This is a genomic window from Gardnerella sp. c11Ua_71 (genome assembly GCF_055818025.1).
Genome location: NZ_JARFVR010000002.1, coordinates 1 through 57,671, shown reverse-complemented (window position 1 = coordinate 57,671; position 57,671 = coordinate 1). Strand labels below are relative to the sequence as shown.

At 37.6% G+C, this 57,671-nt stretch carries 49 protein-coding genes and 4 pseudogenes (1 of these 53 running past the window's edge); 21 read left to right on the top strand and 32 right to left on the bottom strand.

Going from position 1 to position 57,671, the window contains the following annotated elements; translation table 11 throughout:
- The 3 genes in view from glgB to P0106_RS01785 are tightly spaced (at most 47 nt apart) and all read left to right on the top strand, a layout consistent with a single transcriptional unit that may run on beyond the window.
- Positions 1-824, top strand: the 3' end of a protein-coding gene (gene glgB, locus P0106_RS01795) for a 1,4-alpha-glucan branching protein GlgB (RefSeq protein ID WP_004117613.1). Its footprint begins 1,450 nt before the window's first position; the window shows 824 of its 2,274 coding nt (coding positions 1,451-2,274); its start codon lies off the left edge, out of view; it ends in the stop codon at positions 822-824.
- 47 nt (positions 825-871) lie between these two features.
- A complete protein-coding gene (locus tag P0106_RS01790; RefSeq protein WP_004113162.1) occupies positions 872-1,612 on the top strand; it encodes a response regulator transcription factor in 741 nt (246 codons plus the stop codon).
- Complete coding sequence (locus P0106_RS01785; protein ID WP_004114833.1) at positions 1,584-2,717, top strand: sensor histidine kinase; 1,134 nt, start codon at positions 1,584-1,586, stop codon at positions 2,715-2,717. The genes P0106_RS01790 and P0106_RS01785 overlap by 29 nt, the downstream gene beginning before the upstream one ends.
- A gap of 7 nt (positions 2,718-2,724) precedes the next feature.
- On the opposite strand, the gene P0106_RS01780 is transcribed toward P0106_RS01785, so the two are convergent.
- On the bottom strand, positions 2,725-3,510 hold the full coding sequence (locus tag P0106_RS01780) for a ComF family protein (protein WP_004138176.1): 786 nt from the start codon (positions 3,508-3,510) through the stop codon (positions 2,725-2,727).
- Positions 3,511-3,628: 118 nt separating this feature from the next.
- Positions 3,629-4,447: an HAD-IIB family hydrolase gene (locus P0106_RS01775; protein WP_004113169.1), complete on the bottom strand. Its 819-nt coding sequence runs from the start codon at positions 4,445-4,447 to the stop codon at positions 3,629-3,631.
- 163 nt (positions 4,448-4,610) lie between these two features.
- Between P0106_RS01775 and P0106_RS01770 the strand changes: the two genes are divergently transcribed.
- Positions 4,611-5,039, top strand: coding sequence for a metallopeptidase family protein (locus P0106_RS01770; RefSeq protein WP_004138024.1), 429 nt, complete (start codon positions 4,611-4,613; stop codon positions 5,037-5,039).
- Positions 5,040-5,067: 28 nt separating this feature from the next.
- Here the strand turns inward: P0106_RS01770 and P0106_RS01765 are convergent, their stop codons facing one another.
- A complete protein-coding gene (locus P0106_RS01765) occupies positions 5,068-6,669 on the bottom strand; it encodes a DUF5719 family protein (RefSeq protein WP_004113172.1) in 1,602 nt (533 codons plus the stop codon).
- Positions 6,670-6,718: 49 nt separating this feature from the next.
- Entirely contained in the window at positions 6,719-10,018 is a 3,300-nt protein-coding gene (locus tag P0106_RS01760; protein WP_473730365.1) for a glycosyltransferase family 2 protein, read from the bottom strand.
- Positions 10,019-10,122: 104 nt separating this feature from the next.
- Between P0106_RS01760 and P0106_RS01755 the strand changes: the two genes are divergently transcribed.
- From P0106_RS01755 to P0106_RS01740, 4 genes are all read left to right on the top strand, one after another.
- Positions 10,123-11,577 carry an LCP family protein gene (locus P0106_RS01755; RefSeq protein WP_032836381.1) on the top strand — a complete coding sequence of 485 codons (1,455 nt, stop codon included), beginning with the start codon at positions 10,123-10,125 and terminating at the stop codon, positions 11,575-11,577.
- 141 nt (positions 11,578-11,718) lie between these two features.
- Positions 11,719-13,104, top strand: coding sequence for an LCP family protein (locus tag P0106_RS01750; protein ID WP_004113177.1), 1,386 nt, complete (start codon positions 11,719-11,721; stop codon positions 13,102-13,104).
- Between the two features lie 96 nt (positions 13,105-13,200).
- Positions 13,201-15,090: an FtsK/SpoIIIE domain-containing protein gene (locus tag P0106_RS01745; RefSeq protein ID WP_473730364.1), complete on the top strand. Its 1,890-nt coding sequence runs from the start codon at positions 13,201-13,203 to the stop codon at positions 15,088-15,090.
- A 180-nt stretch (positions 15,091-15,270) separates the two neighbouring features.
- Entirely contained in the window at positions 15,271-15,543 is a 273-nt protein-coding gene (locus P0106_RS01740; protein WP_004113182.1) for a WhiB family transcriptional regulator, read from the top strand.
- 7 nt (positions 15,544-15,550) lie between these two features.
- Here P0106_RS01740 and P0106_RS01735 read toward each other — a convergent pair whose 3' ends face one another.
- Positions 15,551-17,035, bottom strand: a complete 1,485-nt coding sequence (locus tag P0106_RS01735) for a sensor histidine kinase (protein WP_032837358.1) — start codon at positions 17,033-17,035, stop codon at positions 15,551-15,553.
- A 235-nt stretch (positions 17,036-17,270) separates the two neighbouring features.
- On the opposite strand from P0106_RS01735, the gene P0106_RS01730 reads away from it, so the two are divergent.
- Both P0106_RS01730 and P0106_RS01725 read left to right on the top strand, forming a co-directional pair.
- A complete protein-coding gene (locus tag P0106_RS01730; protein ID WP_013399666.1) occupies positions 17,271-17,624 on the top strand; it encodes a type II toxin-antitoxin system HicA family toxin in 354 nt (117 codons plus the stop codon).
- The gene (locus P0106_RS01725; protein WP_020759470.1) at positions 17,618-18,016 is read left to right on the top strand and encodes a toxin-antitoxin system HicB family antitoxin; all 399 of its coding nucleotides are present in this window, start codon (positions 17,618-17,620) and stop codon (positions 18,014-18,016) included. The genes P0106_RS01730 and P0106_RS01725 overlap by 7 nt, the downstream gene beginning before the upstream one ends.
- Positions 18,017-18,045: 29 nt before the next feature.
- Here the strand turns inward: P0106_RS01725 and P0106_RS01720 are convergent, their stop codons facing one another.
- The gene (locus P0106_RS01720; RefSeq protein WP_004114816.1) at positions 18,046-18,654 is read right to left on the bottom strand and encodes a pyroglutamyl-peptidase I; all 609 of its coding nucleotides are present in this window, start codon (positions 18,652-18,654) and stop codon (positions 18,046-18,048) included.
- Between the two features lie 325 nt (positions 18,655-18,979).
- Between P0106_RS01720 and nox the strand changes: the two genes are divergently transcribed.
- Entirely contained in the window at positions 18,980-20,320 is a 1,341-nt protein-coding gene (gene nox, locus P0106_RS01715) for a H2O-forming NADH oxidase (RefSeq protein WP_048729975.1), read from the top strand.
- A gap of 181 nt (positions 20,321-20,501) precedes the next feature.
- The gene (locus tag P0106_RS01710; protein ID WP_473730363.1) at positions 20,502-21,635 is read left to right on the top strand and encodes a 4-hydroxybutyrate dehydrogenase; all 1,134 of its coding nucleotides are present in this window, start codon (positions 20,502-20,504) and stop codon (positions 21,633-21,635) included.
- A 162-nt stretch (positions 21,636-21,797) separates the two neighbouring features.
- Here P0106_RS01710 and P0106_RS01705 read toward each other — a convergent pair whose 3' ends face one another.
- The 3 genes from P0106_RS01705 to P0106_RS01695 form a co-directional block, all read right to left on the bottom strand.
- The gene (locus P0106_RS01705) at positions 21,798-22,451 is read right to left on the bottom strand and encodes a TenA family protein (RefSeq protein WP_004117575.1); all 654 of its coding nucleotides are present in this window, start codon (positions 22,449-22,451) and stop codon (positions 21,798-21,800) included.
- Between the two features lie 300 nt (positions 22,452-22,751).
- Positions 22,752-24,830 carry a YhgE/Pip domain-containing protein gene (locus P0106_RS01700; protein WP_162861890.1) on the bottom strand — a complete coding sequence of 693 codons (2,079 nt, stop codon included), beginning with the start codon at positions 24,828-24,830 and terminating at the stop codon, positions 22,752-22,754.
- Positions 24,820-25,587 carry an ATP-binding cassette domain-containing protein gene (locus P0106_RS01695; RefSeq protein WP_248912136.1) on the bottom strand — a complete coding sequence of 256 codons (768 nt, stop codon included), beginning with the start codon at positions 25,585-25,587 and terminating at the stop codon, positions 24,820-24,822. Before P0106_RS01695 ends, P0106_RS01700 begins: the two co-directional genes overlap by 11 nt.
- A 581-nt stretch (positions 25,588-26,168) precedes the next feature.
- Here P0106_RS01695 and P0106_RS01690 point away from each other — a divergent pair.
- Positions 26,169-27,500, top strand: coding sequence for a Na+/H+ antiporter family protein (locus P0106_RS01690; RefSeq protein WP_004117562.1), 1,332 nt, complete (start codon positions 26,169-26,171; stop codon positions 27,498-27,500).
- Positions 27,501-27,671: 171 nt separating this feature from the next.
- On the opposite strand, the gene P0106_RS01685 is transcribed toward P0106_RS01690, so the two are convergent.
- Positions 27,672-28,250, bottom strand: coding sequence for a LemA family protein (locus P0106_RS01685; RefSeq protein ID WP_102720931.1), 579 nt, complete (start codon positions 28,248-28,250; stop codon positions 27,672-27,674).
- Between the two features lie 140 nt (positions 28,251-28,390).
- A complete protein-coding gene (locus tag P0106_RS01680; protein ID WP_180964961.1) occupies positions 28,391-29,377 on the bottom strand; it encodes a DUF3137 domain-containing protein in 987 nt (328 codons plus the stop codon).
- 370 nt (positions 29,378-29,747) lie between these two features.
- On the opposite strand from P0106_RS01680, the pseudogene P0106_RS01675 reads away from it, so the two are divergent.
- The 4 genes and pseudogenes from P0106_RS01675 to P0106_RS01660 all read left to right on the top strand — a co-directional run bounded on the left by P0106_RS01675 (position 29,748) and on the right by P0106_RS01660 (position 32,871).
- Positions 29,748-30,346: pseudogene (locus P0106_RS01675) on the top strand (ECF transporter S component).
- A 76-nt stretch (positions 30,347-30,422) separates the two neighbouring features.
- Positions 30,423-31,223 (top strand): energy-coupling factor transporter transmembrane component T family protein, encoded by an 801-nt coding sequence (locus tag P0106_RS01670; RefSeq protein WP_473730362.1) that lies wholly within the window; start codon positions 30,423-30,425, stop codon positions 31,221-31,223.
- Positions 31,205-32,056 (top strand): energy-coupling factor ABC transporter ATP-binding protein, encoded by an 852-nt coding sequence (locus P0106_RS01665; RefSeq protein WP_473730361.1) that lies wholly within the window; start codon positions 31,205-31,207, stop codon positions 32,054-32,056. Before P0106_RS01670 ends, P0106_RS01665 begins: the two co-directional genes overlap by 19 nt.
- A complete protein-coding gene (locus P0106_RS01660; RefSeq protein WP_248903074.1) occupies positions 32,056-32,871 on the top strand; it encodes an energy-coupling factor ABC transporter ATP-binding protein in 816 nt (271 codons plus the stop codon). Before P0106_RS01665 ends, P0106_RS01660 begins: the two co-directional genes overlap by 1 nt.
- A 186-nt stretch (positions 32,872-33,057) precedes the next feature.
- On the opposite strand, the gene P0106_RS01655 is transcribed toward P0106_RS01660, so the two are convergent.
- Both P0106_RS01655 and P0106_RS01650 read right to left on the bottom strand, forming a co-directional pair.
- Positions 33,058-34,842, bottom strand: a complete 1,785-nt coding sequence (locus tag P0106_RS01655; protein WP_285064183.1) for an ABC transporter ATP-binding protein — start codon at positions 34,840-34,842, stop codon at positions 33,058-33,060.
- A gap of 272 nt (positions 34,843-35,114) precedes the next feature.
- Positions 35,115-35,924 (bottom strand): nucleoside phosphorylase, encoded by an 810-nt coding sequence (locus P0106_RS01650; protein WP_004114793.1) that lies wholly within the window; start codon positions 35,922-35,924, stop codon positions 35,115-35,117.
- Positions 35,925-36,539: 615 nt separating this feature from the next.
- On the opposite strand from P0106_RS01650, the gene cysK reads away from it, so the two are divergent.
- Both cysK and epsC read left to right on the top strand, forming a co-directional pair.
- Positions 36,540-37,472 carry a cysteine synthase A gene (gene cysK / locus P0106_RS01645; RefSeq protein ID WP_004114791.1) on the top strand — a complete coding sequence of 311 codons (933 nt, stop codon included), beginning with the start codon at positions 36,540-36,542 and terminating at the stop codon, positions 37,470-37,472.
- A gap of 140 nt (positions 37,473-37,612) precedes the next feature.
- A complete protein-coding gene (epsC, locus tag P0106_RS01640) occupies positions 37,613-38,488 on the top strand; it encodes a serine O-acetyltransferase EpsC (RefSeq protein WP_473730360.1) in 876 nt (291 codons plus the stop codon).
- Between the two features lie 93 nt (positions 38,489-38,581).
- Here epsC and P0106_RS01635 read toward each other — a convergent pair whose 3' ends face one another.
- The 16 genes and pseudogenes from P0106_RS01635 to P0106_RS01560 form a co-directional block, all read right to left on the bottom strand.
- Entirely contained in the window at positions 38,582-39,004 is a 423-nt protein-coding gene (locus tag P0106_RS01635; protein ID WP_473730359.1) for a GNAT family N-acetyltransferase, read from the bottom strand.
- A gap of 110 nt (positions 39,005-39,114) precedes the next feature.
- Positions 39,115-40,371 (bottom strand): serine/threonine transporter SstT, encoded by a 1,257-nt coding sequence (gene sstT, locus P0106_RS01630; RefSeq protein ID WP_410311795.1) that lies wholly within the window; start codon positions 40,369-40,371, stop codon positions 39,115-39,117.
- A gap of 208 nt (positions 40,372-40,579) precedes the next feature.
- Positions 40,580-41,887, bottom strand: a pseudogene (locus P0106_RS01625) (MFS transporter).
- Positions 41,888-42,306: 419 nt separating this feature from the next.
- Entirely contained in the window at positions 42,307-43,245 is a 939-nt protein-coding gene (locus tag P0106_RS01620; protein ID WP_473730358.1) for an ABC transporter permease, read from the bottom strand.
- Entirely contained in the window at positions 43,242-44,021 is a 780-nt protein-coding gene (locus P0106_RS01615; RefSeq protein WP_473730357.1) for an ABC transporter, read from the bottom strand. Before P0106_RS01615 ends, P0106_RS01620 begins: the two co-directional genes overlap by 4 nt.
- 10 nt (positions 44,022-44,031) lie before the next feature.
- Positions 44,032-45,138: an ABC transporter ATP-binding protein gene (locus P0106_RS01610; protein WP_473730356.1), complete on the bottom strand. Its 1,107-nt coding sequence runs from the start codon at positions 45,136-45,138 to the stop codon at positions 44,032-44,034.
- A gap of 1,436 nt (positions 45,139-46,574) precedes the next feature.
- Complete coding sequence (locus P0106_RS01605; RefSeq protein ID WP_004113262.1) at positions 46,575-47,150, bottom strand: hypothetical protein; 576 nt, start codon at positions 47,148-47,150, stop codon at positions 46,575-46,577.
- A 296-nt stretch (positions 47,151-47,446) separates the two neighbouring features.
- Complete coding sequence (locus P0106_RS01600; RefSeq protein WP_473730405.1) at positions 47,447-47,836, bottom strand: DUF1016 N-terminal domain-containing protein; 390 nt, start codon at positions 47,834-47,836, stop codon at positions 47,447-47,449.
- A gap of 302 nt (positions 47,837-48,138) precedes the next feature.
- Positions 48,139-49,347, bottom strand: a complete 1,209-nt coding sequence (locus tag P0106_RS01595; RefSeq protein WP_473730355.1) for an ATP-binding protein — start codon at positions 49,345-49,347, stop codon at positions 48,139-48,141.
- A 354-nt stretch (positions 49,348-49,701) separates the two neighbouring features.
- Complete coding sequence (locus tag P0106_RS01590; protein ID WP_004117505.1) at positions 49,702-49,977, bottom strand: type II toxin-antitoxin system RelB/DinJ family antitoxin; 276 nt, start codon at positions 49,975-49,977, stop codon at positions 49,702-49,704.
- Between the two features lie 43 nt (positions 49,978-50,020).
- The gene (locus P0106_RS01585) at positions 50,021-51,292 is read right to left on the bottom strand and encodes an ABC transporter ATP-binding protein (protein WP_473730354.1); all 1,272 of its coding nucleotides are present in this window, start codon (positions 51,290-51,292) and stop codon (positions 50,021-50,023) included.
- Positions 51,283-52,803, bottom strand: a complete 1,521-nt coding sequence (locus tag P0106_RS01580; RefSeq protein WP_473730353.1) for an ATP-binding cassette domain-containing protein — start codon at positions 52,801-52,803, stop codon at positions 51,283-51,285. The genes P0106_RS01585 and P0106_RS01580 overlap by 10 nt, the downstream gene beginning before the upstream one ends.
- A 187-nt stretch (positions 52,804-52,990) precedes the next feature.
- On the bottom strand, positions 52,991-53,425 hold the full coding sequence (locus P0106_RS01575) for a hypothetical protein (RefSeq protein ID WP_162861839.1): 435 nt from the start codon (positions 53,423-53,425) through the stop codon (positions 52,991-52,993).
- Between the two features lie 248 nt (positions 53,426-53,673).
- On the bottom strand, positions 53,674-53,814 hold the full coding sequence (locus P0106_RS01570) for a hypothetical protein (RefSeq protein ID WP_162861838.1): 141 nt from the start codon (positions 53,812-53,814) through the stop codon (positions 53,674-53,676).
- A gap of 284 nt (positions 53,815-54,098) precedes the next feature.
- Positions 54,099-55,058: a hypothetical protein gene (locus tag P0106_RS01565; protein WP_473730352.1), complete on the bottom strand. Its 960-nt coding sequence runs from the start codon at positions 55,056-55,058 to the stop codon at positions 54,099-54,101.
- Between the two features lie 129 nt (positions 55,059-55,187).
- Positions 55,188-55,694, bottom strand: coding sequence for a GNAT family N-acetyltransferase (locus tag P0106_RS01560; protein ID WP_101887612.1), 507 nt, complete (start codon positions 55,692-55,694; stop codon positions 55,188-55,190).
- A 358-nt stretch (positions 55,695-56,052) separates the two neighbouring features.
- Between P0106_RS01560 and P0106_RS01555 the strand changes: the two genes are divergently transcribed.
- Positions 56,053-56,358: a type II toxin-antitoxin system RelB/DinJ family antitoxin gene (locus tag P0106_RS01555; protein WP_101886537.1), complete on the top strand. Its 306-nt coding sequence runs from the start codon at positions 56,053-56,055 to the stop codon at positions 56,356-56,358.
- Positions 56,355-56,687 (top strand): type II toxin-antitoxin system RelE/ParE family toxin, encoded by a 333-nt coding sequence (locus P0106_RS01550; RefSeq protein WP_101886538.1) that lies wholly within the window; start codon positions 56,355-56,357, stop codon positions 56,685-56,687. The genes P0106_RS01555 and P0106_RS01550 overlap by 4 nt, the downstream gene beginning before the upstream one ends.
- Before the next feature lie 255 nt (positions 56,688-56,942).
- On the opposite strand, the gene P0106_RS01545 is transcribed toward P0106_RS01550, so the two are convergent.
- The 3 genes and pseudogenes from P0106_RS01545 to P0106_RS01535 all read right to left on the bottom strand — a co-directional run.
- On the bottom strand, positions 56,943-57,098 hold the full coding sequence (locus P0106_RS01545; RefSeq protein WP_004114756.1) for a hypothetical protein: 156 nt from the start codon (positions 57,096-57,098) through the stop codon (positions 56,943-56,945).
- A pseudogene (locus tag P0106_RS01540) lies at positions 57,085-57,168 on the bottom strand (toxin-antitoxin system protein); the annotation flags it as partial. The gene P0106_RS01545 and the pseudogene P0106_RS01540, both read right to left, overlap by 14 nt.
- Before the next feature lie 22 nt (positions 57,169-57,190).
- Positions 57,191-57,671, bottom strand: a pseudogene (locus P0106_RS01535) (hypothetical protein); the annotation flags it as partial.

Genomic DNA, 57,671 nt, shown 5'->3' with positions numbered 1-57,671 from the left:
GAATTATGATGATTGCAGAAGAGTCCACTGCATATCAAGGCGTTACTGCTCCTACAGACATGGGCGGCTTAGGCTTTGGCTTAAAGTGGAACATGGGCTGGATGCACGACACTTTGCAATACCTTAAGGAAGAGCCAATTAATCGCCGTTGGCATCACAACGAAATCACATTCTCTATGGTTTACGCATATTCCGAACATTATGTGTTGCCTTTGAGTCACGATGAAGTTGTGTATGGCAAGGGATCTCTTCTTGGAAAGATGCCTGGAGACGAGTGGCAGCAATTTGCTGGTCTTCGTGCGCTTTTGGCATATCAGTGGTCTCACCCAGGAAAGAATCTTCTGTTTATGGGTGGAGAAATCGGTCAGTCTTGCGAATGGAACTTCAACAATTCGCTTAATTGGCATGAGCTTCAATGGCCGTTCCATCAAGGTGTACAAAAGCTGGTGGCAGATCTTAACGCTTTGTATAAGAGTTCTAGAGCATTCTGGAGCCAAGACTTTACGCCAGACGGATTCCAGTGGCTTACTAGCGACGATTCTGATCACAATACTTTAAGCTACATTCGTATTGGTGATAACGGTGAAGAAATTGTTGTGGTTGTTAACTTCTCTGGTCAGGCTTGGCAAGATTACCAAGTGGCATTGCCTAAGGGTGGTCAATGGGAAGAAGTTCTTACAACAGACGACGCTAAGTATTGTGGTTCTGATATTCACAATGGCACATTCACAGCCGCTGCTGAAGAGTATCATTCAAGACCATATTCTGCAAGGATTACTGTTCCAGCGCTTGGAGCTGTATTCCTTAAGCCAGTCAGCAAGTAGTTAGTTGATAATTAATAACTTAAGTTAGGAATCTGAATTAGGTTAAAATGTTGGACACTCCATCAGAAAAAGGTGTTCCTCGAACAATTCTTGTTGTAGAGGATGAGCCAGATTTAGCCACAGCTATTGCGCAACGTATTGTTGCCAGAGGTTGGAAGGCTAGAGTTGTTTCTGATGGAGTGTCTGCTGTTAAAGCTGCTTTAACCTTAAAGCCTGATCTTATAATTATGGACGTCATGCTTCCTGTTATGGACGGCATTGAGGCGACTCGCAGAATAGTATCTAGATACCCTATTCCTGTGCTGATGCTTACAGCTAGAGATGCTGAGTCGGATAAACTGGCTGGATTAAGCGCTGGAGCAGACGATTATGTTACTAAACCGTTTTCTCCTAGAGAACTTATCGCAAGATGTGCTGCTATTTTGAGGAGAGTTGAAAGAGCTACTTTAATCGCAAATAGAGCGCAATATAACGCTCTATTTAAGTTTGGAGATTTGATTATTGACCCTAGACAGAGGCTTGTTACTCTTAACGGTAAAGAAATTCATTTTACTCCTACTGAATTTTCTTTATTGACTACTTTTGCAAAGCATCCTCATGATGTTTTAAAACGAGAAACACTTTTAGAAGAAGTCTGGGATTGGCCAGATGCTTCTGGAACTAGAACTGTTGATTCACATGTTAAATCTTTAAGACATAAAATTGGTTCTTCTTGGATTCGCACAATACATGGAATAGGTTATGCTTTTGAGCCACCTGATGAAGATTATGACCAAATATTTAACTAGAAATAATAAAAATAACAATAACAATTCTGTTGATAAAGTAGGTAAAGTCGATTCTTTTTCTGAGGTCACTTTGCGATCTGCTTTGCATCCTAATCGTTTTATAGGGTTTTTTGCGTCTTTAAAAGGTGAATTATCTGCGATTATTGTTGTTGCAACAGCTATAGCATTTGTAATGGCTTGGTTTCTTTTAAAAGTTGGGTTAAGCGGATGGATTGCAATGCCTATAACGCTAGCTGTAGCGCTAGGCATAACTTACGCATTTTCCAGAGGATTAACTGCTCCGCTTAGACAAATGCGAGATGCTTCCGAAGCAATGGCAGATGGTGATTATTCCGTGCGAGTTCAGATTGAGAATAGAAAAGACGAGGTTGGAAAATTAACTCTAGCTTTTAACGAAATGGCTGAAGAACTAGAGCATGCTGATAATATGAGGCGTGATCTTATAGCTAATGTAAGCCACGAGCTTAGAACACCTGTTAGTGCATTACAAGCTATGGTAGAAAATCTTGCTGATGGAGTTGTAGAGCCAACACCGTCGAATATGGAGGCTATTCTAAATCAGATTCACAAGTTGGCTGATTTAATCACTTTTCTACTCGATTTGTCTAGAGTAGAAGCTGGTGCAGAAAGTCTTGTTATTACAGAGTTCGATTTTAAAGATTTTCTTAACAGTATTGTCGAACCTATAGAAATAGCGGATGCTGGGCATAATCATCATATAAGTCTTAATGTCGAAAATGATATTACGCTTGTTGGGGACAAAAATCGCCTATCGCAATTGTTTACTAATGTGGTTTCTAATTCTATTAAACATTCTGCAGACAATACTAAAATTCTTATAACAGCAAAATCAAATCATGAGAAGAATACTCTAGTTTGTAACGTTATTAATTTTGGAAACCAGATTCCTAAGGAGGATAGGGCTGATATTTTCCGAAAATTTGTTAAGGGAAGCCAAGGTATTGGAACTGAGTCTGGTGGCACAGGATTGGGTTTGTCTATTGCAAGATGGGCTGCACAATTACATAACGGTACTGTAAAAGTTGTTGATGATAAGCGTGGAGCTAATTTTGAAATTACACTACCGCTTACGTATAACAAATAACGAGTTATTATAATCCGTATAAAACACTTTCCTTTGACCATACTCCTGCTATAGCAAAACACGCGAAAACTGTTATACCACAATCTTTTAATGCTTCAACACAATTTTTCATCGTAGATCCTGTAGTGATAATGTCGTCTAAAAGTATTACTTTGCATCCTTTTGGCACTATTCTTGTGTCTACTAAAAACCCTTTTGTGGTTCGCAAAGATCGTCCCCTACTTCCTTTAACTTGAACTGATTTTACTTTTATTTTGCCCATTTTGATTGCTTTTACAACCCGCGCATTAATACCATATTCTTTAAGATTTTTAGAAACGTATTTAGCAATAGGATCCATGTGTTTTCTTCCGCGTTTTCTTTGTGATTTAGAAGACGATGGAATTGGTACGATAATAAGATTTTCAATAATATTTTCATCGGTATTTTTGCAATTACTTTCATAACTATTTTTATAATCACTAATAACTTTGATTATCAATTGAGAAACCAAATATGAAAAAGGCTTATCGAGAAGTTGATTACTATGATCCTTCCAACACAACAAAGATTTCCTTACAAAACCTACATAAGTTGAGCACGAATAAATATTTCCGCACATTACGCTTATCAAAGGATCCTTATGCCATTCTTTAAACATACTCGTGCAATCATCGCACAAAACGCAATCAGGAAGATCACATCCTGCGCAGCCAACTGGAAGAATAAGATTAACCATGGTTTTCAAAACACTCGTCCAAGAAATGTTAAAAATAAGCCCATTTATTTTATGAGTTAGATTTTTTAAAAGCATAAATCGACGATAAATATTACAAAATGTAATTGCAATAAAATTAAGTCAATGTGGTTAAAGGCTATTTTAAAATTTGAAAATATTTATGGAATTAGAAAATTGTCTAAACATCAGCGCACTAGGAATTAAGATGTTTTAACATTCCAGTGCACAAGTTAAATGTGTCACTAGGATCTTTTACTCTAATAGCCAAAGCTCTAGTTAAAGATGTTGGGTAATCATTACCGCCTTCATACATTCGATCTCCAACAAAAGCCATCTTATTTAAAGGAATATGGCAATAGGAAGAAAGAGCCTTAAGAGCTTGAGCCTTATTATCGCCTTTGCTGACAATATCGACACTAGTAAAACCACCAGCACGCACAGAAAAATCAGGCAAATTTTTAGAAATTTCTTGAGCTAAAGTAGTTTTTAAAATTCCACTAGGATCCCACTGTTTTTTAAATTCAACAGGAGCGAGTTGACCTAAAGCTGAAAAAGTGATTTGCGTACCACGATTCTCTATCTGACTCCCCCAAAGTTTCTCATCTGAATCACACTTCCACAAACCCATTTTTTTAGCACAAGATATAATTACTTCAATAACATGATTTGCATCATCGTCAGAAATATTATGCGAGTAAATGCAGTACAATCTCCCATCCGAAATGCGATAATAGCTTGCTCCATTAGTCGGCATAATGTGTAGATTATCAAGTCTTGTATATGCAGGTAAAACATTTAAAATCTGACTTTTAACTAGTCGCAAGTCACCGCCAGTAATAACAGCAATAGGCAACCTATTTATCAAATCACCAAAAACTGTACGCATTCCACTTGTCATAGGCTTTTTTGAACAAGCAAGAGTATTGTCTAAATCAAAACCAATAAGCGAATACGATACAAGATACTCACAAAGTCCTTGCTCATTCCACTCATGAATATTAGACTCCAACACTTGCCTCCTGTACAAACCTTGCAATTCAAGTATTCCATATTATTAACATATTTACTACAACGTGTCTTGCATGTTTTGCAGACCACTCATTTCACCATCTATTTCACCATCTATTCCACTATGAGTTTGTCAAATTGCCCTAGCATACAAATAAAGTTAAAGCATGACGTCTTTAATATGGGAACAGCGAAGATATAAAAATCGACACGGCAGAGGAATGAGAATGCCAATGTTTGGCACAAGACTACCACGGTACAGAACAGCAAGCGGAATGTTTGACTCGATGGTAGCTGGTCAAATACGAAGACTTAATGGAGCATGGTCTAATCTTACAAAAGGCGTGCAGTTTGCTGTAGAAGATGTTCCACCATCTCAACCAGTACTTTGGGAAAGCAACAAAAGAATAATGTCTCAAGTATTTCCAGCTTCCAAAGGAATACCACCTAGAATCGTATTGTACAGGCTGCCGTTATGCACACATGTTACTAGTCGCGCAGAATTACAATACGCCATTCGAGATGAGATGGTCCAACGACTAGCAGAATTGTATGGCAGAAGACCAGAAGAAATAGACCCAGACTGGGGATTGTAAAGATAATTAAAATAGTTTACTAAATAAACTACTTCACAATAGCAGGATTTGCTCTAACCTTAACACTTATTCTGTTAGGATCAAGTGATTTAGAAGGGATCCAAGCAACTCCTGCAAGTCCCGCGCTATTTACCGTATTATTTTGAATCCTAGAAGCAAAAGATACGCCAGACTTTGATTTAAGCGTAAACATAATTGCTTTAGGATTAATATCTTTTGCATATATTGTTGAAACAGTATAAGGTTTAATATCAACCGCTTTAGAAGATACCTTTATTCCATAAGAATCATAAGCATTTATGGTTACGTGAGAATTATCCACTAAACCATTTGCAATATATAACGAAGTTTCATCTGCAGAAAGCGGAGATACAAAAGCACTATTAGTCATAGGATTAACAGCATTAACAAAAGCAATATCGCTCTGACCATCTTTACCGTTTCTTTCAACAGAAGCCATAATAAAAGTCGGGACAGTGCTTTTAGCAAAAATAGCGCCAACTCCCTTAGGAGCATTTCCTAAATCAACAACCTGAACTTGCCTTGCATTAAGATCTACTTCCTTAATGCTTTTCTTTCCTAAATCATCCAGCCAATATAAATCGAGTTTCCCACTTTTATCAGACCAAATATAAGCTTTGACCTGATCTCCATCTGTAATGCCGGGTAAAACAGGTTCCTTAGACGCTGAGCTTGTTGGCTGAATAATATCCACTCCCTTAGAAACAAGTCCTTGAGAGCGAACGACTTTAACAAAAGATGAAACTGGTGCTTGGTCACTTGAAACTTGAATATACAGCCCATTAGTTTTCTCGGCTGCGGCAGAAATGTTAAAAGAAGAGTCACTATGCGCTGGAACAGTAAAAGTACTTCCAGTAGATAGATTCATTTGAGCACCTGATCTACTTGTTGACCACGCTTTAACACTCACAACAGTTGGTTTTGATGAAAGATTAATAGAATTTAATCTTATTGACACACCTTCCGATATTTGCGGAATAATAAAGTTTTGTCGCATTGATGGAGATACGCAAGAAGTAGCAGACAAACCTTTTAAATCCCCATTTGTTGCCCAAGATACACTAGAAGCAACTGATCCAGTACCAGACTGTGCATTAAGAAAATTGCTTTCTAAAATTTGAGCATCTTTGTCTACATTATTTTCAGCAAAATAAGCTTTACTATCATCATCTGAATTAGAAACATTAGTAAAAGATTTATTGACTAAATCTTTAGAATTTCCAGAATCTTTTAAACCATGTACAGAGGACTTATAAACATTGCCAAAGGACGCATATCGCGCAACCGACTTTAAATCACCTTCGGATTCTTGAAACTCACTATCGCCATAATTTGCTAAATCTGGCAAAGATACTCTAGTCGGACAAACCGTTTGAAAATTAGTAGAACTTACTTGTTTTTCCACACTTCCATTCGGATAAATAGGATCATCCATAATATGTTTAAACGGAGATGTGTAGGATATTACAACAGCAGTAGAAACTAGTATTGCAGCGCTTAAAAGCGACAATAACAATAATTTGAATCTTCTAAAACGAGTAGAAAGATTAACAGAAGCATACTCTTCTGCATGGCGATGACTATTTTTAGAATTCTTATTCGACTTCATTTAAATCTTCCCTGACATATTATTCGTTTAATAAATCATAATCATCTAACTAATCATCTAAACGCTCTATTAAATTGCTATTATTAAAACGCGGCAACGCTACTAAGCAATACAATAATAGGACTAAAGCAAAAACAATAAACCAAGGCATTCTCCATGAAAGTGGACGAGAATGGCTATAAATCGATGTTTTTGAAACAGATTTTTTACTGTTATCAACATCAAAACGGCAGTATGTTCCGTGATCAGATGAAACAACAAGTTGAGTACCATCCGAAGCATTAACGTTCGCAATCAGGTTTTCTGTAGCCTCCTTATTAGAAGTACTATCAGAAGACAAGATGGAATTGTTAGCAGATAAGTTAGTTTTAGCTATGGAATCGTCAACAATATAAATTCCACCTATTCCAAGCTGTTTCAGAGTTTCTATAGACTCATCGTCTGCATGAGAAAGAAGCTTAGAAGCTGCATAATATAGTGTGTTTCTGCTAGGAGAATACCCGTAAAGTACATCTCGAACTTGTAATGCTGGAGATAGATCAATAAAATCACCGCGAACAGTTCGCATAAGTGAAATATCTAGCTCACGACTATTTATTGCTTTAATAGCAAGGACTCGATTAGAGTCATTCTTCCTTAAATAGTCAGAAACAACCATTGGTAAACCGTTATCACTTGCATAAACAGAAGTTAAAGGACCACTTGTTATAGCAAATAATCCGAGCAGAATAGCAACAGCAAAAATACCAAAAGCTAAAATTCCTCTAGCAAGATGAATAATCTTACGGAGCATCGCTTTAGCAGAGCGCCTAATAGCAGCACGCTTAGAAACGCGCGTCGTATAATCGTCTGGATTATTATCAATATTTATATTAGATCTTCGCAAAGGCTCAAAACGATGAACAGCTTTACCGGCAACCATGCACATGCAAGCAAGCACACCAAGCGCGCTTAAACATACGCCTGGAAGAACGCTAGAAGATATAGGACCATCAAAATCCGCTGCGATAACGACTCGAGATGCAACTAATGAAAGAGCCATACCACTTACTATCACAACCCACATCATTCTAGAAGTTCTTAAAGCAAATGGAAGAGCAAGAGAAGCTAAAGCCATTAACAAAGCGAGAACAGCAAACACAATCATTATGATTCCGCGAAGCTGCATAATAGGCAAAGATTGAGAAGAAAAATGATTCAAATCAATATTGAAAGCTCTAAGTAAAACATCTAAATAGTTGACAACTCTAGGAGCACCATTGATTTTTTGCGATGGAACAGCCATAGTCGCAAAAAGCTGACGCCACATTCCAGATTCAAAATAGCGAACTACACTACCTAGAGTTGGAAGAAGAACCAATACAGAAGGTATAGGCATAAGCGCTAGCATAAAACGATGTGAACGAACCATTATCAATGATGCTACGAAAATAACAATCATAGGTAGGATAAGCTGAGGGCAAGCTGCAAGAGGAATCATAAAGCATAACGACGCGCATGCAGCACATTGTATAGATGGAACAGGAAGCACTGGGTCTTCTGTAACATACATTCCTACAGCGTGGAAAGCAAACGCAAATGCTGCTGGCAAAAACACCATTGTTAGAAGCATTGGTAAGTCGCCTCTAGCGAATATGCCAAATGCCATTGCAATCATTGTCCAACAAATACCAGAACAAACTCTTACAATATCGGAACGAGTAAATACTCCTGCAAGCGCCCAAAAACTTAACAACATTGCTGGAGCTGCAAGGAAGAAAATAACACTTACTGCAGCGATTGTATTGCCACCAAACACAATAGAGGCGAGCATCCAAATAATAAGAAGAGGAGATGGAGGTATTGCAGAGGCAAAGCCATCATCTGGAATATAAGATCCGATTGCAGAATTAAAAAGTTGATTAAAACTAGAGCCAGTAGGAAGTAATTGGCTTGAATAAAGCGATGATCCAGAAAAAATCTTACTAATAGGAGCACCATAAAGAAGCATAACAGCCGCAAACACAAGCAAAGAAGCAAAAATAGCAGCACTCCAACGAAGTAAAATTCGCTTATGCAAATGTCTTCTTGCAAGCGGACTTAAAATAACTCCCTTTTTTTGAGTTTTAAAAGCAACAGTCTTGTCTTTCCAACGTGTAATTTGGCTACGACTTGCTATAAGGGACGAAAGCCTCTTCAAAGACACTTTCGCCACTCTAGATACTCTTCTTCTAGCAAAAATAGCTTTAGGAAATTGCGCTAATGCTATCCACGGGAGCATAAGGTGCATGAATGCCACATATGGTTGCTTAGCAAACAAAGACTGCAAGGCGCGAATTAATGACATAGGCAGGCTACACAACCAAACAATTGGCCACATAATCACACGAATATCCGTGTACAAATATCTTTGTTTTGCCATAATCGAATACGCAGAACCGTAGCAAATACTAGATTTTTCAACAGGTCTTTCTTCTCCACTTCGAGTGCGGATTCCATCAAAACGCGCTCTTTTATGCGCTATGCGAGCTTTTGGCACAACAACTACTCGCCCACCGCTTAAAATAACTCGCCTACAAAAATCGTTAGACTCTTCAAACGTTGTTAACCAAGGTTGAGTCCCTCGCATTGTTTGCCATGCGCTAAGAGAAACAAGAGCACCAGCCAAAGAAACAGAATAAACATCTCCGCGAAAATCATACTGCTCCTGATCTGGTTCACCTTCTACAGTAAGAGAATGCACTCTATGTTTCCATGCATACATGCCAACATTGTGCAAAATCTTACCCTGCCAATCCACTTGTTTTGCACCTAGAATACAAGCTGTTGGTGTATTTCTCCATGTTTCTCTTAAAGCTTCAAGACACTTGTTATCGCAAGGTTTTGAATCGTCGTGAAGAAGCCACAAGGATTTAACGCCTTGCAATGGTAAAAGTTTTCTCAAAGATTTTTCTACCGCATCGCCAAAAGATTTTGCAGATTTAATAGGTAGAACAATAATCTTTATCTTTGCGTAAGATTCCTGTATATAACCCTGATTGTTGTTAGAAAAATCACCACCATAATTACTAACAAAATCTGCGCTAGAAATTAGACCAGATAATGTTGTTGGTTCTATTTGAACATTAAAAGATGTTACAGATTCTTTTTCTACTCTATTAGCACAATCAGCTACAACAATAGTTCCTGGAAGAACAGTTTGATTTATTAAAGCTTGCAAAGTGTCTTCATAAAACCGCGTATCTCTCTCAACACTCATTATTGAAATAATCGACGAATCAACTTCGCGCGGTTGCTTGCGATTTAAAGCTGAAAAAACGTGTAAAACATTATTTTCAAACGTATCAGTCTCAGCGGTTAATGAATCCATACATAATAGTGTACGCAAGGGGTATGTATTATGCATGTTTAGATAATTCTCAATAGAATGCACTATAATAGTAGCTTATATGTGTGTTTACGAAAGAAGGAAGCATGGCAGCCTCTCGCTATGAACAAGACCGCCGGTACCAAACTAACTATTGGGACTCCTCAGCTCCACATCATAGCTTAAGCAATCATATTTTATATAATTCTCGTAAATTAATTTCTATTGTTATTGTTGCCATTCTAGCCTTCTTTTCTACAATCATAGCAGCTGTTTGGCTTGATTTTTCGTCTACAATACAATCTCGTGTTGTTAACATGATTACAAAAGATGGCAAAAAAGTTCAAGCAGTAGACCCTAACGCTGGTAAAACAATCAACATTCTTGTTCTTGGTCAAGATACTCGAGAAGGCAGAAACCGTGCTTTTCAGGGCGGTGGCGAAGATGAAAATCATCAATCAGATACGGCGATGATTGTTCAAATCAGCGCAGACAGATCCTATATAAATATTGTTTCTATTCCAAGAGACTCAATGGTTAAAGCAGCATCATGCAATACGACTAATGGAAAAATTCCTTCCAGGCGCAAAGTGATGTTCAATTCTATTTTTGCTCTTGGGTACGCTAAAGGCGGCGATTTAGCATCGGCAGCATCGTGCACTCTTGCAACAGTAAATGAAATTACTGGATTAGATATAACTAATTTCATTGTTGCAGACTTTAGTGGTCTAAGCGACATGATTAACGCAATAGGCGGCGTAAATTTGTGTATTCCAGTAGATACTAAAGATTACTACACTGGAGTTAATTTAAAGCACGGATTACAGCATTTAGATGGTGTTCAAGCAACACAGTATGCAAGAATGAGGCATGATACTGCAAGCGACGGCTCAGATATTATGCGAACTACGCGTCAACAATATCTACTAAAACAGCTTATTCATCAAGCATTGTCTAAAAACTTGTTCACACAATCAGGTCAGCTATATCAGCTTGCAAAATCTGCTCTAAAATCGCTTAATATAAGCGAAGGATTAGCAAATCCCGCAACACTGGTTGGATTAGCAACAAGCCTTCACAAGTTAAATACTTCTAATATTTATGCACAAACAATACCGATTACAGCTGATCCAGCTGACGAGAATCGTGTTATTCTTGACGACAGTGCAGAAGACGTTTGGGAATTGATGAGAGAAAATAAACCACTTACTAAGCATCTTGCCTCTAAGCAAAGTAAGTCTGAAAAATCTACAAAGAAAAATTCTAAAGAAGATAAAAAATCAACTTCTAAAGATTCCAATGTCTCAAATGACGATTCGGATAATACGAACAGTACAGGTTCCTACGATTCTACAAATAGCGGACCAGCAGGAAAACTTAGCGCTATTAATCCAAAAACTGGATTAGCTAAAGACGAATTAGGCAGACTAATAGACCCAAATAGTGGAGGCATAGTGGATCCAAATGATGGAACAATAAGAGATCCAAATACTGGGCATTACATGGGTATTGCAGATAAATACTTAAATAACACTATTTGCGCAGTTCCAAAAGGGAAATAATAAGAAAGATAGAAAATATATTTTCGACACTACTTTATAACCACAATGCTTTATAATGCCATTGTTAGTTATTGCATTGAGTTAATACGATTAGAAATTATTAATTAGCAAACACATACGAGTTATGCTACAGGAGGATAAATGAGCCAGCAACGTCCAGAAGACGCTTCAGGGAATCAGAATAATCCTCCTAGTTTTGCACCATCTAATCGTAGAAAAAATAAGAATGGCTCTTACTCACACAATACAAGCGCAAATAATGGAAATGCAATACCGAGTTTTCCTCCTAAACAGAATCACAAATTTAAAGAAATAGAAAATCAAAACTCACAAATCAATCAAAAAGCACCATCTTTTGCACCAACATCGCGCAAAAACGGCAACACAAGTCATCCAAAAATATCGAATATAACACCATCAATTAATGTGCAACCGATTAGCACAGCATATTCAAATTCCGAATCGTATATGATTTCACCTGAGTCTTATATAGGAACGTCTAATAAAATCTTTGAAAAACCAGACGATGTAGAATCAATTGATAATCCTGCTAATAACCCTATAGGTTATAGAAAAAAACATCATTTCTTAAAATACTTAACTCTATTGTTAGTAACGCTCTTAATTATTGTAGGAGTGTGTGGAGCGTTATCTTGGAACTGGGTTGATTCACAAATAAAACGCGAACCATGGTTGACTAATACAGAAGACACTCAAGAAACAACATGGCTTATTCTAGGATCAGACCAGAGAGAAGGCGAAGAAGCTAAAGAGATAACAGGCTTTAGAACAGACACTATTCTTGTACTAACAAAACCTGTAAGCGGACACAGCTCTTTAATATCAATTCCAAGAGACTCGCTTGTTTCAATAAATGGTCAGCAAATGAAAATAAACACTGTTGCGCAAGATATTGGAAAACAAGCCTTAACAAAAACAGTCGAAAAAATAACTGGTCACAAAATAGACCATGTAGCAGAAATAAAATTCGAAGGACTTACAAAAGTTGTAAATTCTCTGGGCGGAATAGATTTATGCTATAACCGTACTGTAAATGATGCATACAGTGGTCTTAATTGGACAGCTGGATGCCATAGCGTAGACGGAACAGTTGCGCTAGCTTTTTCCAGAATGAGATACGCGGATCCACAATCCGACTTTGGTAGAGCAGCAAGACAACGCATGGTGATAAGCGCAATAATGAAAAAAGCATTATCTAGCAGCACACTTACAAATTTTGGGACCGTAAAAGGATTTGCAAAAGCATCTCTCGATTCAGCAATGTTAGACGAAAACACAAATCCTGGAACACTACTAAACATGGGGCTTGCGTTTAAAGAAGCTACAGGAAAAGACGGTGTAACGGGAACAGTTTATTGGACAAATCCTGATTATGAGGTTTACGGAGTCGGATCATCAGTATTGTTAGACGACGCCAAGAACATTGAATTATTCAACCAGTTATCTGCAGGAACACATGCTCCTGGAAGCGTAGGAACACTTGCAGAACTAATGAATCAACAATAATACGAATACGATTAACACGATTAACACAAAAAGTTTTATCGTATTTAAACCTTTAACCACACTGCTGTATTTTCCTTGCACAAACTGTAAAAACTCATGCATGATTGCGCTATGGAATATAAGGAATGTAAAAACTACGGAAACTATGAAAACAACGCAATCTATAATAAAAACGCATCCTCAAAATCAATGTTTTGGATGCAGATTATCGCTAATATTGTGCCGATTTTTGCCAATATTGCTCTAGCAATAATGGCGTGCTTGCAAAAAAGTTGGATGATGTTAGCTATGGTCGTCCCAAGCATAATGATGTATATTGCTTGCTTAATACCACAAATTATTCAATACAATGTGAATAAGAAAAGTGATAACAAAAACGAAAATAATATTAAAAAACATGTTGAAACACAATTTTCTAAAAGGATAAGTCGCCAGCATGTTCAAGGTGTTCCGAATACGCTTGTTCCAATAAATTTAGAAGCAATACTGATAAATAATACTAATCAAATAAGCAACATAAGTAATTCTAAAAATATAGTAAATAGCAGTACTCCTCCATGGAAAAATGTTGTTTACTCTTGGCTAAAATCTTCCAATGAGTCAAATAAAAAACTCGTAGCACCAATCGGGATAAGTGAAAACGGATATTTTTGTTTAGACCTTATTAGAAACGGACCACACGCTCTTGTAGCAGGTACAACAGGCTCAGGAAAATCTGTGTTACTAACATCATGGTGTTTGGCCTTAGCATTCAACTACTCCCCCAAATCTTTGCAATTTGTTTTTATGGATTTTAAGGGTGGAGCCACATTTGACGCTCTTTCCACACTCCCACACAGCATTGGGAATGTAGGAGATCTAAACCTTCAACATGCAGTAAGAGCACTTAAAGGCTTAGAAAAAGAATTAGATAGAAGAGAAAGATTAGTAGCATGCCAAGGATGCCATGATATTAATCAAGTAAAACCATACCAGCCTTCACTGGCTATTGTTATAGACGAATTTCACGCATTAAAAAATCAATTGCCAGACTACATGAATCGTCTTATACGAATAGCATCAGTTGGAAGATCCTTAGGAATGCACCTTATAGCATGTACACAGAATCCAATGGCACAAGTAAATGCAGACATGAAAGCAAATATGTCTATAAACATATGTTTAAGAGTTAGAGATGCAATGCAATCTCATGAATTATTAGGATCATCTTGTGCAGCGAGCATAAATCCAAACAATCCTGGAGCAGCATACTGCAACACTGGAGATGGAATAATAGCATTACAATGCTCACAAAGCAGAAACAAAGATTCTCTTATACAAGCAATAAAATTAGCTGGAAAATTCTACTACTATAATCAGCCTAAACAACTATTCAGTGCTCCATTACCAAGATATTTAGGTTATTCAACAATCAAAAATTATTGCAATAATACTTTTTGCAACAATAAATCTTCTAGGTTTAATTCTGACTTTAGCTATGACTTAAGTAAAGAAGATGGATTGTTAATAGGCTTAAAAGACGATGGCATTAATTTAAGCGAGGCAATTCTACCTACAAATCTGGGAAATATCGCAATTATTGGAGGAAATAAGAGAGGAAAAACTAATCTTATAAACGTAATTTCTAAAGCTATAAAATCAAGAAACACATACAACAATTCGCAAAATATTTATATTTTAGACAATGCAGACTCACTGCTAGAACCTTTTAGTAGCGACACAAAGTCTCAAGAATTTCAAAGTAAACTAGTCAATCCAAAAATAACTGTAATTTTCTGCGCACAAAATGCAAGGCATATTCGCATACCAGAACAAGCGCCAGTAAGAATAATATTCCCAACAGGAGATGCTGGAACAGATACAATGCTTGGAATACCATCAGACTTGCTAAAAACTCTTAATGTAGATGATTATCAAACTCCAGGAAGATGTGTAATGGTAATTCCTGGAAGTGCTAATCTATTGCAGATTTTAAGTTTTACATAAAGTTTTACATAAAAAAGATATTTTAAATTATTCAAAAAATTAAAAAATAAAAAATTCTTAAAAAAGTCTTGAAAAAAAGTTATATTCATGGTTTCCTTGAGTGCGGATAGTTTTTAAAAACAAAGTTTAATAATAGTTTTAACCAGCGTAAGCTACGTTTTTTAAAGGGGATATTTATTTATGAGCAGCGCATTTGATTGGCGTTCAAAAGCAGCATGCAGAGACAAAGATCCTGAGCTTTTCTTCCCAGTAGGAAGTAACAGTGCATCTAATCAGCAGGTTGAGGAAGCCAAAGCAGTGTGCAGAACTTGTAACGTTGCAGACAATTGCCTAAGATGCGCGCTTGAAACAAGCCAAGATTACGGCGTATGGGGTGGTCTTAGTGAAGATGAACGACGATCACTAAAACGCAGGGCTATACGTGCAAGAAGAAACCAAAATGCAGAACTGTAATCTACATCTACTCCACTCCTGGAACTCGTAGCTTAATGTCGAGAAGAACACGAGTTCCACCTTCTCTACGTTGCTCCCATTTAACTGTTCCGCCAAAGTCGTTAGTAACAAAAGTATTGATTAACTGAGTGCCTAACCCAGATCCAGAAGACTTAGCCATACCGTGCAAAGACTCACTTTCAATACCCTCTCCATCATCTTCGACGACGATACTCAGATTATCCCCACCTCTACCAACAGAAATCTTAATATGTCCTTCACTAACTCCCTCAAAACCATGCTCTACTGCGTTAGTCACAAGTTCTGTTAAAACAAGAGAAAGAGGAGTTGCATCTTGTGCTGCCAACATGCCAAACTTGCCACAAAAATCTATCGTAATATTCTGATTTTGCGAAGCAAGCTCAATAGACATTTTAAGCAAACTAGAAATAACCTTATCAAAATCAACAACCTCATCAGCTGTTTGACTTAAACCTTCGTGGACAAGAGCAATCGTCTGAACGCGTCTTTGTGCTTCTTCTAATTCTTTACGTACTTCTGCAGACTTAGTTTTTCTAGCTTGAAGACGAAGCAAAGCAGAAACAGCTTGAAGATTATTCTTAACACGATGATGAATTTCAGAAATAGTAGCATTCTTAGTTTGAAGCTCTTTTTCCCTACGGAGAACCTCTGTAACATCACGACAAAGAACAACTGCACCCGTTCGATCATTTGGACCATACAATGGAAGCGAGCGCATAGAAACAACAGAATTATTAACTTCTAGTTCGCAATCAACATCCGCTTTACCGCTTAGTACAAGAGGCAAACTTTCAGGAACAACATCGTTTGTGTGCAACAATCTTGCTCCAAACTCGCATAGAAACTCGCCTTGCATAGTGTCTAATCCGCCTAATCTACGGAAACAGCTAATTGCGTTAGGAGAAGCATAGCGCACAACTCCGCTTTCTTCTAAAATAATAAAACCATCTGCAACTCTAGCATTGTGGCGCTGATTTAGCATTGAATCGTGGTATGGAAATTGCTCTCGCGAAATCATGTCGAACAGAGTTTTGCCAGCATTAATGCTTTCGGTCTCATACCTACCGTTTGATTCTCTTGTAGCAAGATTTGTTTCTCTAAGAACAAGACCTAACGTCTTGCCATTATGACGCACTGGGGCGTAAACATTACAAACTGTTGCTCTTCCAACAGTTCTTAATACAGAAGAGTGGAAACTTGTTTCCTTACTCATTGCTGCACTTAGTTCTTGATGCATTGATTCGTCTAGTTTTACACCTAGTAAATCTTCAGTTCTAAGTGTGATTGCTGTAGACGGACGACATTGTTCTGCTACAACGTAATCACCATTGCCGTTTTGAATAATCAAAAGCAAGTCTGCAAAACTTAAGTCTGCTATTACCTGCCAGTCTGCTACAAGGTGATGCAGCCATTCGCGATCAGACTCATCAAAATCTGGACGCGTTGCAAGAATATGAGAAAAATCAGCCATAACCACAATAATATAGCCACATGGATAAATCTAAAACTATGGAGGATTTACTCCTACCAATTACGTGGCAACAAATTACAATAACTCTTTTAATAAAATAGTCTTATAAATTTCTGTTCATAGATTTCTGTTAATAAAATAAATTTACGACTTTCCATATTTGTACGAACAAAAGTTAGTTTAAATTTGCATCGTTTCTTATATTTCACTCCAAATCATGATTTGCATAATTTCTATGCAGCAAACCGAATACATTGACACCATATGTAACACCACTTATAATTTTATAAACACCAAAAACACGCTATTAACTGGGGGTGAAATGTCGCAATGGGACAAATTACTTAAGCGAATACTTAGCTTATCTAAAGATATGAGATTTGAGGAATTGAAAAAAGTGCTAGAAGCCTACGGATATGAAATGTGCAATCCAAGAAGCGGAAGCAGTCATTATACTTTTCGCAAAAATCACGCCAACCCAATTACAATTCCTAAGCATGAACCAATCAAAAAGATATACGTAGAAATGGTGAAATCTGTAGTAGAAGCAGAAGACGAAGAAATAAAAGAGGAAAATCAAATATGGTGAAAACACTTACGAATAAAACGCTTAGCTACTACATGTCACTCCCATACAAGCTGGAGATTGTAAAAGATCCAGATGAAGGCGGATTTGTGTCCTACTACCCTGATTTGCCAGGGTGCATGAGTTCTGGGGAATCCGAGCAGGCAGCAGCAGCAAATGCGCAGGATGCTAAAAAGGCTTGGCTGGAAGCAGCACTTGAAAGTAAAGTAAACATAAAAGAGCCGTCTTACCATGAGATAAATGATTATTCTGGGCAATTCAAATTGCGTCTTCCTAAAGAATTACACAGACAATTGTCTGAGCAATCTCAAGCCGAAGGCATAAGCATGAACCAGTATTGCGTTTATCTTCTTTCGCAAAACAACGCTATTGAGCGCGTGCTTGAGCGAGCATAGAAAATAAATACCTGGCTATTTGCTAGCAATCACTCGCAATCACTTGCAATCACTCGCAGTGCAATTTCAATGCCTCGAAGCATATCAGCTAAACTCATAGAACTCGTGCTCGGCTTATTGAGAACCTGCTCAGGCAAATACGGAACGTGAATGAAACCGCTCTTAATTGGCAATTTTTTAGTCTGGCAATAATGACAAACACTGTAAAGCACGTCATTACACACGTATGCGCCCGCAGAAAAAGACACAGACGCCGGCAATTTTGCTTTATTTAAAGCGTCAACTATGCTTACAACTGGCAAAGTCGCTTTATAAGCCACATCACCATCTTGCACAACAGGCTCATACCAAGGCTTATATCCACTATTATCCGGTATGCGCGCAGCTCTACAGTTAATACCAACATACTCGACATTAAAACAAGCAGAACCGCCAAATTGCCCTAACGAAAGCACAGCATTAGGATGAACTTCCTCTATTTTCTCAATAACTTTTTGCGCACCCTTGTTAAATTCCGTAGGAATCTGCAAACGAACAAGTTCCACACCCTCAGGAGCATGCACTGATTGCGCAATCTCCCACGACGGATTTATAGACTCATTATCAAACGGCGTAAAACCAGTAATCAAAATACGCATTAAAATACCCCCTCATACAACTCTCACTTATCAAACTTTATCAAAGTTTATCAAAATTTATCAAAAGACATTGCGAAACTATATATACACGAATGCACTTATACAAAACACTCACGATTCTATTACATACTTCACGTTCATAGAAAAGATTAAATCGTAATTACAACTTATACAATAATCAGAAACAACACACCTAGAATCAAAATTAGCAAGACTCGTATCAATGTAATAAGATTTAGTACCAGCGTGTAACTAACGAACAATGTTGTTAACAGCACGCATATGAAAATTAAACAATAACATCAACGACGAAAAGAGATTACCGATGACCAAGATTATTCAGATTGGCGCAAATCATGCTGGCACTGCCTGCGCTAACACCATTTTGAGCTACCCAGGAAACGATCTTACAATTTACGATCAGAATAGCAACATTTCCTTCCTTGGCTGCGGTATGGCTTTGTGGATTGGAAAGCAGATTCAAAGCAGCGATGGTCTGTTCTACCAGAAGCCAGAAGATTTCGTTAAAAAGGGCGCAAAAGTAAATCTTGAAAGCAAAGTTCTAGACATTGATTACGCAAAGAAAGAAGTTACTGTAGAGCTTAAAGACGGATCTGTTATTCACGATTCTTACGATAAACTCGTTCTAGCTACTGGCAGCCTTCCAAACAAGCCACGCATTAAGGGCATTGATTTGGAAAACGTGCAAATGGTAAAGCTTTTCCAAAATGCGCAAACTGTTATTGCTAAGCTTCAAGAGCGCGATTTTAATAACGTTGTGGTTCTTGGCGGCGGCTACATTGGCGTGGAACTTGCGGAAGCTTTTAAGCGCCTTGGCAAGAACGTGACTCTCATCGACATGGAAGACCATATTCTTAACGGCTACTTTGACCCAGAGTTTTCCGATAATTTGAAGAGAATTATGGAAGATAAGGGCATTAAGTTTGAGCTTGGTCAAGCTGTTGAAGAGATTGTTGGAGATACTGAAGTTAAGGCTGTTAAAACAAGCAAGGGCACTTACGACGCCGACATGGTGATTTGTGCTATTGGATTCCACCCAAATGTTGCTCTTGGAAAAGATCATTTGAAGCAATACGAAAACGGCGCTTTCCTTGTTGATAAAAAGCAGCAAACTTCCGACCCAGACGTGTACGCTATTGGCGATTGCGCTACAATCTACGACAACGCTCGAGACCGCGTAAACTACATTGCGCTCGCTACTAATGCCGTTAGAAGCGGCTTGATTGCAGGCCACAACGTTTGCGGAACTCCTGTAGAAACCGAGGGCGTGCAAGGCTCTAGCGCAATGATGATTTACGACTACAAGCTTGTTTGCACTGGTTTGAGCTTAACGGCTGCTCAAAAAGAGGGCATGGACGTTGATTACGTTGATTTTGAGGATACTCAAAAGCCTGCGTTTATGGAAGTTGAGAATCCAAAAGTTAAGATTCGCATTGTTTACAAGAAGGATTCTAAGGTGATTGTTGGATGCCAATTGGCTTCTAACTACGATATGTCTGCAGCAATCCACCTGTTCTCTCTTGCTATTCAAAAGAAAGTCACGATTAAAGAGCTTGCATTGTGTGATATCTTCTTTATGCCTCACTTCAACCAGCCATACAATTACATTACGATGGCAGCTTACACGGCTTTGTTGAAGGGATGATTAGCTTCTGATTAATCTCTGCTGATTAAGTTCTGCGATTAGCTTAAATCGCGTTTATTAAACCAAGCAATTTGTTCTATAATGGAGCGGTTGCTTGGTTTTTTAATCATCCGCGCACAAATCGCGAATTAAAACGCGCATATTAGCGTAAGACGTACAAATTAAAACAAAGGAGTCTAGGATGAAGCAGCTATCTATTAAGCCAACTATTCACAAATTTGAAAATACGCGCGATTTTGCGCAAGAATTTAAGCTTGGCAAAGACGATTTGGTTATTACAAACAAGTACATTTGGGAGCCTTATTTTGGCGATTTAAATCTTGATTGTAATGTGATTTTCCAAGAAAACTACGGCAAGGGCGAGCCAAGCGACGAAATGGTTGACGCGATTGTTCGAGATATTCACACTACTCCAAGGCGCGTGATTGGCATTGGCGGCGGCACTGTTTTGGATATTTCTAAAGTTTGCGCGTTAAAGCAAACAAGCCCGCTTGAAGACTTGATTGATGGCAAGATTCCTGCGCAAAAAGGCGCAGATCTTATTCTTGTTCCAACTACTTGCGGCACTGGTTCCGAAGTTACAAACGTTGCCGTGTTCTCGCTCACAAAGCGCAACACTAAAAAGGGTTTGGCAAACGATTCTTGCTACGCTACAGACGCGGTTCTTATTCCAGAATTGTTAAAGAGCCTGCCTGATTACGTTTTTGCAACCAGCTCTATTGATGCTCTTACGCATTCTATTGAGTCTGCACTCTCCCCTATTGCAACAGAGCTTACAAAAATGTTTAGTTACAAGGCTTGCGGTCTTATTTTGCAAAGCTACATGCGAGTTGTTAAGGAAGGTAACAGCGCTAAAGCCCAAGTTGTAAGCGACTTGGTTTCGGCAAGTCTTTACGCTGGCATTGCATTTGGTAATGCCGGATGCGGTTGCGTGCACGCTATGGCTTATCCTCTTGGCGGCACTTTCCACGTGGCTCACGGCGAGACGAACGCTGCTCTTCTTACAAGCGTTTTGCGCTACTACGCTAAGCACAACTCTGAAAACAGCACTAGCGCTGAAAACACTGAGCTTTCTAAACTTTTTGACTTTATGGCAAATATTCTTGAATGCCAAAAAGCAGATGTATTAAACAAGCTTGACGAAGTTCTTAACACGATTCTCCCTAAGCACAAGCTTCACGAGTATGGAATGACCAAAGACATGATTCGCGATTGGGCTTCAAGCGTTGTTAAAGAGCAGCAGCGACTTCTAAAGAATTCATACATGCATATGAGCGAAGATGCTATTGCCGAAGTCTACGCATCTACTTTCTAATATATAGTTAACAGTGAGATTTTCAATTATTAACGAAAATTTCTCATCTTCTCAAAGGTAGACCCTACAAATCTTGTAGGGTCTATTTTTATTCTCACAGCTTGCTTACTTCGTTAGATTTCCATCCGTTAGATTTCCATCCGTTCGTTAGAATGCTATTCGTTAGATTGCCACAGGAGTCTCATACGAATTATCGAAGAACATGCGCTCCAGCTTTACTGCACGCGCAAAATATTCTCGAGCAATATCAGCATCCTTAGGACCAATACGATCCAACTCATCACGCAAGAACCCTACAAACTTGTGGAATCCTTCATAATCATGCAGGTCGATCCACTGGTAATGAACCTTGCGTTCAGGACGCTTACCTTCAGCGTTTGATGCCCACGTAAGATATATCCATTCTGTAACGTTTAACACGGCTAGCACGGCAGCATAATGTCCACTGTGAGCCGCGTCTAAAAACATCTTTTTAAATTCGCGAGTTGCTTCAGTGTCTGGAATTTTATTGCGGAAAGATTCAGGAGTATTAAATTCGTTAAACGCATCCACAAAATACGTATTCTCATCTCCCGCTACCTCACCAATATATTTCGAAAACACGAGACGAGAATCAAGTGTGTCTGCTGTCGTAACTGCAGCACCAAGCAGAGCCAAGAAACTATCTAAAAATCGGTAGTCTTGAATTAAATATCCAGCTAATACAGCATCAGGAATAGTGCCCTCAACTAACTCGTTAACAAAACGATGATGAATAGCAGCATCCCATGTTTCGATATTCTCATTTTTTAATTCGTCGGTAAATCGTGCAGTCATTGACACGTCCTTTCTCTCTGTAACTCATATAAGCCCTTAGGTAGATTAATATAATTGCGCATAGTTGCGTTAGCCATACCAGTTACGTCATATACGGTTCACATATAGTCGTATAGTTATGCACAACCGAGCACTGCTCGTACACCTATCTGAACAACTACGCTAGTATGAACAATATCATAAGTAGTCATACTTAACTTGGGTACAAATTTGAGCAGCACTCGGTTGCAATTTTTATATTATGGCAACTTCAGTAACTCCAGCAATCACAGTAATTACTACCTACTCATTGTCGTATTCTCATGCCTCCAATGTAATTACAGGATGCAAATCAAACATTGTTACAGTACGCTTCATACGCGCAACAATGCTTGTTATTGCAATTGCAATCACACCGAAAAGCACAAGAATTCCAATGCTGGATGTTATTGCGCCACTGTTCTTTCCAGCCATTGCTTGACGAAGCCCAAGAATCGAGTACGTCATAGGCAAATATGGGTGAACCACCCTAAAGAACGATGGCGTCATTTGCACTGGGAAAGTTCCTGCAGAGCTAGTTATTTGCAGCATAAGTAGCACAATCGCAACTATTCTTCCCGGAATCTTAAACACTGCCATAATCATTTGCATTATGGCCATAAAGACTATTGACGCTATAATCCCCAGCGCGTAGAATGCAGCAACGTTGTCAATCTGCAACTTCAACGCTCCGTGAACAACGCCCATAAGAATAATCGCTTGCACAACGCCCATAAGCACAAACGGCGTAAAACTAATAAGCGCACTTTTAAGCGGATTCATACCATTAAGTATTGCTCGCCTATCCATAACCCTTAAAACAAAGGTTGCCATAAGCGCACCAACCCAAAGACCTATCGAAATAAAGTAAGGCGCAAAGCCAGTTCCGTAGTTTTCAACATGCGAATAATCATGCTCTTTAAGCGCAACTGGCGCACTCATCATCTTGCTTTTTTGCTTAATATTGTTGATTTTGCTAGAATTTTGAGCATTTTTAAGACCTTCATGCAACTTTTTAGCTCCATCAACAAGCTTTGGAGTGTTTTCAGAAAGCTTTTGAACTCCAGAATTCAATTGACTTGATCCATCAACTATTTTTGCAGACCCAAGCGCAGCAGAATTAATACCATTATTAAGCTTTTCACTGCCATTGCTTACTTTATTAAGACCTTCCGCCAGCTTATTTGCTCCAGCGGAAAGCTGCGACGAGCCATTGTGAACGCTTGATATTCCTTTAGAAACGGCGTCAACTCCAGCTTTTATCTTCAAACTACCAGAAGAAAGTGCTCCAGCACCTTGACTCAATGCCGAAAGATTCGTCTCTAAGAGCTTAGAATTTTCGCTTAATCCTCCTGCAAGACCTTGCAATTTTTCTAACACAAGCTCTTTTGTTACAAGCGGATTTTGCGCTTCAACAAGCAATTGAGCAAGCTGATTTTTTGTAGCCTCGTTTCCTGCTTTAACATGTTCTTCAAGCTGCGCACTAGAATCTGAAAGCTTTTGCGCACCATTATATAATTCGTCTGTTGCGTTATGTAGCGTTTGCGCTCCACTATTTAGCTGATTTGCGCCATTTGCCAAATCGTTAGTTTTTTGAGCTAAGAATTGCGCTCCATCTTTGCTCTGTGCATTTGCATTGCTAAGCGATTGCGCTCCCTTTTGAAGTTCACTTAATCCGTTTTGTAGTTTTTGCAAAGATTGAGTAAGCTTGATCGATCCATCAGCAAGCTTATCTACTCCGCCATTAAGCGATTGCATTCCAGCGCTTAAATCGCCAGAACCGCTCACTGCTGAATTAAGAGAATCAGAAGCAGAATTTACTTTTTCAAACATATGCTCCCAATATTCCTGAGCAATCGCCTCGCTAATCTCAGTACGCATAGTGCGGAAAGCAGTTTTACCAATTTGTGAAGCCAGCATATTGCTTGCTTGATCGTACTTTACGTGAAGTTTTGCTTTAGTTGGAGTATCGTATTGCGCGGAAGCAATGCACTTACTGAAGGAAGCTGGAATAGTTGCTACCATAAAGTAATCGCCATTTTTAAGTCCTTTGTTTGCTTTAGCGCTATTTACAAAGTTCCACTGGAATCCTTCACTTCCATCTTTTTGATTCTTTAAACGATTCTTGATTTCATCACCAACATTGCGCATTTTGCCGTTTATCATCGCACCGTTATCTTCCACAACAACTGCGACTGGAACAGTATCCAAAGTCTTATAAGGATTTGTAAACGCCCACAAGTAAAGCGATCCGTATAAAAGTGGAATCAAAGCTACGGTTCCAATAACAAGCTTTCGAGCTTTTCCTTTCATCGTATTGTTAAGCTCACGAAATGCAAGAGCAATAGTATTAACGTGCATTGTTTTCACCACCATTTGCTTCACTTGTAGCAAGTTGAGAATCAGTATGAGAATTTTCTGCTTCCCCATGATTTGGGCTTAGTCTTAAAACTTGATCTGCTTGCTTTTCTAACTCGCTTTGCAAAACTCCCACGCAGCACGAGCAAAAGTGTTTGCTAACATACTCGCGAATATCTGCAATTAAGCATTCACTTTGCTCACTTGTAAGCTCAGTTTCTACGCCGTCTACAAAAAGAATCCACGGCTTTTTTAGCAAAGCAAGTGCGATTCCCAATCTCATGCGCTCACATGGCGTTAAATCACCAATAGCAGTTTCTCTAGGAGATAACACTTTCCAATATGCTAATAGGTTATACGCGTATTGTTGTAGAGCTTCGTGATTTTTAACATTATTCTTGTATTGTTCGCGGAAAAGCAGCGATGCGCTAGCAAGTTTTAGCTCGCTCATAAGCGCTTCTTCTATTGTTTGAGTGTTGTAGAATTCGTTAATTCTGTTGAATAATCCCAATCCCACATATTTACGTGATTCTTTAAAATCGTTAGGAAGAGTTGCATCCGCAATTGTAAGAGTTCCGTTCGTAAATTTCATATAACCAGACAGTGCAAGTAGCAAAGCTGATTTTCCAGAGCCGTGTTCTCCAGATATTGCTACAATTTCGTGCGGCTTAACTTTTAGTGACACATTCCAAAATGGAGATTTTCTAAATTTTTTTAATCCTAATTCTTTCGCTTCTATAAGCGTTTGTTCTTCTTGCATAATTTACATGCGACGAAATAAGCATTTGAAGCGAAACTGTACGGCACGCTTCTATTGCAATCGTCGAGCATTCCTCCTTTTACTCTTTAATCGTGGATTTTTAATTTTCAATTTTCAATTTTTTGGTTTTATTTTGATTTTTTTGATTTTTTTGATTCTTCTAACTTCAGACTCAATATTTAATTCTGATATCGCCTATAATGATTTTGGCGACTACCTCATATTGCTATGTTGCAACAAAAGGTTATAAATTAAGAGACCAATTATTGACGTTAATCTCCTGAAAGTACTTTCATCGTACTATTCAAGGCGAACAAATATTAACTTATTTTTAAACATTTTGTTCATTTGTTTATGTTTTAACCATAAAAACACGATATATAGTGACAAAATGTCACATTTATGATTCAAACATGTAAATTTCAAGCATACTTAATATCTTTATTTTGCCAATAAAAATTTTACGTATGTTTTTATGTTATATTGTCTTTAATTATTAAAATTTAAAAATTATCAAAATTGAAAAACATATTATTTGCAAACATCAAAATGAAGATAACTTTAAAAAGAGGTGAAACAGTATGCAGATTTTAAACATTCTATGCAATCCGGTAATCGTATCGGTTGTAGTGTTATGCGCGTTAAGTCTCGCTAAACTCAATGTTTTACTCGCAATGATTGTTGCATGCGTTGCAGGAGGCATAGCCGGACATCTCCCTCTTTTTGGAGATGGAAGCCATACTATTATGGCGCTGCTTTGCGATGGTTTTTCCACAAATGCGCAAACTGCGCTCGCCTACATTCTTCTTGGTACTTTTGCAGAAGCAATTACAGCAACTGGCCTAGCTCAAATCATTTCTAAAAAAATCAGTAAACTTATCGGCACAAACAAATTTATTCTTCTTGCAGTTCTAACAATTATTGCATGCATGTCTCAAAATATTGTGCCTGTTCATATTGCTTACATTCCTATTCTTATTCCGCCAATTCTTTCCATTATGAACAAGCTTAAGCTAGATCGCCGCGCCGCCGCATGCTGCACTGCGTTCGGACTAGAAGTGCCATACATTGCTATTCCATTTGGCTTTGGCTTAATTTTCCAAACAGTTATTGCAACTAATCTTTCTAAAAATGGTATGAAAGTTAGCGTTTCAGACGTTAGCGCTGTGAACTGGTATTTAGGTGCTGCAATGCTTGCAGCCCTCCTATTCGCAGTGTTTGTGCTATACAGAAAGCCTCGCGAATATAAAACAACAGAAGCAGATACTCGCGCAGCGGACGCTGTTGTTGGCCCGCTTACTAAAGCACACTATGTAACCATGCTTGCGATTATTGTTGTTGTAGTAGTTCAAGTTATTAGTAAGGATCTTTCACTTTCTTCTCTTGCAGGTCTTGCAACCATGATTATTTTTAGAGCCGTTGCATGGAAAGATATCGATAAGCAGCTTATGGGCGGCGTAAAACTCATGGGTCTTATTGCATTTATTATGCTCATTGCTGGCGGCTACGCTAACGTGATTCAAGCCACGGGCGGAGTTAATGAGCTTGTACACTTTGGCGTTGCTTCTATGGGTCAAAACAAGCTAATCGCTGCATTCGTTATTACAATTATTGGTTTGCTTGTAACTATGGGCATAGGCACTTCGTTTGGCACGGTTCCTATTCTTGCAGTTTTGTTCGTGCCTCTTTGCCAAAGTATTGGTTTTAGCACTCCTGCAACAATTCTTCTTATGTCTTCTGCTGCAGCTCTTGGAGACGCAGGCTCCCCTGCTTCCGATACAACGCTTGGCCCTACTTCTGGCCTAGATGCAGATGGTCAGCATAGCCACATTTGGGATACTTGCATTCCAACATTCCTTATCTTCAACATTCCACTTATGGCTGCAGGTATTGTAATATCTCAGTTTATTTAGCATTTAACTGAAAGTCACAAACAATACACATCTAATAAACGTTGGTGAAGATTTTTGCCGTTTGCGGCAATTTTCTTCACCTGCACAAAGCAATCAATCACTAGTAGCCAATCACTGCAAATTCGCGGGCGATTGGCTACATTAGATATACCGTCTAGCTAAACATTTTCGCTAGCCCAATATGCTATCGATATTCTTCTTATTGCTTAAATCATCTTCATCAAGAAAATCCATCTGCTTTATTCCGCTTAATCTTGCAATAAGCGAAATTGGGAAGGTAACAATATTTTGATTAAGAGCGCTGATATTACTATTTACAATTCTTTTTGCTGCAGCCAATTGCTCGTTTTCGTCGTTCACTTCTTCTTGCAAATTCAGAAATTGTTCAGAAGACTTTAATTCTGGGTAGGCTTCTGCCAAAGCATAAATCTTCCCTATTGCATGATTCTGATTTTTCATTGCCTCGCTAGAATCCGCAGAGTTTAATCCCTCTCTTAAACTCACTAAATCAAATAATGTTGTTTTTTCGTACTTTGCAAACGATTGCGCAACTTTAAGCATTTGGCAAATCGTGTCGTATCTTTTAGCGAGCGCAATGTCAACGTTTTTTTGCGACTCTTCTATAATCACTCTATATTTTCTTAGTCTATTTAACGTGCCAATAAACCAACCAATAATCATCACAAGCACTATTGCAATAACTATTAAAATGATGTCCCTATCCATAATGCCATCCATAATGCCATCCATAATGTCACTCATAATGTCTCCTTTAGTTCTAGTCTTTATATAGCTTTAGTTTTCTCTAGTCTTAATTTTCTCTAGTCCTAGTTTTTCTACTTTTGCGATTCGCTAGTATTGCAATATCTAATTTTGCAATTTTCTAGCTTCTAATTTTGCAATTTTTCTTTAATTACGCTGACTATTCCGTAATACTCAGCCAAAACATCTCTAAATTTTTCATATTCTCTTATTAAAGATATATTTTCTATTCCAGATTTTCCAGGATTTCCTAATATATACCGACCAGAATCAAAAGATGCAATAATATGCTCGCTATCTAGATATATGCAAACTCTCATTCTTTTTTGCAAATTATTCAATGCTTCTATAAAACTTGGATCTAATACGAGCTTTGTATAAAAATCGTCTGTAGAAAAGATTGAATACGAATTGTTAAACTCAATGGATTCTGTTTGAACTTCACTCTCCCCTTTTGTTTTTTTGCCATAGTATCCATTTAGTTTTTGCCCCATAAAGGTCTTTCCAGTAACGGGAACAATTCTAATATGACCATTTATATTGGTTTTTGCGTTTATTAATAAGACTTGACCAATAAAATCAGTTTTTTTGACAGTTTTTCCACTTTCAGTTCTAGAAAAGTGCATTGCTTGCATATTTGAAAATTCAGTTTTAGATTCATCGCCAAAAATTATGTGTTTGTTTGAATAATACCTACTAGATATTGGCAGAAGATTATTAAAAATGCTATTGTCAATTCCTTCGGAATTTTCTAATACCGTTCCAGGCAGAATCGCATTCAAAATCGGCGTTAAAACATTATCCGCGTATAGCGAGCTTACATCAACCTTATTTGTTACAAAAAACTTGCCAGCAAAGCAAACAACAAAAGCAACTATTATTAGTAAAGGATATTTATAAGTAGAGTAGTCAAACGAAGGAAGATAATTGCCAACAGCACCAATAATCAGCACTACTGGTATTAATGGAATCAAACGCATTGGGTCAAAAGCGTTGTTTTTTACGCCTTCTTTTAACTCATTTAATTTCCCTTGCATTTGGGGAGATTTTTCTAATTTATTAAGTCTTTCTAAAACTTCGGGATTTGTAAACACGCTACTATGCTTTACATTCATCGTCATCTCCCTCTTATAATCGCCAATGTTTTTTGTAACAACATTTTTATAACAACATTTTTGCAAAAGGCATAAAAGGCTCTTATATTTTTTTATCATAAATAACCATTATTTGGAATAGTAGAATTTTTGAATATTTGAATTTGAAATAGTTGAATAATAACTACTTTGATTTTGCTAGAGAAGTGGTATAGCTGTGATTATTTTCCGCAAAAATTTAATACAAAATAAATAATAAAGAATCAGTTAAAATAACACAAAATAAACAATATAACAATTTATAACACATTAATTTTCAACTACTTTAATAACATTTCTCAAAGCGTATAATGAATTTGAATTTATTCCTTAACTGATAGGAAGTTCCAAAATGGTAAATAAACTAAAAAATATTTGGAGCGTTAAATTAACTACTGCTTCACTCGTACTAATACCAGCCGCAATCGGCATAAATTACGTTGCGAAACTATTTGCAAGCATGCTAAAACTACCACTTTGGCTTGGCACACTAGGCACTTGCATTTCAGCATGCTTAGCAGGTCCAGTTGTTGGCGGAATTGCGGGATTTTTAACTAATATTGTTTACGGCTTAACGATTGATCCAATTTCTACAGTTTATAGCATTACAGCTGCAGCAATTGGTGTAAGCGTTGGAATCGCTGCACGATTAAAATATATGGACAAAGGCCTGCACATTTTTATAACAAGTCTTATTGTTGCAGCAATCGCAATAATAATCTCTACACCTCTAAACATGATTTATTGGGGCGGAACCACTGGAAACGTTTGGGGTGACGCTGTTTTGCAGCAATGGGTTCCAAAGGCTTCTTTGCATCATTCGTAGATGAGCTTGTTGTAGATATACCAGACAAGATTGTTGTTTTGTTCCTTGCAGCTGGAATTTATAAAGTTCTTCCTAAGAGTTTAATAGCCATCTATCAATCCGATGACGAAGATCTTGATAAATAAACGTTTATTGCAAGCAAATAAATCGCATAAACGTTAAGTTCTACAAGTTTTTATAAGCACAATAAGACGAGATACTATGAAAAGCATCAGCCTATTTGAAGATAAGCATTCGTTTCTAAACGGATTATCTGCAAAAACCAAACTTTCATACGTAATATGCGCTACAAGCACGCCGAGTTTGCTTGGAGGCTATACTTCTTTCGCTATCTTTATTATTTTGAGCCTAATATTACTTGCAACATCAAGGGTCCTAGCAAAAATAAAAATTGTAATACAAGTTACTGGTTTTATTATTGTAACTATTTTTATAGTTCAAACTTTCTTTAGATCGGGAAACTACACGATTTTATTCAAACTAGGACCTTTGATTGCTCGCAAGGAAGGTTTTGAAGTAGCAATGAAGATTGTGCTAAATATATTAAATATTTCGTTTGCATTTTGTGTTTTAACGCTTACAACTAAACCTTCCGATATGATGCAAGAGATGATACAAGCTGGTTTACCACCTAAAATGGGCTATGTTTTTGTCTCGCTATTTCAAATCATTCCTCAAATAACACAGCAAACTTCGACTATTGTTGACGCTCAAAGAAGCAGAGGATTGAAAACAAAAGGTTCCCTAATAACTCGTTTCAAAGCTTTTTTGCCTTTAATATCCCCGATTATAATGTCTTCATTTATGAGTTCTAAAGAAAGAACTATAGCTTTAGAAGTTCGCGGATTTTCGTGCAATAATCAAAAAACATTCATAAAACCATTTAAGCCAAGCAAATACAATACGCTATTTTTATGCGCTTGTTTAATTGTAATAATCGCATCTATTATTTATGCGTTATTTAATAATTTAGGATATATAGCATGGAAGCTATTCATATAGAGCACTTAAAATATCGCTATCCTTATAGTAAAACTCTTGCGCTAGATGACATTTCTTGCGATATTCATAAAGGCGAATTTATTGGAATAATAGGTGCTAATGGAGCTGGAAAATCAACATTATCGCAAGCTATTTTAGGTCTTGTTCCAAATCTTTACCACGGAGCGTACGGCGGCAAAGTTGAGGTAGACGGTCTTAACGCAAAAACTACTCCAATAGACAGTCTTTGCAAAAAAGTTGGGCTGGTTTTTCAAAATCCTTTTAATCAAATTACAGGCTCGAAGCTTACTGTGTACGAGGAGATTGCTTTTGGTCTGGAAAATATTGGCATTGAGCAAAACGAGATGCAAAATCGCGTAGAGAAAATCATGGAGATGCTTAACATTGCCCATCTTAAAGATTGTTCTCCATACGATTTATCTGGCGGTCAAATGCAGCGAATGTCTATTGCCGCTATTTTAGTTATGCAACCAGAAATAATAATTTTAGACGAGCCTACTTCGCAGCTTGATCCTAAAGGTTCTGAAGAGGTTTTTAAGTCGGTAGAATCCTTAAAAAATCAGGGTCAAACTATTATTATGGTTGAGCACAAAATGGAAAAAATCGCGCAATATAGCGACCGCGTAATGCTTTTAAGCGAAGGAAAACTCATTGATTTTGATACTCCGCAAAAAATCTTTTCTCGCGAAGACTTGGAAGAATATGGCGTAAATCCTCCTATTTATACTCAAATTTGCAAAAAACTTTCGTTAAAAAACAATAATGGCTTGTATCCAATAACTCTTGAGCAAACGTCACAAATTTTAAGCTCGCACGAAGGGAATCGCTTATAATGACTCCTACTATTGAAATACAAAACGTGTCTTTTTCTCATACTCCAACAACACAAATATTCAATAATCTAAATTTGTCTTTTGCTCCTGGAACATGCGCTATTGTTGGTCAAAATGGCACTGGAAAAACAACTTTACTTAAAATCCTTAGAGGACTTCTTACGCCGAAATCTGGAAGCGTTTTATTAAATGGTAAAGATATTGCAGAATGTACTGTTCCCTCTCTTGCTAAAGATATTGGATTCGTATTCCAGAATCCAGATGACCAGATTTTTGAATCAACGGTTATACGCGAAGTAATGTTTGGACTTTTAAAAATTGGAATTGATAAGAGTCAAGCATTGATCCAAGCAAAAGAAAGTCTAAAACTCGTAGGACTTTTAGATAAAAGCGACTTAAATCCTTACGATTTAAGTCTTTGTGAAAGGAAAATGGTTTCTATTGCGTCAATTTTAGCAATGGATACTCAAGTTGTTATTTTAGATGAGCCTACGATTGCTCAGGACGATCGCGGAAAACGTTGTATTGAATCAATTATTAAGCACCTTGTTTCTCAGGGGAAAATTGTTATAGCTGTTCTTCACGATATGGATTTTGTGGCTCGAGTATTTAATCGCGTTGTTGTGCTTTCAAATGGCAATGTTCTTTTTGACGGCACTGCGCGCGACGCATTTATGCGAGACGACATACTTTCTAGCGCACATCTTGATAAGCCAGATGTTGTGAAGCTGTGCGAGAAACTGGGTTATGAAAATACGTTCCTATCTGTTGAAGATTTTGTGAACTCGTATCGTGAACGAAATAATCGCAGATAGCATAAACTGAATAATCAGAGTGCTAATCGCAAAGTATCCAATACCAAAGTAGCCAATCGCTGCAAATTCGCGGGCGATTGGCTACTATCGCAGAAAGCATGCTGCGTTAATATTTTTACCGAGATTGAAATTGCACAGCACATTACAACAAACCCGCGCAAGCCAAGCCCAAGCCAGCCAACATCCTCACATAGACACAGTATAAAGCGAGTAGAAGTAAGCCTTCTGATTCATAAGCTCCTCAAAGCTTCCGCGCTCAATAAGCTCGCCGCTTTTCATCACAAGGATCTCATCATATTGCTTAAGCGAATTAGCATCCAAGCGGTGAGTTACAACAAGTCGAAGAATTCCTTGCAAATCCAAAATAGACTGCGTTACGTTCGCGCTCGTCTCGTTATCTAACGCGCTCGTTGCCTCATCAACCAGCAGAATCTCGGACTTTTTAAGCAAGCTTCGCGCAATAGCAATACGCTGCTTTTCACCGCCAGAAAGATGACTACCGTTCTCGCCACACTGATAGTCCTTGCCTTTAGCAGCAATCAAATTATCCAAACCAGCCAAGTGAATCACGCGATCCACCTCCGCGTCCTGAAATGGCTTAAAAAGCGTAATATTATCTAAAATCGAAGCATCAAACATAAACACAGACTGCTGCATAAGAGTCGTCTTATCATAAAGCGAACTCTTGCTCACATTGCTAAGTTCGTGATTATTCAGCTGCACACTACCCTTATAATCCTTGTAGTATCCCATAAGCAAATTAATCAAGCTACTCTTACCAGCACCAGAAGGCCCTACTATCGCGTAAGATTTTCCAGCTTGCAAAGTTAGATTTACGTTTTTCAAGACTTTACGATCAGCATCGTAAGAATACGAAACATCTCGCAAAACAATGCTTTTAATAGAATCGTCAATAATATCGCCAGAATCTTCCTTAACGTTACTCATATAATCAGCCATCTTACTAATAAGCTTCTTAGCACCCTTCATCTCGCCAAGCATTTGCGGAAGACTTGCAATAGGCTGAAGCACTCCATTCATCAAATTAGTGAAAGCTAACACCATTCCGGCAGTAATAACACCAACATGAGCGTTAACCATCCAAGCGCCAACAAGCATCACGCCAAGCTGAGTTGCGAGGCTTGAAATCGTTCCAAGAGCAGAAACAGTAGTCATCGTTTTTTCGCGAAGATTCTTAGTATGCTCAAGCTCCATCGACTGATTCTGATAACGGTTAATAACCTCCTGCTCCGCCTTAAAACTCTTAATAACCGAAACTCCGTTCAAAACATCCTTCGTCAGTGCCGTATAAGACTCATTCGACTTAGAAACCTGCTCCTCTCGAGTGGCAATTCCATTAGCTGTAAGAATCGAGCACGCCATTGGAAGCACAGAAACAATAAGAGCAATAACAGTGAGCAATGGACTATAGTAAATCATAAGAGCTAGCGAGCTTACAAGCATAAGAACATCTTGAACAAAGTCAAAAATCTTCTTCAAATACTTTTCTTGAATACGCTCGCAATCATTAGTAAGTACAGAAAGATACGTGCCAGAATTCGCAAGCGAAAAATCACTATAACTCTTTTTTAAAAGCTTCTTAATAACAGACTCTTTATACTGATTCATTGCTTTTTCAAGAAAGCGAGGATACGCGCTGCGCTTCAACGCAAAAATCAGGGAGATTACCAGCATAAAGGAAGCGACAAGCAGAAAAATAGTAGTTAAAGAGAAGGCTCCTTTGCCAGACATATAGTCGAAAATAATTTGCAAAATCCAAGAAATAGCAGTGAAAATCATAGACAAGGCAATAAAAACTATCATCGAAAGAAAAGCTACAAGTTTGTTTTCCTTGAAAAATAGTTTTACGTAATTTTTCACGTCGGGATGCAGTTTGGACGATTGCTGATTCGCCACAGTATTTTGATTCGCGGGCGATTGCTGATTTGCCGCGTTGTCAGTTTTACTCATTCTCGCTACCTCTCACTTCCTTTATATCTATACTATTTCTATTATCTCTTCTCTAATAGCATTTTCGCAGCTAGCATCTTCATAAGCTATTTGCTTATTCACTCGCTACAAAGCATTGAAAGCTACACTATCATACTTATCATGATTATTAACCCTTAACGTAATACTTAAACGCATTTATACGTAATTCTTGACAGAAATAATAAGCATAGAGTTAAAAAAAAAAATCAAATTAAAACACTGATTCCATATGTATTATCAGTGTAAACGTGTCAAATGCGCAACGTTGCTTCAATACAAAGCTCAAGAGCATACGCTTTAGAGTCTCCACCCCAATTGCGCTCATCGTAATTTTCAACATCGTGCAAAGTATCTGCAGTGTAAAGAATCTCACCCCAAACAATCCCACGCATTTGCGCACAAGCCGCTAAAGCAGAACACTCCATCTCAACAACCGCGCATCCCTCCTGCTTACGATTAGCAACTTTCGTCTTAGTTTCACGGAAAAACCCATCCGTAGTCCACGTTTTAACTTCATGATAAGGCAAATTGTGCGCCTGTAAAGTTTGTAAAATAGCACGTCTCGAGCGCTCTGAAACGTCAACATAACGACTTGGAGGCAAATAATGATAAGAAGTCCCCTCATCCCTTAAAGCTTTATACGGAACCAGGAAAACATTTTCCGCATAATCAACTAGCGATCCGCAAGAACCAGCACTAACAACTTCGCTAACACCGTAAGAAATCAGCCAGTCTAAGATCTGAACAGCGGCAGGAGCGCCAACTGGAGCCTGCACTAAGCAGATTTTTTGCGTTTCTTCTTCTACTTCGCTGCCTGTATTTTCTCTTACTTTTTTCTCTACTTTTTCTTCCAAAACATATATTGGATATACTTTAGTTGCAGATTCAAAATTTGCTACAATCGTAGCTTTCCTACTTAAAGCATACTGATCAATTTCATCGCCTAAGAAAGCAAAAACCGCTTTAGATGGAAGCTGAACAGAAATATTATCGTGTTTTGGCATTAAAACTGCACTTTTATCGTAATCATACTCTAAAATCGGCAAATCATATTCTGTCATATAATCAACTCTTTCATACAATCGACTAATTCTACAAGCCATTCAATCCTATATACCAGCACGCACATTATCGCACGAAAATCACAAATCAGCCAAACACAACAAATTCTCGGGCGATTGGCTACTATCGCCAAACAGAGACACTCACGCATGAGAAGGAGTACATATCAAAGTTTGACAAACACAGATCCATTCGCTATAGTCTTCACTTATCACCATTTCTACTAGTAAAGGAGTGCGCATGTATCATACAAATATGATGACAAATTGTTGTTGTAACGTATGCTGTTGCGCATTTCTTAATCGAAATGATGTTTGCAAGCACTAAGTATGCATCATCTAGCCTGTGTTAAAAAGCATTTACGTTAAAACACAGCAAATTACGATTCAAGAAACAGCGCGCTGTTTCTTTTTTTATGCCAAAAATCGAATATAAGACGTTGAAAAGATAACAATTTAATACGGATTAGATATTAAACAGATAAATGGCATCTTTAGAAACAACTAATAAAGCAATAGTCGCTTTATTAATAAAATCATTTTTTAAAAATTAAAAACAAATCAAACAAAACAAAAACAAACAAGTAAAACAACAAACAAGTAAGGGGAAATATTATGTCTAATATCTACAAGTCCGTGCAAGAACTCGTAGGCAACACTCCACTTATGGAGCTTACGCACATTGAAAAAGAGTATAATCTAGCAGCAAAAATCCTTGTAAAACTCGAATACTTCAACCCAGCAGGCTCTGTAAAAGACCGAATTGCAAAGCAGATGATTGAAGAAGCAGAAGCCGAAGGCACGCTTAAACCAGGCTCAGTAATTGTTGAGCCAACCTCTGGAAATACTGGCATTGGTCTTTCAATGATTGCTCAAACAAAAGGATACAAAAGCATTATTGTTATGCCAGAAAGCATGTCTATTGAACGCAGAAAACTTATGAAAGCATACGGCGCCGAACTCGTGCTCACCCCAGCTGCAGAAGGAATGAAAGGCGCAATTGCCAAAGCGAAGGAAATCGTTGAAAACACGCCAAACGCGTGGACTCCAGGACAGTTTACAAATCAAGCAAATGTGCACGCGCACTACAACACAACAGGTCCAGAAATTTGGCAAGACACTGACGGAAACGTGGATATGCTCATTGCTGGCGTTGGAACAGGCGGCACAATCACAGGTACTGGCACATATTTAAAGGAACAAAATCCACATCTGGAAGTAATCGCAGTAGAACCAGCCGAATCCCCTGTGCTCGCAGGCGGCAAGCCAGGAGCGCACAAGATTCAAGGAATCGGCGCAGGATTCGTGCCAGATGTGCTCAACAAAAACATCTACGATCGCATTATTCATGTGACAAATGAAGACGCAATTGAAAACGGCAAGCTTATAAGCAAAAAAGAAGGCGTTCTCGTGGGTATTTCTTCTGGAGCTGCAATCTGGGCAGCAATCCAAGAAGCAAAAAGAGAAAAAAACAGTGGTAAAACCATTGTTGCAATACTTCCCGATTCAGGAGATCGATACTTGTCTACAGCATTATTTGAAGACTAACTACATTTAGGAGCGCTACTGTAAATACGCAAGTTTTGATTAAATAATATATGGATAATATATGGATAATAAATAACATTATTAGATAATGATCAAAACTATAAAATAAAGAAAAATAATAAAAATAACGGGAGAAATGTATGAGTGATCGCCTTGATCTTATAAATCAACTAAACTCAATTCACGATTCAGACATAAGGCAAGCTACATTCATACCTAATTACCGCAATATTATTGCACTCATACATGCGACTCAGGCTCTACTTTTGCCTGAGTTGCATGTGCGCAATGAAATCAACGAGGCTACACAACTCAACGCTAGTTTGAACAATAACGCTAGTTTGAACAATAACGCTAGTTCGAATACAATTGCTTCAAACGCGTTAGACACTATAGAACGCATTATATTTCACGAACTTCAATGCTACACAAGCAACACAATTAAAATTCGAGAAATTTGCGATCAATTTATAAATACTCTTCCTACAATTAAAAAGTTACTTTTAACAGATATTCAAGCTATGTATGAAGGCGATCCTGCTTGCACAAGCAAAGTAGAAGTCACGCTCGCATACCCTGGTTTTTATGCGATGCTTATTCACCGCACAGCTCACGTACTATACGAACTTAATGTACCGCTAATTCCTAGACTTATGAGCGAATATGCACACAGAAAAACTGGAATCGACATTCATCCAGGAGCAAAAATTGGCGCATATTTTTGCATTGATCACGGAACTGGCATTGTAATTGGCGAAACAACTGTAATCGGCGAGCATGTTAAGCTTTACCAAGGCGTAACGCTGGGTGCACAAAGTTTTGCGCTAGACGAGGATGGAAATCCTATAAAAGGCGGAAAGCGGCATCCAAATATTGGCGATAACGTAGTAATCTACGCAAACGCAACAATCTTAGGCGGAGAAACCACAATAGGAAGCGGAAGTATAATCGCAGCAAACGCGTGGATTAACCGCAGTATTCCTGCAAACACAACCTACCACTTCCCTAAAGCCTAATACACAATAAAGTACGAATTGCACTTCTACTATGTTGCTATTTCTACTTTTTGCTATTTCTTTTCTAATATAATGGCACTAAAAGCAAGTAAATCATGCTTTGTCTTTTATAAAACCGCAGCACTCGATTTCTGACAACTCAATAAAACCAGCAGATTTATAAAAAGCAATAGTTTTTTCAGTACAATCCGTAGTCAATTGAATTTGACGAACATTAGGGTAAAAATCCACAATCGTCTTTAACAAAGCAGAACCTATCCCCTGACGTTGATACTCTGGCAAAACGAGAATATCTTGAATAAGAACAACCGTGTATCCGTCACCAACAGCTCTAGCAATTCCAACTAGCTCATCATTTTTATACGCAGCTAAAACCTTGAGCGAATTGTTAAAGCCATTTTCTAAAGCAACTAAATCATTTGTATACGAAGACCAACCAACGGAATCATATAGTCTTAAAATATCTTTGCTATTATATTTTTTATACTCTTTTATTTGCACGTCTGTTAAATTCATTTACAATAACACCTCGCAAAATATAGCAAAAGTACGCGATTCTAAAACGTAAAAACGGAAGAACGCGCACTAATAATAATACTTAACAAAAGCTACAACAGCTAAAACAGCTACTTTTTAAGTTGTACTGGCTCGTGATCCTTGCCCATCTTAAACTTAAGACCTGCACGCTGCCACATGCGATATTCACCAACTGCCGTAAAGAGAACATCTGTGGAAGAGTTAAGCGCAGTTTCGCACGAATCTTGAATCACGCCAATAATAAGACCAATAGCAACTACTTGCATAGCAATATCGTTTGAAATACCAAACGATGAGCACGCAAGAGGTATAAGCAAAAGCGAACCACCAGCAACACCAGACGCGCCTGCAGCGCTAACTGCAGAAAGCACAGACAAAATCACAGCTGTTGGAATATCAACGTAAATCCCAAGAGTGTGAGCAGCACACAAAGCCATAATCGAAATCGTTATAGCAGCACCACTCATATTAATGGTTGATCCAAGCGATATAGAAACTGAGTAATTGTCTTTGTTAAAACCGAGTTTTTCGCACAAATTCATGTTTACAGGGATATTTGCAGCAGAAGAACGCATAAAGAACGCTGTAACTCCCGAATCGCGCAACGTTCGCAATACAAGAGGATACGGATTCTTGCCAGTGAGAGCAAAAACCAAAATTGGATTAACAATCAAAGCAACAACAGCCATAGTGCATACTAATAAGGCAATAACGGAACCGTATTCACTAAAAATACGAAGACCATTGCTTGCCACTGTTGTATAAACAAGACCCATAATGCCAAAAGGCGCTGCGTTAATAATCCAGTGAACAATTTTTCCAATAGCAGACGAAACGTTGTCAAAGAATGCTTTAGTGGAAGGCTCAGCCAAACGAAGCGCCACACCGAAGGCAATTGCCCAGAATAAAATACCAATAAAGTTTCCCTTAGCAAGAGCGTCTACAGGGTTTACCACAATATTTAACACAAGAGAATTAAGAACTTCACCGATTCCTTGAGGAGATGGTGAAGATGCTGCTTCAACATGCGCAAAAGTGAAGTCAACAGGGAAAATCATAGCTGCACATACAGCTATAAGGCTTGCAGTGAAAGTAGAAATCGCATACAACACGATTACAAGCTTCATGTTTCCAACACTTTTTGCTTTTGCAAGCGCTCCAATCACAAGGCAAAATACCAAGATAGGCGCAACGGATTTAAGTGCGCTCACAAACAGCTTTCCAATAAGATCTAACACGTAAACGTGAGCTGGCACAAAAAGACCAAGTGCAGCGCCAAGAAAAAGACCAATGACAATACGCAAAATAAGGTCAATGCTATTCCACTTTTGAATAATCTTGTGCATGAGAGTCTCCTGTAATTTAGTTTGTGCAGAATATTTTATACTCTTTTACTTGTATTCATACTCGCAAGATCTTCTATTTTTACATATTATACACATGCATGCATACATATGCGAATCGTTAAATTTTAGCCGATTAAAAATGACTTTTGCTTAGGAGATAACACTGATTAATCACATATCACTTCACATATTCTGCAGCGCCAATCGTCTAATCTACATAACTCGTATTTGGTAATTGAGGCAAAACAACAATCAATCCTACTGTGAAAATCAGTGCCAGTATAGGCAAAAGCTGCCATTGGAACGCCGATGAGAATGCAAATCCAATCCAAGAACCAGTAGTAGCACCAATCGCAAACGCGAGGCGCGCCCAACCAGAAAACTTAGCGAGAGCACTCCCCTTAAACAGAATCTGACGCGCAACAATAATCGGCTCTACTAATAGCATTCCGCCAATCGCTTCAAGTAAGAATGCAAAGCACATCATTGGCAAAAGATTAATAAACATAAGACAATAAGCAAGCAAGCTCACAGCAATACCTAAAATCGCCACTTTTCTTAAACCGAGCTTTTGAGACGAATGCGCATACAAAACGGATGCGAGCACGCTTCCTACACCAGTGAAAATATACAGTATTGTTAAAGATTTAGAGCCATATTGCTTACCAAGACCAAGAAGAATATAGGAAACAGAGCATGCAGGAATAAAAGCAACCAAAAGAGATCCAGCAAGAAGCATGATTTTACTCTTTAGTAATGGATTCGCAGATTTATTAGATGCAGATTTGGAATCAACATCATTTTCTTGATTTTCTTTCGATTCTTTCGACGCTTCCTCTACATCTTGCGGTGTTTCTTCTACTTCATTAGACGCTTGCGCTTTTTCCTCTATTTCGCAAGACGCTTGCGCAATGTCTTGTTTCATAATAAATCGCGTAGCACAAGCCGCAAAAGAAGTGACGGACGAGAAAATCAAAACCGCAGGAATCGACCAGCTTGCAATCCAAGATCCAAGCGGAGAGCCGAGCAAGGTTCCTGTAATACTTGCCAAAATACTAACAATGCCGCTGTAGTTGACAATCATACCGTCATCGCCACCTGCAGCATCAACCTCGAAAACTTCGCTAGCAATGTCAATCACTTGACCTGTAATCAACAATGCGCAAGAAAGAGCTACAAGCGACCACTTCTACGCAGGAGATCCAAGCATAAGAAGCGGTAGTAAACTGAGCACGCCTTCTACGCCTTCAGTCATAGCAAGAGCGCGAAAACCGCCAAGCTTATCAACTATCCAACCAGAGCATGGCGAAAGAAAATCGGCAACCGTCATAAAAGTCTTACGAAAACCAATCACCCAAGCCGGCAAGCCCACAATAATAATAGAAGGCAAAACCGAGCCTTCATACGCTTGGTTACCGAGCATAGAAAAACAGAAGCCAACCAGCGCCCATCGCAATGCTGGGCTAATAGATCTCATACGAATAAAAATATTATTCTTGCTAAATATTGACTTCACAGCAACCAACTCTCCTCTAAAACTCTTTCAAAATCGCAAATCATAATGCAAGTTTACGCAAACTTACAGGCAAACTTACACAACTACTCACAAATCGCTATCAAACTTAAATAATTCACTACAAATTACACAAATCCAATAGCTTATTTAGTAAATTTGATATCACTATACTCTTGTTTAAAAAAAGCAAAAATTGCGTTATTATCGCACATGAGTATTTCTACACTTTTTTGAGTGCACACTATGGATAGTGGGTGCACTTTTTAAAGATAGAAAAAGGTAATCGTTAAAAAGTTTAAGATTAGCTTGGTAGCTTGCTGAACAATCTTACGCAATAATCAACATGCCACTAGCATTACACCCACTCCACACCAGCGAATCTAATCCTTATATAATTAACTAAATCCCATATTTATCAGCTAAAACCCTATATTGGTTAAGGTACCTTTACGCTGTTGAACCGCCACACCAACATTCCATATGATCACACCAACAATTGCCCATAACATGCCAACAACAAGAATCACAAGTAGCGATACGCCAACATTTACAGAACCATCAACTATACTACGCGATACTTGAGTAACATGAGTTACTGGAATCACATATAACACGTATTGCATCATCTTAGGAAATACGCTAATCGGAGCAATCACACCACAAACAATAGGAAGTATTGCACTAAGCGCGTTAGAAATAGTATAAACATCATTCATCATCATGCTTATAGCAGCTATAGCAATACCAAATCCCGTAGAAGCAACAGGAACAATAAGGAACAACAGCATCAACGCACTCATATTAATCATCAAGAAAGCACTTGGGCTTACTACAAGCATTGTTATAAACAAAGTCACAGCATCACTCACTAAAGAAATAGTCAAGAGCGCAATAATACGACCTAACCATAATGGTAATGCAACTTTTGCGCTTGTAAGCACGAATGGTGTTGTGCCTTCAAAACGATCCCATGCTAGTGCTTCTGACACAGTCATACTTGTGGAAATAGAACACGCTCCCATCACAGCAGCAAGAGTTGAAGCAATCAAACTATGATTAAAACCCACGCTAATTGCAGCACTAGCTGTTCCATTGAATCCTCCACTTACAGCTCCAGCTAGAAAAACGTATAAGAACGTGGATAAAAGAGGCTCAATAATCATACGAATAACAGCAGTATTCCAACTATTTAAGCTAGGTATACTCTGTATACTCACTCTTGCACCAGTTCGTATACTAGATAACACGCTCACGTGACCATACTGAGAATATTGATTATATTGATGCAATCTAGCGCACTTACTATTTTGAATAATTTTATTTCGCATAGTTTCAACCTGATTATTATTTCGTATCATATTATGTTTAAACTCCCATTAAGCGTTGCAAGTCGAATAGCATGACGTAACATAAAACCTGCAATAACAAGCAAAACGCTGGATAATACAACACATAACACAATTGCTAACACAGTAGTAGCATTAAACGATTGCGCATGAGCCACCCACACTGCCGACGTAAGCGGATGAATAAATGCAATAATGCGAGCAGGCAATGGCATTGATTCTACAGGGATTACTATTCCACAAAGCATCCATACAGGAATTAAAATCAAACCTTCATAAACTGTAGCTTTACGGCATAATACAAAAATTCCAGATAATAATGCAGCAGAAGCTACGCAAGCGAGCATAGAAAGTAAGTATCCAACTAGCTGCGTGAATGTTATCATAAAGAACCCATGGCATAAAACAGCAACGGTAATAATCGCAAGCGGCATACCAATGCACCCAAGTAAAGCTGCGGATCCTACAATAGGAAGAAACACTGCAGAATGTGATATAACACTTAAAGTTAAATATTGTAATGTTCCTAAATAACGCTGGTATCCAATAATTCCAACAGCAGTAGTTGTAGCAGACCATAATCCAGCGATAGAAGAATCAACCCAAATATTATTAAGACAATTAGCGCAATCATGAGAAAAACCATAGTATGCAACAATTTTCATCAACGCAAAACATACTGGAGCAAGTATCGCATTTTGCAAGAAAAACGTTGTTTTCGCTAAACTTTTAAGCTGAAACCACATGCCACGAATCACAGAAGCGTATGAATGAGTAGAAGTATTCATATTAAACCTCCTACTTACTTAATGGGAGCAAGGACGGCGAAGAAGACGGCGTAGCAGCAGAAGAAGTAGAAATATTTGGTGCAGAAATATTGTCATTTTGCACAATAGCAAGATACGTTTCTTCCAAACTTGCAGCGCGATCACCTAAACGCGTAATCCCATCAACAGGAATTTTAATATTTCGTTCTTGAGATAATGTTTTACTCCACGCGATAGTAATATTTAACACTCCGTGTGATTCAAAAACATCACACCACAGCACTCCATCAAGTTTTTGCAATTCTTCCTTAACACTAGGATTTCCGCTTGATAGTTCACCGTCATACGCGTACATTGTTACATGATCAATATGCTGCAAAGAAGCCAACTGCTGAACACTTCCCTGAGCGATAATATTACCGTGATTTATTACAGCAACAGTATCAGCTAATTTTTCAGCCTCACTCATCTCATGCGTAGTTAGCAAAATCGCTATTCCTTGATCTCGTAAAGCATGAATAATTTCACGTACTTTCCTAGCATTTTCAGGATCCAAACCAGTGGTAGGCTCATCTAAAAGCATAAGATCCGTTCTGGCGACCAGCGATCGAGCAATATGTAACCGCTGCCACATTCCCCTTGAAAAAGTTTGAACAGCATCATGAGCTTTATCAAGTAAATCAACTTGCTCAAGAGCATCGTGAATACGCTTTCCTTGCTCCCTATATGGAACAGCAGAAAGATCAGCAAAATAACGAAGATTATCTAATGCACTTAACCTTTGATAAAATCCTCGCTCACCTCCAAGAAGTAACGACACGTGCTTACGCGCTTCTCGAGGATTACTCACAGCATCAATATTGGCAATACGAACACTACCACTATCAGGAGCTAACAACGTACCAACAATTTTTACGGTAGTTGTTTTACCTGCACCATTAGGGCCAAGCAAGCAAAATATTTCACCAGAATGAATATCAAAAGATACGTTATGTAAAACTTGGCGAGTTGTTTTCTTACGACCGAATCCACGAGAATAAGATCTTGTTATATTATCAATACGCAATATTAAGTTGCTAGTTGACTGCTTATTATTGTTATCGCGACTATTAGTTGCGTCTTCTATATTATTATTCATTATTATTGCTTCGTTCTTACGTGTTATTAAAGCTTAATTCTTACTATTATTGAATAAATTTCAACAATGAAAATTAATTAGATAAAAAAGATAACGCTTGCTTACAAGAACGATAAGAACACGCAACAACATGCAAAAAACGTGCAAAAAACCAACGCGCATGTGCAAACATAATGACAAACATCATATGCAATGCGTGTTTAATACTGCTAAAGAATATGTATCTTAAGCTGTTTTATGTGCTTTTATATGCCTTTCAAACCGTTCTTAAGATTAGCGATCATTTGGGCAGTCATAGCGCAACACCTCATAAACTTAAATGTGCTTTACGTGGAAAATTATACGAGCATTACGTCAAAAACTCAAATATAAGCACGCTTAAAACTCTAAAAGAGCTATTGCTGAGTAACAATTATCACATTAACACATAGAAAATAACATTTATGCTCTATTGAAGCATCTTACTTTGCAATTTTTAATATTCATCAAAATCAATCACCTTATCAAATACATCACAATTAGTTTGCGAGCGCAACGCAACATCCAATTCAAGTAGTTATGAAGCAGAATGCAAAGGTAAAGCCGATAGGAAACGCTAAGTCTATATCTTTATTTGGTCCATTGCTATATAACTTCTATATTTCAGCAATATGCATTACATCATCTTTACACTTCTTTATCTAACTTTTCCAATCCTTCAACTAGAGTCTCTACAAATTTTTTCCTGTCTACCTGTTTGAGCACAAACACATTATCTTTGTGCTTCGGAACTTTCCTCAGATCAGCCAATGTCTGTCCTCTTGAAATCCCATTATCAGTAAACTTTTTGTCATATAACCAGGATACCAACCGTATTAATATCAGAAAGCCTCACTCCGCGAAAAATATCACGAAGTGAGGCAATCAGTCACAAGCAAAACCAGACTAAAAGTCCAGTCTTAACATGCTACTACTTGTTGCAATGACGCGAAACACCACGACGCTTACCAGCGAAAAGTGTTACACAAACAGCAGCCAAAACAGCAGCAAACAATGGATTCTTCGTTACGTTGGCATAAGCATCGCAGGCAGAACGGTAACACTCAAGGTCATAGATACAACACACAAAACAGCACTAGACACTGCTAACACACGATGCTTCATATTTTTCTTCATATCCCTCACCTCGTGATACGCAATAGTCGTTAATTCACGTAAAATGACACATATCCCTTATTTTGCGCACTGACGAAGTTCTACCGTGAACCACACTATTTGCGTTCGCTATACCTTTCATAGTGTACTCCTATAACACTAATCAGTAAATATCCATAAACTATGCGCGAATTTGTTTGACATTACCAATTGATATGTGGGTTATAGGTCCAAAAGTGCGTAAAGCTAGGATGATTAATATTTTTGGTTTATACTCCAAGACAATTAGAAACAGAGAGTTGTTAATTTTTTTGTTCAATAATTTTATCGGTAAATGCCTTTAAAAATTCTTTAGAATTGCTCCAGCCTGCACCATTGTTTAATCCCGAGAAATCAAACCCAGATATTTCATCTAAAGCTTTACTACAAACCCATTCATACATTCCAGCCTCTTTGCTTTTATATATTATTAGGAACAATGGTTTCATTGCTTTTTTACCTAATAATATGACACTAATATATTGTTTAGAATACATTACATCGTTATACCATTGTCCTGTCAGCCAATAGAATTTATCTTTGCGCCCCTTTTCACCAATCTCATCGCATAGATTTTGTAATTGTTTAGCCACATACGTGAGAACCTTTTCATCTATGTTTTTTATTAGCAAAGTTTCATCAACACCATTTTTACTTATCTCTTTCCAGTCAACATCTTCATTATTTTCTGAATTTCCTTCATTTCTTGCAGACTTTTGATTTTCTGTTTTTACTTCTCTATTATTATTGCTAAAACTATTCTGATTCTTACAACCTGAAATAAGTGGTATAAGACAAACTACCATAGTCAAAAAAGCATAATGCTTGATATACTTCATTATTTATACCTCCTCTACAACTTAATCTCTACCTAATTGCAACTACGATTCTCATGTTCAATCTTCACTCTGTTATTCGCTATCATCTGCCCAATATTCATTCATCTCGTAGTACAAGTCATCTTTGAGTTTAATAAAACTGACGGGATGTAAATTATGGACAAAGAATGCATATATTCAGTTTACAAAATAATTGTAGCTAAAAATCATCCGATAATCTACAGGATTTTATTTCCATACATAAACAGATGCGTAGGCAAAGTGAATGCACCTTTTAGCAATAGAAGCGAGCAACGTTAAAAGGTTTGCCATTTATTAACAAATCCCAAATGCTTCAAATTCTCTAGAATTGACTTCTGAAATTCTCTTTCATTACCAAGCTCGGGAGCATGGATAAATTCTAAAACATAACTGTCCATAAACAAATTATGCGTCTCTTGTTTTACCCTTTGTATAGCAGGCAAATTATTACTATTTGAAAGCATATAACGCTCATAATAGCCACTGTCCATCTGCCTTACCAACTCTCGGTGAGTTAGATTCTCGTTAATAGCTAAGTTAATGTAGAATTCTCTTTCTTCTTTACTCTTAGATCCAGATATTATTTTCAAATGATTAGACCAGCTCAATTGTGTCAACAACGTTGACACTTTTTCATCATCCTTATCACAGCACTCATCGCTTATAAGTGAAATTTAATGATAAAATCGATAATTTATAAGTTATAACTGATAAAATAGCAAAATCGTATCTAAAATCTCAAGAAGTAAGCTTAAAGCCACAGCACGCTAAACCTTTTAACATTTAGTCCCTACAACCACATTTTTAACCAAAGCCAATCGTCGTACTAATATCCCGCCAAACGTCGGAATAAAAATCCGCCAATTCGCAAGGAAAACAATGAAACATCGCGCTTACGCTTGCAGACTAAACCTTTTAATAATAGCCATCGCGAAACATAATCTACATAAGAGCAAAATCAAGCAGATTACGCATTATCTTCCAGTAGAAAATCTGGTAAATATTTGTGTATAATCCCTTCTTGCGAAAAATTCATTGTATCCATCGACAAAACATATTTAGGATAATTATCCTTAACCAATCGATAAACACCAAATTCCCGGCTACGAGTCTCTTCGCTAGCCATCAAATAAGAGACTTGATAATACTCAGTTTCACCTTGTCTAGTAGCAATGAAATCGATTTCTTGATTATTAATACGACCAACTTGAACCTGAAAACCACGAGACAAAAGCTCAATATAGACAATATTTTCTAGAATACGTTCAATTGACGCAACATTTGAGAAACCTACTGCTTGCCTAAAACCATGATCTGTTACATAATATTTTTCCTCAACCGTCAATAACTTTTTCCCAACACTGTCATAGCGTGGAACTTTTTTCAGAAGATACGCCGCTTGGAAAAAATTCAAGTAATTCAAAATGGTATCAACTGAAACTTTACGATTTTCGCTAACAAAATATTTACGTAAACTGTTAGCCGAAAAACTTTGTCCAATATTATCTAAACAAAAAAGTAAAATGCGATTAAATACGTCAACATCTCGGATCGAATTGTATTCAAGTATATCCTTAACAACAACGGTATTATAAATGTCGTTTAAATATCTAAAACTCGGCTCCTCTTCCCCATTAAAATAATGAAGAGGAGGCATACCACCAATTTTGATATATAGCTGAAATAATTCCTGTATGCTTAAATTCAAACTTTGATACAAATTCACGAATTCACTAAAAGTAAAAGGAAGCACCTCAAAACTTACGTAACGCCCCGCAAGCAAGGTGGCAAGCTCGCCGGACAATAATTTTGAGTTAGAACCAGTCAAATAAATATCGCAATCATAATCAACTCTAAGCGCATTTATAACACGTTCCCAGTGAGAAACTAATTGAATTTCATCAAAGAAAAAATATATTTTACCTTCTATTTGTTGACTACGTTCCGTAATTAATCTCTGCAGATCAAAATCATTTTTCACAGATAAGTATTGAGCTGATTCTAAATTGATATAAATAATACGACTTTGAGGAACGTCTACAAGCAATTCAGATTGAATCATTTTTAACAAAGTGGACTTTCCCACTCGTCTCATACCTGTAATCACCTTCACAATAGGCTTGTCAATAAAAGGTTTGATCTTATTAAGATATTTTTTACGTAATATATATGACATATCCTCACACCTTTCGATTACAGCCTTGCTTACAATTTCGATTATAGTCGATAAATTTATTGTTTTTTATAGTTGTTTCTATTATAAACGAAACAAATTAAAATTCACCTTTGAGGTTTATGATTAAAAAAAAAATAAAACATCTTTATTCAAACGTCTGCAATTCGTATGCTTTTAATACACATCCCGTGACATCAAGCAAACGTTCTAAACGTGAGATTTAGGAAACTTACGAGTATAGCTACACTTTTTTCAAGTGCACACTATGGATATTGGGTGCACTTTTTAACGATAGGAAAAGCTATCGTTAAAAGGTTTAATTTTCTAAAACCAAGATTACCCCACGGTTTCCTATCATCGTTCAAGCTCTTCAAAAACATCATCTATCGGATAACTATCACTTTGAGCCGCCTGATCATAGCCTTTAGCCATCAACGCGTTAAACGTTTTCTCATCCATATCATCTTGCGCTGGAAGAGACTTCGGAATAGTAAGCGAAAACGGAATACCCTTATTAAGAATGATTTGACGATAAAACATGTCAATAGCAGTAGCCCTAGGAATTCCAATAGTTTCCAAAATCTGCTCCGCCTGCTGCTTAATATTTTCCTGTATTCTCACATTCACCATCAGTAACGTCTCAACGAACGCAACTCACAGTACTTTTGGATTCTTAATATTCATCAAAATTAATCACTTTATCAAATACATCACAATTAGTTTGCGCGTGCAACACAACTACAAGCTTGTTATTCCTCGTTTTAGCACATCTAATAGCTTGCACGATTATTTCACGTTCACTACAACCATCAGCATCAGTTACACTTTTGAACGTCTCATCCAACATAACAACAGTTCGCTGCTGAGAACCAATACACTTTGTGAGCGACGTGAAATCTGGAGCAACAATAGCACCGTTATCATCAAATAAGTAATCTTCAATCAGCATACAATTCTGAGTATTGTTATGATCAAACCAATCTCGCAACAATACTGATTTACCAGCACCACTAGCGCCAATAATAGCAACTGAAGAAATATCACTATCAGCAATAGTTTTACTAAGATTCTGATATGCTAATTCATTCCTCTTATACGCTTGCTGCTTACGCTCATAATTTTCCAAACTGAAAACTCGCTGAGCAGTCTGGGTTAAAACTCCTGAATCTTGCAAAGTTTCAATCACATTTTCCAAGCTTGACGACAGCATTACCACAAAATACAACACAGCACTAGCAGAAGCAAAATTCATTGATGATACTGTAAGCATATAAAGTATTGAAAATTCCAACACTAAAGAAAGACTTTGCATCATGCAATTTCTCACTGTGTAAATATTGATAAAACGACGCATACGCTGCCAATACTTATTTTCTGACGAAGCATAATGATACTTGCGCGAACTATCAAAAATAGCACCTTGCGGTAAGCTTCGCGTTGATAATAACGACGATAATGCTCCTAAGAACTTATCGCGATATTGTGCTTGTTTATCCGCAGCCGTATTAAGTAATCGAGAACCGGCATACCATATTAGACAAGATAACGGCACCATAATAATCATTATGTATACGTACTGCGGTACTGCAGCAATTGTCATAGCAAGAACTATTACTGTTTGAACAATAATAAAAATAACGTGTGCAATAGCACTAGGAATACTCATCTGTAAGTCAGAAAAATCATCCCCAAGTCTACCTAAAACATCACCTTTATTATCAATATTTGAATACTTATGCAAACGCATAATCAAACGATTATGCAGTTTTGTAAGTCTCACAATTGGCACAGCATATACAGGAAAATTAAGAGCAATAATACCAACTACAATAAGCAAGCTTGCAAACAATGCAGAAGACTGAAGCATATTTAAGTTGGTGTTCGTAGCAATATTCTCTACAAACATTAACTCAGCAAGAACTATGAGTACTGTTGCTATCGGCAAACAAACAATACTAGCGGAGAATAATTCGCGCACAGTTCTAATGAACTTACCACGTGATTCTGCACCTGTAGGAATTTTCGATTCCACACAATCCGCTTGCATAGTTTTACACTACAAGTATTCTGCAAATGATTTTCTTCAACCACACTATGCGTGACTTGCTTAGAGTTGTTACCATAAAACACGCAAGGAATATACTCTGGATTACGTGCAAATAAAACAATATGATGAACTTGAGAACTTAGCATAGCTTGTGAAACTGTTTCTCGAAGCTCTGGATTTAACACAGAAAACACGTCATCAAGCACCAAATATTCCACGTCTTGAGCAAACGCCATAGCCAGCACCACGCGTTGACACTCACCAACAGATAACGTTTCAGGATTATGCAAAAACCTATCCGCAACCTCACGTGACACATTAAATAAACGCAAGAAGTTTTCGTACTTCCGACGAGTATCATCGCTCGCAATATCAAACCAAGCTTCAATAAGCCCCTGCGACATAATAGGATTACAAGGCACCAATATTTTACTACTGCTAACAATGGAATCATACGCATTCAACGCCGATCCAGCTTCTTTAGACAAAAGAGCGAACTTATTATCAAACACAACAGAATCAGAAATATTAGTAGCATCCGCGAGAGTATTATTCATAGCATTTTGCTCTAATTGCACTAAATCCTTGTCCATTGGAAGAGCAAGCCGAATCACGCGATAATTCACAATATTATTCTGCATGGCGACATACAAATATTTAATCGCAAAAAGAATTCCAACATTAAACAACGCATTTGGAAAAATAGTTACATGAACAAGAACAACACCAGCAAGCAGTAATGTCAACCCACCTTGCTCGACAATATTACTCAATAATTGAGGAAATATGCGCTTATAAAGCACTCTTTCTTCTGCTTTACGTGCATCTTCAATCGCTGTAATACCAACATTATAACGATACACTCTTGAAGCGTGAGGAAGTTTATCAATAATTTTACTGAGAAGATTACGACGTTTACCTTCTAAATCCACATAGTTCTTCCACAATACGCCAATCCAACGTATAAGGAACAAATTACCAACACATAAGAGAACTAATAGTAAAACCGCTACAATACTATTCTCGTGATATTGAACAACACAGATAGCAAAAAGAATAATAAACTGCAATATTGATAACACAAAATCAACACCATAAGCTATCTGACTTATCTGATTTGGATATGTTAATGCCGAAGACTGCAATGTTTCATCATCATTATTCTGAACAGATAAACGCACAAAACGATGGAAAGTAAGCTGACGAAACAAAGCGATAAGAAGCATCTCACAACGATCTTTAGCAATAAAACCAAATGCTTGTAAGAAGAAAGATAACGCCAACTTAAACGCAACAAACCCTTCAAGCAGCGTCGAAGCAGAATGCAACGATCCCATCGTATAAATAAGCAGCAACATTCCAGCAAGCTGTATCAAACCAGTAATAAAAACTGATAACACCTGCGGCATAAGAACTATAAAATATACTAAAGCACCTTTTGTACGTTGATGCTTCGCAACGAACGAATCATAACGAGATACAACCCTATTTAACATATACCTCCAACATACATATTCATTCCAAACCCTCTAATCTACAAGTTTCATTAACTAATTCATCATCAGGGAAACGATTCAAATCAAGTGCAAAATATCACTATTTCTTCTTATAACCTACAGCAACATTACCTGCTTTATTAAGCCCTGGTACTTTAAGAACATCAGAGCCTGGCTTGTCTTTTAAATCAAATTTCCCAACTAAAAATAAAGATTTAAGTCCTGGACCAGGTAAATTGAACGATGAGTCAACTAACTTAATACGCTTATCTCCAAGAGTGACTTTAGACAAATCATAGTGAGAATCAAGAATATCGCGCGACACAAATAGATACAACTCATCCTTATTCATATAGTTTTCTGGCATACGAAACTCTTCCCGAGACACCGCCACCGTTTCCCAATGATACGACGCAAGCGCCGCCTTCTCATCATCGTCGGAACATCCCGCAAGAGAAAAGAGAGGGCCTAGCAGCAGAAGCACAACAAGACAACTTTGAAAAATGGTTTTACAAAAAATAGTTTTACTTCTCATAACACCACTAGCCTCCTTTTCGCTAACACGACTCTGTATCAAATGATTATAAAACAGATTATTAAGCAAACAAGATCTACAATTCACTCTGATTACTGTAATAGTCTTAATAAATATATTATTTTTTTTATTAATTTGTCTAGATAATAATCACGCTAATTTCTTCATTTACTAGCAAACTATACTTTTCATAAACAGCAAGGTTCACGAAACAGAAGAACCAGAAGGATCAATATCATCATGCTCGTTTAATGCTTCCAACAATATTCCCTCATAAACGAAGCAATTACCTGCAAATCTTCACCTTCATAATATTCAACAAGCAACTTCTTAAACTCAAGAACCCTATTTTCTGGAATAACCAACAAGCCATTACCATGAGAAATCAAATAATGTAGGGAACTTTTTACAATTTTTACACTGATTTGTTACCTAAAACATAAGCAACTAAATCAATAGGCATTCGAGTAAGAAACAGCCAAAACACGTTCAAAAACTACGAGAACCCAGCCTAAAGCCGCCACACGCTAAACCTTTTAACGATAGACCTCGCTAAGCCCTGCTACACAAGGGCAAAAATGCACCCACCTAATCTGCCCTTAACATCAATACTATAGTCTCGACGTACGTAGAGCCTTTTGCTCAAAGAAGAAGAAAACAGTCTTATAAAATCTTATGCAGCTACTGCGGTTCTTCTCCATGGATGATGCTTTATAACGATAACAATATCTGTAAGCACAACGCCAACGACTACGCTTACCCATACTAAGCTCGGTGTAAGCAGCCAAGCGAGAACACCGAAGATCAGCAGTCTAAGCAATACAACAATAACTAAGAAAGGCCAACTTTTTGTTAGGCATTTCTGTTGATCAGCCTTCAATGCGCCCATCAGAACCATAACCGCAGCTGCCGCGCAAGAAAATAGCATATTGCCCAAGAATATGACGAGTAGCGTGCTCCAGCCAGCGATAGTAGAAAGCATCCACCATTGCAGCATCAATGCAAGCAAAAATGTAACAACAGCATATACTGCTTCCAGCAGCATATTCGCAACGATTAACGAGGAAAATGTTAGAGACGTACTTCTAGGAGTGTCTGTTTTACCTTCGCTCGCATGCTGTAATGCAATCTTGTTTCTCGCCTCGGCGCGCTTTACGCGTTCTTCTTCAAGCATTTGAACGCCAAGCTCAACCGATTTCTTTGAAGCTTCCTGTAATTGCGCATCCGTCATACCTGGCTGCCAAGGCTTTTCAAGAACAAACAGCAACACACTAGTAATCGCTGCGCCAATAATAATGCTTAGCAGAGTAGTATTGGAAACAAGCAATAAAGCAATACCAGAGGTCACCAGCAGCCTGAGCACAAAATCGATGATTCCAATAAGCAAATCACCAGACCCGTCATCTGGTCTGCGATGCCTATCCCACTGCAGATACGCTGTGCTTAGCAGCGAAAACACCACAACACTCAGTGCGAGTATTGCCACAGTTTCCCAACCTAATACGCGGTGCCCTATGAACTTTTGTACAAGTAACGCAATAATAAGCGTGCAAATGCCAGCAACAGTTTCTGTAATCACATGACCCCAAAAAGCATGCTTGAAAAGCACTGGTCTTACATTCGTCTCACTCATCATCTTCTCCTAGAAAAAGCAATTACGGAATATCGTGCTATGATTGCACAGCTTCGATTGCACAAAATGTCTAAAAATTGTCCTAAGTCACGATTGAGTGGTCAGTATAGATAAAATTTAATATTTTTCCTATATATTAATCCAATACCTTCTTGTCGTAACATTTCCTCTTGATAAGCTATTTTTCACTTTGTTTTCTAAAATTCCACCATTATTTTCTATAACTTTTATAGATCCGATATTGTCATCATCACACGTAATTAAAACTTTATGCAGATTCAAAGTCTCTTTACAATATGTAAGTGCCATAGAAAGCATTTTTGTTCCATAGCCCTTCATGCATTCAGATTGTCTAACTTCGTACCCTATGTGACCACCATAGTTAATTAAAAAAGAATTTAATTCATGCCTAATATTAATTTCACCAATAAATTTTTCATTATCTATCAGCCAAAATGTAGTAGCTCTAACATAATTTTCAGGTAAATTTATACCATGTTCAATATTATAAGAACTCTCTATAATTGTCTCATAGTTTCTAAAACGTCTTTCAGCATTCGGCCTAAAAATCTCATCTTCTTCATTTGCTTCTATATAACCTTGGATATATTTACTATCTGGTCTAATTAATTTCATAAGTTCTCCTTATTCTTAATATGTGATTCTAATAAGAATACAATTCTATTAAAATTAGAATCAATAATAGTCTGTTTAGCTTTAATAGTATTACTATTAAAAAAAAACCATACATACAAACTTTATTAAAGAAAAATTTTTTATTTTTCAAGTGCACACTATGGATATTGGGTGCACTTTTTACGATAGAAAAAGGTAATCGTTAAAAGGTTTAAAATTGGCTTAATAGCTTGAGTTTGAATCCGAAGATACAACAACGGAAAGCTATAATCTGAATAGTGATTAAACTTTTGCTTTCATTCGCTTGCATATGCTTGCAAGAATTTTGTAAAATAAGGTCAGAAAGGAAGCCAACACAATGACAAACACGAACGCTGTATATGCAAGAATCGATACAAATCTTAAAGAAAACGCCGAAAACATATTGAACCAACTTGGAATAACACCATCTTCAGCAATCCAAATGCTTTACAGCCAAATCGTTTTACAAAAAGGCATGCCATTTGAACTCCGCTTGCCAGTTAATACGCCTACTGCTTTAGGCAGCTTAACAAGAGATGAGTTGGATAAAGAATTACAAAAAGGCATCGACTCTATTTCAACTGGCAAATCTTATAGTGCAGATGAAGTAGACCAATTCTTCGCTAAGGAATACGGCGTATGAGCACAACCTATAGCGTCATTTATTCTCCGCAAGCGTTCCTGGATCTCACTGGGCTATACGAATACATTCGCTTTAATTTACAAGTTCCTAAAACGGCTGAAAAACAAGTCAACCGCATTAAGCATGCTATACGTTCTCTTAACACTATGCCTATGCGCTATCAGCTTGTAGAGTGGGAGCCGTGGTGTTCTAAAGGAATACGTAGAGTTCCAGTCGACAACTACACTGTTTTCTACCAAGTAGACGAAAACCAAATGACTGTAACAGTTATTCGCATATTCTACTCAGGCAGAAATACAGAAAACATTGTTAACGACACAAACAACTAATGCGCGATTTGGACTAAAAAGTAACGAATGAAATAGCGTAATTTCGAACGTTATAAAACACACCCACCTAATCAGCCTTTGACATCAATACTATAAGTCTCAACGTGGATTTAGAGAACTCCTAGTATGGCTACACTCTTTTCAAGTGCACACTATGTATAGTGGGTGCACTTTTTAACGATAGAAAAATATTGCAAAAAGGTTTAAGACCTGCTTAATAACACGTTTACATTACAATTGTTCCAGTTGCCTAGCCTAGTAACTTCTAACGTAAATAACCGCGAGTATTTGAATTTCTTTTCTATTCTCATCAACCAAAAAGTAAATGTAATAATTTTTTACGCGTATTTTTCTAAAACCAAGATTACCCCACGGTTGCCAATCATCGTTCAAGCTCTTAAAAAACATCATCTATCGGATAACTATCACTTTGAGCCGCCTGATCATAGCCTTTATCCATCAACGCGTTAAACGTTTTCTCACAACATGAAACAATATATGACTTACAACAAATATATTTTTTCTTTATCAACACATATTTGCGAAGTACGATTGTAAATTTGAGTTATATCCTCCATTTTTTCAACAAACACTTTTGTTTCCGGATCACGCAAAACAGCAAACTCCTTTACTGCTTTTGCTCCCATTGCATTAGCATTTTCATGTAATCCGTTTCCTTTATCTTGTAAAAACTCATCAACAGAACCATCTTTAACTAAAGGAATACCACCAATTAGCTTACCAACAGCAGTACCAGCAGTACCTATAGCTTTCACAACGTTGACTTCCACTTCCGAATTACCAAGTTTTTCTAAATATAAAGAGCTTTTTTCAAATTTCTCACAGTAGTCATCAGACAATTTCTTTATCTCATTTTCTGCATTACTAATGTACTCTTCCGAAAAATTACCACTTAACATTATTTCCATCAAAGATGATAGAGAGAAAATATACAACGACAATCTGTAATACTTAAACTTTTTC

Bases quoted from the DNA above. Each gene is read 5' to 3' on its own strand.
- P0106_RS01690 (WP_004117562.1), top strand. From the start codon at position 26,169: ATGCAGATTTTAAACATTCTATGCAATCCGGTAATCGTATCGGTTGTA.
- P0106_RS01695 (WP_248912136.1), bottom strand. From the start codon at position 25,587: ATGCAAGAAGAACAAACGCTTATAGAAGCGAAAGAATTAGGATTAAAA.
- P0106_RS01665 (WP_473730361.1), top strand. From the start codon at position 31,205: ATGGAAGCTATTCATATAGAGCACTTAAAATATCGCTATCCTTATAGT.
- P0106_RS01685 (WP_102720931.1), bottom strand. From the start codon at position 28,250: ATGGATGGCATTATGGATGGCATTATGGATAGGGACATCATTTTAATA.
- cysK (WP_004114791.1), top strand. From the start codon at position 36,540: ATGTCTAATATCTACAAGTCCGTGCAAGAACTCGTAGGCAACACTCCA.
- P0106_RS01660 (WP_248903074.1), top strand. From the start codon at position 32,056: ATGACTCCTACTATTGAAATACAAAACGTGTCTTTTTCTCATACTCCA.
- P0106_RS01620 (WP_473730358.1), bottom strand. From the start codon at position 43,245: ATGATACGAAATAATAATCAGGTTGAAACTATGCGAAATAAAATTATT.
- P0106_RS01595 (WP_473730355.1), bottom strand. From the start codon at position 49,347: ATGTCATATATATTACGTAAAAAATATCTTAATAAGATCAAACCTTTT.
- nox (WP_048729975.1), top strand. From the start codon at position 18,980: ATGACCAAGATTATTCAGATTGGCGCAAATCATGCTGGCACTGCCTGC.
- P0106_RS01655 (WP_285064183.1), bottom strand. From the start codon at position 34,842: ATGAGTAAAACTGACAACGCGGCAAATCAGCAATCGCCCGCGAATCAA.
- P0106_RS01750 (WP_004113177.1), top strand. From the start codon at position 11,719: ATGAGCCAGCAACGTCCAGAAGACGCTTCAGGGAATCAGAATAATCCT.
- P0106_RS01760 (WP_473730365.1), bottom strand. From the start codon at position 10,018: ATGGATTCATTAACCGCTGAGACTGATACGTTTGAAAATAATGTTTTA.
- P0106_RS01735 (WP_032837358.1), bottom strand. From the start codon at position 17,035: ATGGCTGATTTTTCTCATATTCTTGCAACGCGTCCAGATTTTGATGAG.
- P0106_RS01560 (WP_101887612.1), bottom strand. From the start codon at position 55,694: ATGAAATTAATTAGACCAGATAGTAAATATATCCAAGGTTATATAGAA.
- P0106_RS01740 (WP_004113182.1), top strand. From the start codon at position 15,271: ATGAGCAGCGCATTTGATTGGCGTTCAAAAGCAGCATGCAGAGACAAA.
- P0106_RS01610 (WP_473730356.1), bottom strand. From the start codon at position 45,138: ATGAATAATAATATAGAAGACGCAACTAATAGTCGCGATAACAATAAT.
- P0106_RS01765 (WP_004113172.1), bottom strand. From the start codon at position 6,669: ATGAAGTCGAATAAGAATTCTAAAAATAGTCATCGCCATGCAGAAGAG.
- P0106_RS01780 (WP_004138176.1), bottom strand. From the start codon at position 3,510: ATGCTTTTAAAAAATCTAACTCATAAAATAAATGGGCTTATTTTTAAC.
- P0106_RS01710 (WP_473730363.1), top strand. From the start codon at position 20,502: ATGAAGCAGCTATCTATTAAGCCAACTATTCACAAATTTGAAAATACG.
- P0106_RS01755 (WP_032836381.1), top strand. From the start codon at position 10,123: ATGGCAGCCTCTCGCTATGAACAAGACCGCCGGTACCAAACTAACTAT.
- P0106_RS01790 (WP_004113162.1), top strand. From the start codon at position 872: ATGTTGGACACTCCATCAGAAAAAGGTGTTCCTCGAACAATTCTTGTT.
- P0106_RS01605 (WP_004113262.1), bottom strand. From the start codon at position 47,150: ATGAAGTATATCAAGCATTATGCTTTTTTGACTATGGTAGTTTGTCTT.
- P0106_RS01615 (WP_473730357.1), bottom strand. From the start codon at position 44,021: ATGAATACTTCTACTCATTCATACGCTTCTGTGATTCGTGGCATGTGG.
- P0106_RS01700 (WP_162861890.1), bottom strand. From the start codon at position 24,830: ATGCACGTTAATACTATTGCTCTTGCATTTCGTGAGCTTAACAATACG.
- P0106_RS01680 (WP_180964961.1), bottom strand. From the start codon at position 29,377: ATGAATGTAAAGCATAGTAGCGTGTTTACAAATCCCGAAGTTTTAGAA.
- P0106_RS01770 (WP_004138024.1), top strand. From the start codon at position 4,611: ATGACGTCTTTAATATGGGAACAGCGAAGATATAAAAATCGACACGGC.
- P0106_RS01575 (WP_162861839.1), bottom strand. From the start codon at position 53,425: ATGAGAAGTAAAACTATTTTTTGTAAAACCATTTTTCAAAGTTGTCTT.
- P0106_RS01745 (WP_473730364.1), top strand. From the start codon at position 13,201: ATGCATGATTGCGCTATGGAATATAAGGAATGTAAAAACTACGGAAAC.
- P0106_RS01730 (WP_013399666.1), top strand. From the start codon at position 17,271: ATGCAGCAAACCGAATACATTGACACCATATGTAACACCACTTATAAT.
- P0106_RS01705 (WP_004117575.1), bottom strand. From the start codon at position 22,451: ATGACTGCACGATTTACCGACGAATTAAAAAATGAGAATATCGAAACA.
- P0106_RS01545 (WP_004114756.1), bottom strand. From the start codon at position 57,098: ATGATGTTTTTTAAGAGCTTGAACGATGATTGGCAACCGTGGGGTAAT.
- P0106_RS01590 (WP_004117505.1), bottom strand. From the start codon at position 49,977: ATGGTGAATGTGAGAATACAGGAAAATATTAAGCAGCAGGCGGAGCAG.
- P0106_RS01670 (WP_473730362.1), top strand. From the start codon at position 30,423: ATGAAAAGCATCAGCCTATTTGAAGATAAGCATTCGTTTCTAAACGGA.
- P0106_RS01785 (WP_004114833.1), top strand. From the start codon at position 1,584: ATGAAGATTATGACCAAATATTTAACTAGAAATAATAAAAATAACAAT.
- sstT (WP_410311795.1), bottom strand. From the start codon at position 40,371: ATGCACAAGATTATTCAAAAGTGGAATAGCATTGACCTTATTTTGCGT.
- epsC (WP_473730360.1), top strand. From the start codon at position 37,613: ATGAGTGATCGCCTTGATCTTATAAATCAACTAAACTCAATTCACGAT.
- P0106_RS01565 (WP_473730352.1), bottom strand. From the start codon at position 55,058: ATGAGTGAGACGAATGTAAGACCAGTGCTTTTCAAGCATGCTTTTTGG.
- P0106_RS01720 (WP_004114816.1), bottom strand. From the start codon at position 18,654: ATGCGTATTTTGATTACTGGTTTTACGCCGTTTGATAATGAGTCTATA.
- P0106_RS01635 (WP_473730359.1), bottom strand. From the start codon at position 39,004: ATGAATTTAACAGACGTGCAAATAAAAGAGTATAAAAAATATAATAGC.
- P0106_RS01580 (WP_473730353.1), bottom strand. From the start codon at position 52,803: ATGCCGCAGGTGTTATCAGTTTTTATTACTGGTTTGATACAGCTTGCT.
- P0106_RS01725 (WP_020759470.1), top strand. From the start codon at position 17,618: ATGGTGAAAACACTTACGAATAAAACGCTTAGCTACTACATGTCACTC.
- P0106_RS01650 (WP_004114793.1), bottom strand. From the start codon at position 35,924: ATGACAGAATATGATTTGCCGATTTTAGAGTATGATTACGATAAAAGT.
- P0106_RS01555 (WP_101886537.1), top strand. From the start codon at position 56,053: ATGACAAACACGAACGCTGTATATGCAAGAATCGATACAAATCTTAAA.
- P0106_RS01550 (WP_101886538.1), top strand. From the start codon at position 56,355: ATGAGCACAACCTATAGCGTCATTTATTCTCCGCAAGCGTTCCTGGAT.